This window comes from Pseudobdellovibrionaceae bacterium (assembly GCA_023898385.1).
Taxonomy (GTDB): domain Bacteria; phylum Bdellovibrionota; class Bdellovibrionia; order Bdellovibrionales; family UBA1609.
On record CP060220.1, the window covers coordinates 2,363,852 to 2,421,522 of the forward strand.

The window sequence follows — 57,671 nt, forward strand, 5'->3', positions numbered from 1 at the left end:
TGGCTTCGGGTTAAACAAGTCACGCGTGCCTCTCTCGTTTTTTGGGCCTGGGCCTGTTGCGACTTGAGGGACTTCACTGAAAATGGCTTGAGTTTGGGGCTACTTTTCACCGCCCGATCGACTAGATTAAAAATAGTGGGTTTCATAATCACACTTCTGGAATTGAGATTGTCTATTAACGTTAACCTTTTTCACAAGTGGCGACTTAAGCCACAACGTCAGGTGGCAGGACGATGCCAAAGACTGTGGACCATGGATCACGCCCCTTGGCATATAAAAACCATCGCCGGGATACATGACTTTTTCTAATGCGGGGTCCACTCCAAAAATGGCCTGATCTACCATTTCTTGGTCTTTTTCTGTGGGCCTTTCATAGTCCATATCTTGCTTTATCGCTGGCCAAAATTTCCAGCGCTTAGATCCACCAAGCTGAATAGCTATAACATCATGACAGTCAAAGTGAGGGTTGAATCCAGTTTGACCTGAGGGGGTCAAAAATACGTTGGCCTCAATCTTAAGCGGATACAGCTCCTCTTCAAGGGCTGTTGTAAGCTCGGCCACCCGCGGAAAAAACTTGGATATATTTCGGGCATAGAAAGTAAATCCTTCTCCCCATAAAAATTTGATCTTTTTTAGGTTCACTAGTCCTTCATCGATCAAAAAACTCTGTTTTACATATTGGGAGTCTTTCACCATAATGACATCACCTTGACCTGCAACTTCGGAAAGCAACTCCTCAGACCATTCATTCAGGTTGCTCGCGACTTCTAAATCACAGCTAAACTTGGCAAGTAATAGGTTTTTTTCCCAATGAATCTCAAAAAATTCCTTGGTCGTACACCCCATCATTTGTTCAAATTTCATTGAACCACTTCCTCGAATAAACTCGTACTCCCACCAATCCCACACTCACTATGGCCTGCATCAATAACAACCAAAATAACATATTTATAGCGCCTGGATTACCTTTAAGGAAAAAAACAACTGTCGCTATTGCAAAGTTGCCCATGGCTATGAGATAGAAATTCACTTTTTTCGTCCATTCGACGTCACCTGCCGGGCGAAGCACTACTTTTCGAAAGAAATAGTCGATAGAGTTAAAAAGAACTATTCCCAAAATCAAAAGTAGATATGGATTTAAACCGAAGAATCGATCGTAAAACTGAAGTGTGACCACAGCTAGCGCCAAAACAGAGAGCGCATTAACAACACTCAGCCAAATAAACGGACGCAAACTGACTTCTTGGTTTTCACTATGCAGCTGTTCGGCAAATATTATGGCGCCCGCATTTGATACCGCATGAGTGATTGCGTTAAACAACTTTTCAAAAGCGAAAAACACACCATAAAGCACACCAATGTCGCCAAGCTTTAAAGCCACTGCGACCAACACCAGTTCTGAAATGCAAATCGACACGCTACCAATCAAATTATTTTTAACGTACCTGAGAATTTCTGATATTTCCGAAAAGATGTTATCTGGAATAATCTTAAAAAGGTCTGTTTTTGTCACTTCTCTAAAAAACATCGCATAAGAAAAAACATTGGCTACCACCGTCGGCGCAATAATTCCAAATGTACCGAGACCAAGATCGTGCGCTAGTACCCAGCTGGCTACCATATTGAAAAGGGTCGTAACAACACCGACCTTGAGAATATTTTTTGTCTGCTTCTTTGCGATTAATAGTATGTAAAGTGGCGTCGATAAATACATAATCAGAATGTTAATTGCCGTGCCCAGGCCGTAAATATGCATCGGGGTACCCGGCTCCGTAAAAAAATGTGTGCCAACACCAAATGCAACAGCAAAGAATGCACCCAAGAGAAATGTTATGGCCGTAATGGCCCTGTATATTCTTGCTGTTCGCATTATGTCATTCTTGGGCAGCAAACGATTTAGGTACATACTCAATGTGCCAGTAAAACCAATTAAGATTGCACCGAAGAAAAATCGAAATCTCTCTAGAAAACTAATAGCTTTCAGTATTTCGAAATCGACTTGACTTGAAATAGTTAGATCTACAACTTCTAAAATATTACCTAGACAAGCTGAAAAAATGAGGGGAAGCGCAATCGAATAGATGTTTCCGTAGAAATTTGACGATGTTCTAGGCTGAGATGAGGGCTTCATTTTTCAGTTCCTGTTTGAAACTAATGATTTCTCGATTTAGCTTCTCATATGTGGCCAGAGACGGTTCGTAGATGAGCTTTGCCAAGGTAGCGTAGATCTCTAATACAAAAGGGGAAAGATGATCTAAAATTTTCGTTTCATGCTTAAATGAGGTTAAGAAAATCTTCTTTTGAGCGTGGGCCAGTACCATGGCCACTTCTTTTAGATCAATCGCCTCTTTCATGAGGTGGAATCGATCTTTTCGTAAAGCCGGCAAAAAAAGAGACTCGGCGCTAAGAAGCGGCAGATATTTTTCAATCACTTTACGACTTATATTATAAGGATAATAAATCTTTGACTTGATGTCGGCAATTCTCTTCGATTCCACGTAGTATTTTCCAATTCTTATATTTTCCAATAAATCCTGCATTGCGAATGACGTGCCACCTCGTGGTCTTGCTGAGCTCCGCTGTGTTTGAATTAGGAGCCAGATTGTCCGGATTTTGGGAAATCCGTGTCCGAAACTGAAGAAGTGGCTCATCCTTTAGTTGGCCAGATATTGAACAGCCATTGACAAATATTTTAATGGTCACAGCCCATACCCGATGCTGGGCAACGCTTTGTATTTGTAAGAAATGCTTAAAATCCGAACCAATGCCCTACCTCAAATTCCAGAGCATAGGACCTAGTTTTAAGAAATATCAGAGAAGTTTTATGTGAGATCGCATTAACTCCACTCTCCCGGCCTGGTGCTGTGGCTTGGGCCTTGCTTTATCCCTTTCTGAAAAAACTTAAGGGAGAATCTTATGAAATTATTTTATGTATTAACCGCGATCCTATTTGCGGCCACTTGGAGTTGTGGCCCCACAACACCTGACAATGATGTCTCAAGCGAACTCCAATTCTCAGACCAAAAAGTCATAGAGGCATCCAGTGATCAATCTGTGGTCGTCTATGAAGCTACCGTTGATGAGAAAAGTGTAAATTATCAGCGGCAGCAATATGCAGAAAATGATCTGAAACAAATTCCAGTGAACCCCAAGTACAACGCAATGATCTTTAAAATATATAATGTTAAGCAATATGAAGACGCATATTTTTACGCTCCAAAAATCTACGCCTATGGCGGAAGTGATAAATCTCGGCTGCTAAAAAAGACAAATAGCGATGGCACCGTCACCTTAAGCTTTCCTGTGATTCTAGTGGATGGCACCCGGCAGACTGTGCCTGCCAGCGACGGAGTTAACATGATCACTATTCCGGAAAGCCTTAAAGTCCAATACCCGGAAGAGCTCACTAAAGAGCTTAGCCAACGGTCTGGACGCCCCCAATATCCGGCCGTACTTCCCGGATGTCCAAAACAAATTTATTTAAAAGTAGCTAAGTCCACCTATGATGTGACTCCAAGGGGTTTTTCGAACGGCGATTATTGCCAGTTTAATGCTCCCTTTACCGTATCTGTGACTATGTCTGTCACGGATGCTCAATTTCTGGTGGAAGAAGCTCTTTATGAAAATGCTGTGAATATAAATGTACTCTATGAGACTCGGGCTCGAATTGCCGTTTCTCAGATGACGGTGGAATTTGATAAAAAGAAAGTATTCGACGAATTGGCAGCTAAACTTACTTTTGACCATCCTTATTTAGATGCTGAAATCAAAACCCACACGAAAAAGGTTTTACAAAACATGAGTCTTGGCATGTCTATGGTAGGTGAGATCAATACAAATATGGATAGCTTGGTCGAACGAGCCAAAGAATTGTTCTTTGAGCCTTTTGAAGATGTTCCCACCGAAAGGGCCTCAGATTGCGGCCCCAGTGTTAGCTGTTTTCGACTGACACAAAACTCCCTCAGTGATGCAAGAACTCTATCGTTTTCGTGGCACCATTCAAAAAATGAACTCACAGGTCAACATTTTATCACCTGGGCCAATCTTCGCCCCCTAAATGACACCGTAAAAATAGGCGGCGAAGGCAGGAATGATCTTGCAAAAGGTGGCGCTGGTTTTGAGACAGGCCTCACTATATTACCGGGAGACCTTGTTGAGATCACACCTAGTTATCTTTTGGTGGAACAGCGACAGGCGAGTAATCCGGCGACAATTCGCAAAGATAACGATGTATGTATCAGCCGCAGCATGGGAGGCGCTGGCCTTGGCATGTTTGGCGATATACCTGGTGAATGCATGCGATCAGAAAACCAATGGATCGACACCACCACTTTTGGTCTATCGTCACCGACTATGACTAAAGTTGATAACCCCTCAGGACAATTCAGAGAAATATTTGAAGGATTGGCTTTTCGATTTACATATCATGTGAATGGCAAAAATGAAGAGGCTACCTGTTCGTTAAGAAATTTTGAACGAAAAGGCAGTGGTCAAAGCATCATCGTTCGAATCAACAACACACCAGGGTGCCAAATCTTTAAAGCGGGCGCAACCAGCCCCATGTTATCGTTAGTGAACAACATCGAGCTAGCACCGGTGCAATACAAAACCGGCCGACTTGTGATGAATTGGAAAGGCGAAGTCCTAGAGGCCCCAACTGACCAAATTTATACGCCCAACACCCAGTTTAGCGGTGAAATCATGATCCGAGGCTACGGACTTGGCAACCTGCGATCCATGTCGAGCGAATTCTAGTGAAGAGACCATGTTGGACTGGCCGCCGGTCATTGATTTGACCGGCGGCCTCCCGCATTGCGCCTGGTCACATGGTCATGCGAGCAAAACCAACTGACTAATCTTACCACGCCGTGTGCCATGGGTGGCTTTACTCAAACAACAGGATACTAGAAACAGCATATTTGTATTGCCAATTGAAACCACCTTCAGCAGAAAAAAGTAGCTAGGTGACCTTTATGAGATTTTGCATTCGTTCCAGGATTATTTTTTTTCGCCCCTCGACATTTTCGCGATCAGATATGTGGGCGTCCAATGAGTTTATAAAATTTTGATCGTTTAAAAGTTTACCGAATTCATCTTTGAGATAAGTCGTCACCATTGAGTGACCTCTTGTCAAATCTGTTGAGATACTTGGTCTGCCATCAATGAGTGTAACAATATCCTCAATGTCGTGGCTGAAGATATACTCGCCCCTACCTCTACCCTTAAATGCCTCTAATTTCGTGGCCATTAGGTAGGGAAGATCAAAAACTTTTACATCTCGGCCTGAAACCTTCATCTTAATTGAATTTTTAAAACCATCTTTGTACCAAATACTGGTAAACCCAAGTATTTTCGTGTCTGTTGGCATCACATCTAAAACTAAGTTCTGTTTTTTGAAGCGACAAAGAACTTTACCTTCTATGTCTTCATTAAATCCGAGATTTCTCAATTTTTTCGATATATTTTCATATTCACCCCGGTGGAGTACCTCAACTACACAGTCTACGTCTAAAGTTTCGCGGATAACGACATGACGAGGTTCTGTTATAAACAAAGAGATCGTTGACCCACCCAAAAAGACAAGCTCATCACGCAAACTGCTTAACTCTTCTATCATAAGCTTAAAAATTTCTAGATTTATATCTTTCTCGCTCATGAGCTCTTCCGAATTATTTGGGCCAATTCTTTTGAACCGATCTTCTGTTCGCGTACTCGCCCCATCCTGATCATTTCTAATAGTGACGCGAGGGTGTACAATTTTTCATCTTGCAAACATGCGCTCGGCAAACTGGGATAGATTGGTTTTAATGCTATCCCCTTAACCGTTCCTTCTGGATGAGGCCAAATGTATATGTCGTCGCTACTATACCTAACAAAACTGAATCCTGGCCGAGCGTACGCGGTGGGTATTCCCACAGCAATCGTGCCCAGCTGAGGAGGAAACATATATTTCAATGCGTGAATTAGGAACTCCGAGCTAGTCTCTTTATTTACACCATTATTGACAGTCAGCAATTTCGAGTTTTTTAACCTGCGAAAACCATGGCTGACTTCCGCAGAACTAATATCTAAACACTGGGCCAATTTTTTTTGGTTGAGCGCAGGGCTTACCATCAATTTCAACAGAATCAATACGTCTTGTGGCTTTAAGCCAATCAAGTTTCTCATGTTTTCATGTTAACACCCAGATTTGCAATTTGCAATTTGCAAATTGCAAAACTGAGCTGGAGCCAAGCGACAGCCGCCCGTGGAAGAACCCCCGGCTGCTCTAAATACCCGAGTTTTATCAATAGGTTATCATGCTAGGCCATTAGGTGGTTTGGCATATTTTCGACTACATCCTGGACTTTTGGTGAGTGACCGTCGCAGTTTGGATTCGCCATCGTTCACAAGACATCCTGGGTACACCAAGATTTATTGCGCAAAAGGGTTGTTTTCCTAAGTCGTTGGGCCAACGGCATCTGGTCTTTTCTCGTGTAGTTTTATCCAACTTCCTGTTGGTAACGAGATTGGTTTTACATCAATTGAACACATTCAAATTTCTATTCCAGCCTCGTTTAGTTGCTTTTCCATTGTCCAGTTTGATGGACGTTCTTTCTCTACAAACCACTTTCCGCCACCGGAAATCCAATCTCTTCTCTTTTTTTGTATCCCTTCGATAGTGACATCCTCATGTCCAAATGTGGTGCCACAACAGGGACATATTTCAAATGAAGGTGTTTTGCCATCTTCTCCCCAAACGTAGTCGCCGTAATTATATCCACAGACTTTACACCTAAATTTATTGTCCACTGAAGTCCTCCATATTACTTAGATTTCAATTAGATCTTGACCAGCTCCAATGCGGTAGTACCGCCCGCTACTGGCATCTCCAGCAATGAGCAAAACTTCAAACTCTTGAGTGTATAAACCACGCACAACGAGTTGATGCGCTTCACCTGAAAGATGATTTTCTTTTTGCTTCATATTTTCTTACACTTGAGACATTGTTAAATGGTCGCAAAAAGCAGCCCTCTTGGCAATAAAGCGACTTGCCGATAACCCGCGCCATATAACTATTGAGCCCCCTCATTGGCCAGTAGGTGCCGTTTGAAATCCAATTTTTCAGACGAAAAGTCCGAAGCTTCGGACAATCCAATTTGGTTTGGGGGCCTAAGTACGGCACAGATTAGATGACCATCGAAATATCCGGGCATAGGTCTTGCTTTTACCCAACCATCGGTTGAACAAAAAGGAGGATCCATGAAAAAACCAATTCAACTAGAAACTTCAGAAAACAACATGTTGTGTTTGGTACCATCCAAGCCCATGCCTAAAGAAGTAAAAAAACGAGCGAAAAAAGCACTTCGCGTAAGTTAATTCAGAATGGGCCCCGCAAAATCGCAGGGCCCATTTGTTTGGAGATCCAAAATGTCTTTCACATCCAATAAAAATAAGTACATTCGCCACAACCCTTCGAACCGTGTGCCTGGCCTGATAGACTCCAGCCTTAATACAAATCAAATTTTTAATGGCGACTACTGGGATGACTGCTTGCTCCCGATGTACTTTCGCCAGCAGACAAACACAGTCTTGGTTCTTGGCGTTGGACTGGGCTCGGGGTTTCGATCTTTATACGCGGCCAATCCGTCACTTGATGTTGTCGGAGTCGATATTGACCAGCAAGCCATTGATGAATGCAATCAACTTATTGAACGCAACTTCGAACATCATCCCATACTAATTGCAGACGACGCTCTAAACTATTTAATATCTAGTAAGAACACTTTTGATATGATTTTAGTGGACCTTTACGACAGTGATGGGCCCGTCACGGACACATTCACCTCTTCATTTTGGACTTATTTGAAGGCCAGATTAAACCCTGGTGGCATAGTCGCAGCAAATGTCTACGGCATCGCAAATCACCTTGAGCGTTATTTAGACGAATCGCCGCTTAAAAGCATGGCAGCAGCGGCTAAACAGTCACTTAAATACATTAAGGTGGCCCCACATCGCCGCAACACAACAATTATCGCCTCTGGTTCGCCCCTCAATAAAGTCTACCCTATAGACAACAACGCTGCAGACAACATCGACAGGCTAACTTTAAAAACACAGTACCTCAGATCGAAACATCTAGTGCCTTTTTTTGACGTTGCCCATCAGCCTGTTCGACATCAATTTACCTTTGAACAAATCAATCACCTGCAACGGGAAGCGTGGGGCCAGTTTCTCGCTGAATTTAATGGAACTCTGAATGATATAACATTTATATCGCCCAGAGCGCTGGTCGAAACATTGTCGTCACCAGATACTGGGCCTTGCTTGTTGCAATCAATTCTTGAGAAATGTGAGCATCTTTCAGTGATGTTACCCACGTACTTAGGTGCTGAAATTCACAATAGAGATATGAAACTCGACTGGTACTTCGAATATCTTTTTGAACACGCAAAAGATCTAAGCACCGACAAGCCCTATCTTTGGTTTAACTTTTTCTTACCCCAATGGATATCCATGTTGAACTCGAAGCCGTCTTGGCGAACTTTGAATTTTAGTGAAAAAATAAACAAATGTGGAGGTCTGAATGAACTCTAGTGTTATCGTGGTTGACAACTTCTATTCTGATCCCGACTGTGTAAGAGAGTTGGCGCTCGGCGACGAACTCGTCGATCCATTCAGTCTCAGCGGCAATTTCGCTGGCCGCGAAAGTGAATATAATTACTTCAGTGAATCAATAGTCGAAAGCTTTGAAAAGATACTCGGCACGAAAATAGTCGTCGACGAAGATTCGAATGCCTTTGGACGTTTTCGATTTGCAAGAGCCAGTGACAAACGTAAAACTCAAATTCACTTCGACAATAAAGATTGGTCTGCAGTTGTGTATCTTTCTAGAAATAGTCCATCGGGCACTGGCACCATCTTCGTAGAGCACCGGCGCCTTAATCTCGTTGGGCCCCCAGTTTCAAAGGAAGAATTGCAGCGGTATGGCTGCGACAATTTGAATGATTTTGATCGAAAATATGTACTACCGGATACTTTGAACCCCGGTGCCTGGGCGACTCACTTGAGGGTGCCATTTAAATACAACCGATTAGTTTTGTTTCGGGGAAGAAAATTGTTTCATGGATCTGAAGGCCTTTTTGGCGAAAATAGGGCCGACGGCAGGCTGACTCACAACTTTTTTTTTGATGAGGCAAGATAAATGAAATCACTAGTGATCGTTGACGACTTCTTTAAGGATCCGATGTTAGTTCGCAATCTGGCCCTAGAAACTAGCTACCAAGACGTCACGAAACTGAACTACCCCGGTTTACAGAGCGACATGGCCTTTTATAACCAAGATATTATTAAGCGATTTGAGAAACTCTTAAATGACGAAATTGACCCTAAGGTCGAGAGCCTCACTTTCGGAAAATTTAGATTTATGACTCGCGAATCCGGATCTCGAATTAAAATACATGTGGACGGCCTGGCCGAATGGACTGGCCTTATATACTTAAATACCCCAGATCAATGCGAAGGCGGTACCGCATTTTACCGTCACATAGATACTGGCCTAGAAGGACCGCCGCGGCCCGATCAAATGAAAAAATTTGGCTTCGAATCCGTTTTAGATTTTGAGCAACGAATTATTGCCGAACAAAGTTTAGACCTTTCACGGTGGGAAGAAACCACTTTCGTTGGCATGCGGTTTAATCGCCTTGTACTATTTAGGGGAAATGAGCTATTTCATTGCCACACCCATGGATTTGGCAACACAAACGAAAATGCTCGCCTTACACAGAATTTTTTCTTTAACACTAAACGCATGGATCGATTAAGAAATACCATCTACTCAAAGGGCGCTTTGTGAAAAACAGAGAATATCTCATTTATATATCCCGATTCTTTAGTGGCTTTGCCGGGTGGTTGGTGTTTTTGGCCGTCGCACTCATGATTAAAGAGCAATACGGGTCAAATCACGTGCCATTGGCTTTTGTCTGGCAAGCCATACCGCCTCTGCTGTTGTCGAATTGGCTTGCCAGAAAGACCCCTGAACACAAAATGAAGACGGTTTTCATTTGGTCCCAGGTGTTGGGCATTGTTGCTCTATTTTTACTAGCTGTACCCATTGGCCTTATTGGAATTTACACTTTTATCTTTCTAAACAGTCTTATTCAAACCGTGAGCAACCCCATACTTATCTCAATGGCCATGAAGACTGTTGATAAAGACAGGTGGCACAAGGTTCACATCAGACTATCCTCTGTGCAGGCCACGACACTGGCGTTGGCTCCTATTTTTGGCGGTTGGTTTTCTATGGCTTTTGGGTTTGGCCAACTTTTGGTTCTCACAGCGTTCTGCGGGCTCGTTGGGATCGCATTTATCTATTTGGCTATCCCTCAATTTGATGAACCGGCTCCAAAGGGTAAACAAGAACACTTAAAGTGGTTCCAACAATGGCAACCCTTAAAAATTGACTCTTGGCATCTGCGCCGTGGATTTGCTCTTTGGACCCTATTTTTAGCCATCGGCGCTTTTTTAAACACGGTGGAGTTTCCTGTTTTTGAAACCATGGGCTTGAGCCGATCTGAGATCGGGCAGATGTTGGGCTCCTGGGGTGTTGGCAATCTATTGGCCTTCTTTGCGGCCACCAGGGTCAAAAATATTTTTCCAGCATCCGTGGCGTCGGTGGTGTTTGCGGCAGCGTTAGCCTTGTTCTTAGCTCAGATTTCCCTTCAAGCGGCTCTCTTTGCCTTTGCAGTCGGAGGATTCATCAACTCGTACCTAGCTGGGAGCCTGCGAAACTACATCAGCGAAAATACACCCACCCACAGCCGAAGCCTTGATGTGTGGGCGGCCGTGAACCAAAGACTGGGTCTTGTAAACCTCTCAGTGTACGCCCTTGGAGGACTAGCACTACCCTACGCCGGCGAAACAGTGATGGGCTTGCCAATGGTGGCTTTTGCACTGATCGTTGCGGGATCATTGTTTTTACAGCGACCCCCAGACGCCCGTTCTTAAAGATTAGAGGGCGAGGGGTTATATAATACCCGCCACTTGACTCAGGATTTGTGACTCACAGAATCTTGGACCAACCGCCCCTATGCATACGGGTTGAAGATTGAACTGAGTTAGGACATTACAAGTGTAATCTTGTGTTTCCCTTTTGAGCGCTCATCCACAGAATTAATAGTCTCGACTATTTTGTCGAACAATGTCGGTCCCACTCTTTTTTCAGCATTTTCTAAGGTTTGGTTTAGAGAATCCAATCCATCAAGGTCAAGGTAATCGCCACTTTTGATGCGGTTTCTACACCAACTGGCTAATTCTTGATAGCCTAATTTTTTAGCTGACTCCTTGTGATTTTTCCATTCGATTTCACTAGTACCGTCAAGCCCATATCCACCAAACAAACAGTCATCGAATGAATCCAAATCTTTGCCAAAATACCCACCAGTCCCGTTTACCATCTCACCGAAAACCGAAAAAAAGTCCTCTAGGCTCTGAATTTTACCACCTTCTAATTGATATTTCTTTTTCATTGGTGAGTGTCCTTTATTATCCAACGGATTTCCCCGTCTGACTGTTTTTTGCAAAGAAATCGAAGTGGAGTTACGTTACCATTTCCAGGGACCAAATCAAGCGACGTCCAGCCCTTTAAGTCCCTTGTTAGCCCATGTGGCTCCAATTTACTGACAAATTCTAAAGCCTGACTATCCCCCATTAATGCTTTAAGAGAGATTGATTGAAAGCTCAGTAGGCCTCTCCGATTGGGCCTCTTTAAATAAACTAATAATCTTTTCGTAATCGCTAGTGTTTGCTAGTTCAAATTCCTTATGGTTCTCAAACATAAACATCACTGGACCTTCTATGTCCGTAGTTAAAACATCCCACAAAGCATTCAGATTCTTACCATAATAATTTGGCGTAATATCTAAGGTGGCAAAAACTTCGTGGAAATCGTTTTCATTTTTAACTTTAGAGCAGTCTATCGTGATAGATTTCATCATTTCACCTCAATAAAGTTTTCGTAGTGGTCGTTAGCTAGCAACATTTTACCGTCATTTGAATTAACCATTCTGGAAGCACCTCTTTTTCCTCCTTCATACCCTAAATCGACCTTAAAGTATTGCCTCCCATCCTAAAACAAAACCTAAACCACCGACGGCGACTGTGCATAGGTGCTGGACAAAAGTGCGAAAATCAGACCACTCATATTTGTAATTTCAGCGTAAAAACAAAGGCTTACACTACTCTGGTGTCAATTTAAAATTACATTTTAAATTGCCACCAGTGGCAACTGCTGGCATGAGATAGATAATGATTCAAAGAAGTTTGAAAACTGTCGTTGAGCGAGCCCTGCAACAATACCCCGTGGTTACCCTCACGGGGCCACGTCAATCCGGCAAAACAACTTTGGCGCGGTCCATGTTTCCAAATTTCGAGTACTATTCCCTTGAAGATCCGGATGTTCGTCAGCGGGCGCAAACAGATCCTAGGGCATTCCTCGATCAAGTCAAAACGTCAGTGATTCTCGACGAAATTCAAAGAACTCCAGATTTGACTTCTTATATCCAGGGCATTGTTGACTCGCCTGACAATCACCGAAAATTTGTCCTCACAGGCTCCCGCCAACTGCTGCTTATGGAGGCCGTGAGTCAATCTCTTGCTGGACGCACTAGGGTGTTTGAGTTGCTGCCGTTCTCCCTCAGTGAGATTTTCAATCAGATCAAAAGCGAAAACCTTACCATTCATGATGTTCTCTTCAGAGGAGGCTACCCAAGGATTTGGGACAAGTCGCTATCACCCACGGAGTGGCACAAAGAGTATTTTCGTCTTTATGTGGAGCGAGATATTCGGTCGATCGTCAAAATAATGGATCTCGACAAGTTTGAGTTGTTCATGCGTCTTTCAGCCGGGCGGATTGGACAACTCTTAAATTTGAATTCATTGGGAAATGAAGCTGGTGTAACTCAACCCACTGCAGAGTCTTGGTTGTCTGCAATGAAAACAACTTTTATTGCATTCACCCTTCAGCCTCATTTTATAAATTTCAACAAAAGAATAGTTAAAACCCCTAAACTATATTTTTATGACACGGGTTTGCTTTGCTACCTTCTAGGAATCATTGAGGCCAAGCAGTTAGAGGTTCACCCATTGCGAGGGTTAATTTTCGAAAACTTCGTTGTTGCTGAGCTGATAAAGAGGGAACACCACTTAGGCAGAGAGCCAAGGTATTATTTTTGGCGGGATCAAAAGGGTCATGAGGTCGATCTCCTGCGAGACGACAGTACTACTCTTTACCCCATAGAAATAAAAATGGCCCAAACTTTTCAGCCAAGCTTTATCGATCATCTCAATCATTTTAACTCTCTCCAGAAAAACAAAGTAACACCTTTAGGCAGCGTGTATTGTTGTGTGGATAAGAGTTTTGACTACCAAGGCTACAAGATCCAGAATTGGACAGATTTGGCCCTTTAGCAGAGATCGCCACTACCAGGCGTAGAGTTCTAACCGCAATGTATTTCGTTGGCTATTTCAGGATTGTGGTCGGTTAGAACAAGTTCTATTGTTACCGTTGTACCCATGCCTTCAGTGGAATTAATTGAAACACTTCCACCCCATGAATCCAAATTATTTTTCAGGGTCGACAATCCGATACCATTTCCTGCCTTCTTGCCATAAGAAATTTCATTTGTAAGCAATTTCGATAGTACTTTTTCTGGTATTCCTTTGCCGTTATCGGAAACCACAATAATTGCCCTATTCGTTTGACTTTCAAGAGTTACTTCGATTTTTCCACACGACGGGCTAATCGCATCTAAAGAATTATTAATCAGATTAGACAGCATAGTTTTCAGATGCCCTTTGTCGGCTTTGGCTATCAATCCGTACGATTTATTGGATTTTCTAAAGCAAATTTCTACCCCTTTGAGATGGCCACACTCTATCTGCTTTTCTTGTACTACTTCATCGATTGTTTTGCCCAGATCTACAATCGTTGTGTTAACGTTCGACTTCGCCAGAATGTTTGATTTTTTAAGGTTTCTCCGCGTTTCAAGAAGACTTTCAGCAATCTCATTGATTCGAGAAATTGATAATCTAACTAATTTAATATGATCTTCAGGCAATCCCTGGGCTTTACTCGAAACTATTTGCAGTACTGATAGGGGTGACCGAATGTCGTGGGCGACCTGAACGGCCAGCCTGCCCAGCGCATTCTCACGCTCCATACGCTCAAACTCATTTCTTTTTATCACTAGCTCGCGCAATTCATCAATTTTTACATCACCATTGTTTAGCAGGCCATGACTGATCGGCTCTACCAACTCGATAATCATTAGCCGGCTAATTCGACGAGTTACATACAAACCCGATGCGAGGAATATTGTCGCTAATACAGCGACCTTTGCAAAAGTCTCGGCCGCCAAAAAAGGTATGTTTAAGGCCAGATCAAAGCTCTCTAACCCACCTATAGGACGTGTTACAACTTGTGGCCAATGAAATTGATCGCTATTGTTACAAAGACCATCCGTCAACCCTGAGCTAACGAGAATATTGCCACCGCTACATATAGCGGCTCCCGAGGCACCCAGTGTACTGTGAGCAATGGACATGACTGAATCAATCAATTGTCGATCTTTCGATATCACCGCCCGCTGTAGAATAGCCGCCAATCTGCTTGTCTGCTCGATCTGATCAACTCTCTTAGCATAAATAGCATCTACAAGCAGTGCTATCGACGTAATAACTATAAGTGTACTTAAGAATGTCAGCGGTCGATGTATGCGCTTCTTAGCCCACACACTTAGCTTCATAAATTTTACTTCCTTTGAAAAAAATCCAGGTGCCCTTCATTTCGCGTGCGATGATTTGCGCTGACACCAATTTTATCTTTCCGATAAATGGCCACCAGCTTGCTAAACCCAAGATGCACAAATGGCACCTCCTCTAAAGTCGCTTCAGAAAAACCTTTGTAGAAATTATCGATTTCGCTCAGGTCAGTCAGCGATCTACCCTCTTCTAACAGCTCGCCAAGCCGACGATTGTAGGTCATAGGCATCACAATAGCCCCATTCGTGCCAAGATTGTGATAAATACCATCTGGGTCTCCGTTTGTTACGCTAAACCCTGCCACCATCAAATCCGGCTCAAAAACCTTATAATAATATTTAAACCGCTCGCCGGGCTCAATGACCTTTGACCGATCGGAAATCGGTATATTTAGTTGCTTCAGCAAAGCGACAATCCAAGTCTCCGTCTCTGAAGCATATACTATTAGGGGATTCTTACTCACCTGCTCATAAAAGTATTCAACTGACTCTTTCCCTTTTTCAATAAGTCTATTAGCAATGTCGTCGTCGAGACGCCCCTTCTGGAGAGGTAAAAATGGTTGAGGATCCAATCTAAACAGGTCCGTTGTCATGGGGACCGGCACTTCTATTGACGACATTTCCACAAATGATCTGATCTTATTGAAGATTAAATACTGGAATGCTTGACGCAACCTTCGATCAGAAAAAAATCGACCGCTAAGCTCATTCAGTGCTAAAATTTCATGAATTGCATCTTGTCCCGGAAGAACACCCAACCCCCGTCTCTTCAAGTTCTCCACATTAATATGAGCGCCCCTTCCTGTGGCAAATACGTCGATATTGTCGTTTAACAATTCGCTCAAGCCATCCCTTGTGCCCAAAGACACCGCCTCGGCAGGCCCAAGATTTTTTGTGTTTTCAGCAAACCCGTTCTTTACTAACAACAAACGATTTTCATCTATTTGCCGCAGCATATATTTACCAGTCCCATGGAAGACACCCTCTTTATCTGTTTTATGGGCTGCATATCGATTGCCCGATAGGTAGTCCAAAGCCGTCCTAAACGGTCGTTTAAACCGAACTACCAAAGTTTTTTCATCAGGCGTCTCTATTCCGCTTATATCACCCGTGTTTGCGAATTGCTCGTAGCCTTCCACTTCGGAAAGTACATCCGCTAAGCTGCTGTTGGAAGATTTTGGCACTAAAGTTAGTCCCTCAAGCCATGACTTTTTGTAGTCGTGCGATGACAAATAAGATCCATCCGAGAAACGTTTTTTTGTGTCTATTTCAAATGAATATACTTTCAGATTTTGAGACACCCTCCAAGATGTGGCACCGAGGGGCATCGGAAACCCATTTTCATCAACTCCAACCAGTGCATCAAACTGATTGCTCAATACCATATCACCAACGGCTGTGTGTTGTAGCCCAGGATGAATGGTTTTCCAATGCGAGCTGTATCCCACTCTTATGGGATCAATCGCTGGTTTTTTCATAACCATATGTCCACCAATAATCATTGCACATAGACCACCCACCATTAGAAAATGTCTCCTCGTATAAATCCATTTTGAAACGCTCTTCATTTCTTTACATGCCAAAATCACCAGGCACTAGGTGCTGATGAAGCACCCATTCCAGAGACCTGGATAATTTCTTCTTGAATAAGTATTTCTAAATTGCGAAAAAATTCAGATTCCAACTCGATCTCATCAACAATGCCGGCCCTTTGGCGAAGATTTTCATACATATCTTCAAAAGACATGTTTGTATGGCCTGGTTCCCACAAAAGACGCCGGGCGTGTCGCGCCTCTTTAGAACCACTAAACCTAGTATTCTCATAGTGATCAATTTCTGTAAGCTTAGCCTTGGCAGCTATTGACACCACACTCACTGGCAGCATCGACAGCACTATTAAAATACTACGACTAAATAAATTCATAATTCCTCCATAACGATTTTTCTACAACATCCAACACCCAGGATCTTTTCCAAGTGGATCTCCATTATATGCGAACGCGGCGTTTCGATCACCGCCACACCTCTTCAAAAAAATACAATTATCACAACCCTCAATCTTGTTATTTCTAAGATTTTTTAATGTGGGATGGTTTAAAAATGTATCGCGAATTCCATCTTTTAAGGCATGTCCAAGCCGCAGTCTTGATCGACTCGACATCAATACATAGCCCTGGTAGTCAACAACAATAGATTCCCAAAACCTGCCACTCGCCCCTAGCCGCGGATCAATAAGTGCAAACAAGGGTTTGCGGGTTTCCGTCGGCACCCGATATTTATAGGAGGAGTTTAAAATATCTTTGTAAGCCTGTCGCAATTCTTTCGAATCCAGTGCCTGATCAATTTGATTAATTTTTGACTCTTTTGCCTGACCTACCTCGACAAGCCGTGCGAATTCTACTGATTTCAGGTTTAAGGTTCGGCCCAGCGCAAAGAATTCGCCAATCCATTTGCTCGTGCGCTTAGATAAAACCGTTAGGGTGTGTACCTCAATCTTATTTTGACGCAAAATACTAATGCCCCTCATTGCCTTTTCAAATGAACCCCGCCCCCTAATCGAGTCATGTCGAGTAGCGTCTGGTCCATCTAAACTAACCTGAAAACGAATAGTTGAAAATTTCTTCAATAATTCAAGGTTCGCCCTCTCTACAAGAGTGCCATTAGTTAAAATTATTAAACGCCAGTCTTTTCGCAACGAGCTGGCATAACTCAGTACGAGCTCAAAATTTGTGCTCGCAAAAGGTTCGCCGCCACCGATTATTAATTCTGGTGCATAGCCTATTTCATCAATTAACCCTACATAGTCATCAATAATTTGACACCATTCTACGGCCCCTAATGCCCCCACGTTCTTGTGGTGAGAGTGGTAACAATGACTGCAGCTCAAATTACAAGCATTAGTCAGGTCAATCTGCAAAGGCAAAGTATGTCCAATACTGATCCAATCTATTATCTTTTTCGAAATATAGTCGCTCATTTTACTTTTTTGCTTGTGCTGACTTATGGAAATCAAAGTACTTGTTCCTATTGAATCTGGGTTTCAGGTGGCGATATATGCAACTTGAATGCCGATTGATCTAGTGTCCGATTTTCGGAAATTGAGATCTCACCAAATAAGGAAAAATCCCTAAAACCAGAATAGATTGCTGCAAAATAGTTGGCCTTTTGCTGGCCATGAGGCATCAGGCTGCGCTAATTTGTCATAAAGGACGGCCATTTTTTGGCACGTGGCGTCCGCCGAACCGGATGTGTGTCTTATCCAGCGACGGAAATTTGCAATTCTTTCAGCACCCAGGCGGCTGGCCAAAGATTCTGTGAGCCACAAATCCTGAGTCAGGTGAAGCGATGTACGACCCCAAGGCCAATGTATACCACATGTCGATTCAAATACCTGTGACCCTGTATGGCTATTTTCAGGATGAGGATGTGAGTGTGGTAACGCCGTATAGTTTTTGAATTATAGCCAATCCTGAACCAAAACTAGTGATTCTATTTTGTTGAGAGTCTTGACGACGCCATCATTAAAAAAAGTCTTCTAGACTAGGTCATATTGAATTACACTTGAGGCTTCCTGATCGGCAAAAAAATCAGATTTTTTATACAATTCTATTAGTTTGTCGCTCTGTATCTCTTAGTAAATTCATTCGGGTACTCTTTAAAAGACTTGATTTCCGATAGCGAAGATATCTCAACAATACTTGCCTCTCTGGCTGTATCATAGGGCTTTGCGAATTTAGTTACCGAGGGCGGGATAGAAATTCCCTTTCCTACCAAATGTCCAGCGATCTGGGTTACGTTCGGTATATTTTGGCTGGTGTATTCTAGAAACAACTCTACTGGCACGAAAGTTGTAGGATTGTCTGAAGAAACAAAGGACGTTTATAAATACTAGAAAAATTGTGGCCATTATTTCTTTTATAGCTTCTCTGTCAGCCCAAGCTAAATCACAAATTCAGGCAAGACATTATTCCCAATCGGCCACGGGGCATTATTCTCGGTCTGGGGGCCGGAACGTCTCTGGCTTCGAGCTGTAAGAGCGTTCTCACTCTAAAAGGAGTTTCGAAAATGTCCATTAGAAATGATCGTCTGAGAGTTGCCTTTCCAATATGGAGTCAAGTGAACGCAATAGACCCTCACTCCATTCAGGCCGCGGGGCCGGCTATCATTTCTCAAAACGTTTTCTCCAAGCTGGTTACATTCAGTAATAACGGCCAAATTCAAGGTGAACTAGCTACGGACTTTTACTGGGACGGTGAGGGTTACTCTTTCACCATCGAACCCATTACCACTGCCGATGGGTACTCAATTGGCGCGGAGGATGCTTACTACAGCTTGAAAAGGATTGTCGCCTTGGACAAGAACACCCATGGTAGCCTTAAGCAGTTTATCTGTCCCGATACAAAAATAACTCGTTTGACGGACCCATGTGAGGGCCTCAGTTGGAGTGGTAATACGTTACGAATCGTGCCTGCTCAGCCGGTTTTTCGCCAACATATTCTCCCATTAATCGGCGCAGTGGATTACTCTATTTTGAGGAAGAGTGACTTGGATTTAGACAATCCAAGTCTGCTGAAAATCGATTGGCGAAATACATCAGGTCCATACTATTTGACTAATGCTAATTCATCGACCGCATTACTTTCACTGAATTCTCGACATCCACTAGCATCCCAATCAAACTTCAAAGAACTTGAAATCGTTTCTTTGCGCAACGACCATGCAATTAGTGAATTCAAAGCAGGCCGAGTGGACTTTATTACGACAATCGGAGGCGTAGGACGGAAAGAAATCCAAGAGTTTCAAAATTCGGGAAAAGTTTTTACTCATGTCACTCTCCCCATGCACCTCCATTACTTTCACTTTTTAGCGCCGGGCATGGAAGAACTTAATTCGGCCGAACGCCATGCTCTCGGTTTGTTCTTGCGTCGACGACTGCTAGCGGCAAACCATGAAAATGAGATTACACCCACCCATGAATTTTTCCCCGCTGATGGACCGGGCCGAATTACTGAAGAACAGAATGACAGCTTGAACGAGATTAAGGATACGGCAAAAGAGGTTGATCTCAACAAGCTCAGAGTAAGGTTGATTGTACCTAAACACAGTGTGGACAAGTTTAGAGAAATGTTTAAAGACGCCGCATTTTTACATATCGAAGAGCCTGATGGACCGCCTTGGGTCATGGCGCAGAGCCGTCAGCCCCACCTATATTACGGTCTAACTGACTCGGGCTATTCAGCTGACCTACCTCTTTTGAGTTATAACATTTCAGTTGAAACATTTGCTGACAAAAAAACTGGTCAAGACTGGCTCAGTAATTATTGGAAAATTGATGATGAGGCCGAGAGAATGAGAGCGATAAATCAATTGCACTTTAAGGCGCTGAGGGATGCTCGAATTGTGCCCGTGTTTATGGATTCATATATAGCAGTTTCTCGGCTGCCGGTGAAATTCACACTATCACGTTTTTATGCCAACAATTATTTCACTCAGATTCGTTCGATAGATTGACCCTGCGTAAATCCTCAAGAAATTTTATAGCAAGAGGACTGATCCTGTTGGGGGCCATAATGCAATGTCCACTTTCGTGCAAAATCTAACTAAGATGCGAACTTCTGGCTATTTACAAACCGTCTCTTTATTGGGAAGAAACATTGCATTCCGCCACTAACCGGGGTGAAGCCTCCCAGTTGTTTGTTGTACGGATAAAAAAGAGCCTTACCCCATCCTCAAACAAAACCTAAACCACCGACGGCGACTGTGCGTAGGCGCTGGACAAAAGTGCGAAAATCAGACCACTCATATTTGTAATTTCAGCGTAAAAACAAAGACTTACACTACTCTGGGGTCAATTTAAAGTCATATTTTAAATTGAAGCCAGTGGCAACTGCTGGCATGAGATAGGTAATGATTCAAAGAAGTTTGAAAACTGTAGTTGAACGGGCCTTGCAACAATACCCCGTGGTTACCCTCAGGGGGCCACGCCAATCCGGCAAAACAACATGGCCCTTTCTTAATGGCTCGGCAGGAGTCTATTGATCCCGGACCAAGCAACTGAATTAAGCCAAAGGCAATGTGATTGTAATTCGCGTACCAACGCCGATGTCACTTTCAAGCTCAAAAGTCCCTCGCATGGCGTTTACCGTTTGAATTGAGTGATACAAGCCAAGGCCAGAGCCTGACGAGCTGATATTCTCTTTACCGTATGAAAATCCTTTCTGCCCAGCCTTCCGCATAATATCTGGCGGCATGCCCCTGCCACAGTCTTGAATAACAAGAATGGCTTTTGACGACTGTTCCGAAAGCGTCCATCTAATGATTTTTTGATCGACGTCGAGCATTGCATCCATAGCATTGTTTAAGAGATTTGATATTACGCGTGAAAACTCCATTTTATTACCACACACCTTAAGAGCTGGCCCTTCGGCCACAAAATTCACCTTAAACTGCCAAGAACTCTCTTTCTCGCTTTGTATTTCAGCCATCAACTCCCTTAAACAAAAGGCCTGCCCATTTTGCCTTACATCGTTAGCACCCCGTGTTGCCCGGCTCAAATCCTGAAAAATAGATTCAACTCGCTTCAATGCCTGATCTAAAAGATCTTTGAACTTCTCATCTATGTTTGCCACTTGCGAAACCGTTTTGATGGCAGTCAAAGGAGAAGCCACATCGTGGCGTGTTTGACTGGTCAGATCTAAAAGAAACTGTTTTTCTAGTTCTCCTGCCTTTTTCTCAAGCTCAATTTTTTTATTTTTCCTATGATAGTGCATTGTGAGCACCAAGATCACGCCCGCAAGAACAACCCTCATTAGGTTGTGGCTGGCCGCCAACCAAATGTTTTTTTGAGGGACAAATTCAAGTTGCCACTTTGTGCCGTTTATACTTTGAAGAGTGCCGCTTTGCTTTCTGCCACTTGTGCACTGGTCTTTATACGTAGTTTCGTAATAGACCCTTTGATAGGGGACCACTTCTTTCAACGATACACAGGTTATCCAATCTTCTTTTTCCATATCACTCAGCGTTCGGGATAGTTGATAGGAGTTGGTCATCTCCACTTCATCCCGGAGTAGAACTTTAACGCTCTTCCAAACGGACTCCTCGTACTGATCATTGAAGTAGAAAAAGGCAATCTCAACAGACACAATACCAATGAACGCCGCTAAAATCGGCGCCCAAAAAGTTCGCAAAAATCTCAGTACAAGAATCGATCGATAGGTCCGTCGTGCCATGACTTCCACCCTTTAAAAATTGTACGGGACATATAGAAACCATCAAAAGTTTCACTATGAAAAAAAAGCGGTTGGGGCGTCGGCCATTTTTCCCTTCTATTCTTTGACAAAATGGCTTCTACTTTTTGTCGGTGGTCAGAAAAATAAAAGATCCGGTTGTAGGGAAACCTATCGACGCGGGGACTATTTCTGGCAATCAAAAGATGCCTCATCCCCTCAAGCAATGCATGCGTCCAAACATTCTCACCCTCTAATCCTGCCGAATAGCCTGGGAAAGCTCCACTTTCAGAAAAAGCGACTACTACGGCCACTCTGGCCACCACAATTCGGTCGCCGATTAATACAGGCAATGATTTGAAGAAAAAACGGCAGTCATCAAATTGGCTAACAAAATACTGACCCAAAGACTCAAGGTGAGGCGAGTCTTCCTCATTCATGTGGTAATTATCGTCTATCCACTTGCTGACCACCCACCTTTCAAGTCCCTCCATAATCGACCTCAATTTCGTCGACTCTTTATCAAACCCAGCCGCAAATCCGCACGCCGTTGGATAAACATCAAGTAGCCATTCTTTCTTCAACGATTCGTCGGCCTTTAAGCGCTGAACCGTGGAACGCTCCAAAAACTCTGCAGCAGCCACTTTACGTGCCTGTTCCAAATTCGTACCGAACCCACCGGAAATCGGCATGCCATTTTCAGTTATGATGTTCACTTGCCAAGCCGTTTCTCCCGTCCCATATTCTATAGAAGATTGGTGAACCTCTTTGAAATCGGGATTGATCCGCCTCATTAATTCAATCATTATTTTTGAATCTTATCTCGTCAAAACGAATGCGTGTGATTAGTGGACTGAGGCTGGATATATCAATGTCATCACTCACTAAATAATAGCCGCCTCTATGATAGACAGGGAAAAGTGCCGCGTCTTCGTGAAGATATGTATTGAATCTGTCGATGGCATCTTTGATGTCCATCGAAGATTTTTCATAATCTCTTACCAACTGGCAAACTCGACCAGAAGGATCTGGCCAATTGGCACCCATTTCTGAGCAGAAAAGCATTCCAACTACCCAACCTTCAAAACCGCTCCCTACTTCGGCGCCTATAAGACGAATATCGTATCTCGAAAGATCTTTCATCTGTTCGACAGACGCTACCGCCGAATTATCAATCTTGTAAGGCCACTTGAGTGTATCGAGTGTCTTTTTTAGAATATCCTCGCCAAACTGAACTCGGTCACTCAGAGGCAAAGGCGCCGACCGAATAATAAGGGGCTCCTGTGGTGCTGGTAAATCTTCGTCCTCGCCAATCAGGCCAAGCGGTGACAATTCCGTTTCCTGGTTAAAAAAGAAAAATTCAGTTTTGTGCGAGGTGAATGTGTCGAATTCAGCCGATCGCAGGTGGGCTTTGTAAACATTTGAAAACGCTTTTCGCAATTTGTGACTTTCAAACCATTTGCCCGCTTGCTCAGAAAGGCAGACGACCCCTAGGACCATGGGAATTTGTTTGATAACATTAAATCCATCGACTTCTACTTTTTGACTATTTGTGGTTTCTACTATGGTGGATTTTTGCTGAGAAGATAACTTTTCTGCACCCCCGGATTTGATAATTACGTGCTTTGGAGAATTCTGATCTACGAGACTGTAGTCCTCCCTTCTGTTGAGGGCATACTCAACCCCAGGTATGTAGTCACCAAGAACATACCCGCCCGAAGATACAAACTTAGTTTTGTCTTTCCATGAAAGATCACTGTTGAAGTTCTCGCGGCAAATATAACCAAATGGTGCCATGCTGAGATACTCTAAAAAGCCGCTTCGAAATGGCTCACGAAACTTGAAGATAAGCTGTTCGCCTTCAGCCAACAAGCCCAACTTGTCCCCATTGCCACTATTAATAAAATCCTCATAACCAACTAACTTCTCAAACAAGGGTTGGTCACTGTGCTGGCTCAACCACTTCAAGGATCTAAGCAAACTCTCCCGAAAGCTAGCAGCCGTTATTGGCTCACCATTTTCGCAGGTTAGACCGGGTCGTATGTTGAAGGTCCATGTCAATTCGTTTTGTGACCAAGACTCTGCCACATATGGCGTTGGCCTTTCATCGCTGAAGTAGACGACAAGTGTGCCTATCATGGGTGCCAGCAAGATATTGCTTTGATAATATTCGGCATCATATATCGAGGTTGAGATTGGTCCTCGTATTCCATCATAGTAAAATGTCAGATCTTTTTTTTGCATTAAGCTAGCCCTACCATTCAATTTTATTTGGTGCAGGACTCGAGGCCAATATTCCCACATCAATACTGTGACCATCAAAAGTGTCAAAATTAAAAGACTGGCCCTCTTCGTTTGGTGAGACACGGATTACTTCCCCCCAATCCAAGTGTATATTCATATGTTCTTCAAACATAGCCTCAACAGCTTCGAAGTTGATCCCGTTGGCTTCGGCGTTGAAACGATCAACGAAGATTTCACCATCAGCGGATGTCAACGAAAAGGTAGAGGCAAAGATTGTACCGAGAATTACTGGGTCCGTATTTGATGTCCTCGTAAAATTTGTTTGGTTGATTGATCTAGATGTCAATGCGTTGAGACGCGATATTAATATCATAACGAGCCGATTTTCGCCAAAGAATTGCCATGAAGGTTTTTTCAGACGATCAGACGTTTGACAGTAGGTGAACTAATTTCATGAAAATGTCCGGCATCCGGATCGCGCAGAAATACCTTTCCGATCAAGACCCGTCACAGCGCGTATCTCAATCCACGAAGCCAGATCTCACTTGGCGAAAAAGTTTTCCTTGTTTTTTGCTGTGTATTTGCGGCGGACCATTTCGAAGATGTTGTCGGCTTTAACGCCGATGGCTTCGCCGTTAAACATCTTTTGTAGGCCGGCCACTTTGGGTTTTCCTTTTGCGCCAGCTAGACCTAATCCGAATTGTCCAAATGGGTTATCTACACTTGCGGGACCGCGGTTTCGGCTGCCATAGCCTCCGCCACCACCACCGCCGCCGGCCACGAGCGGGCCTGTGCTAAATTTTTTTGCGGCTACTGCGGCGTTGACCTTGGCCATCATTTGATCCACTTCTTCGATTTGAGCTTCATCAATTAATCCGGCTGAAGCCATGGAGGCTCCGCTAGACAGTGCGGCGCCGTCATAGACGCCATTGGGCGTGGTCACTTTGCCGGTTTTTTCATCGAAGGTAACACCTTTTTTTGCAAGGTCAGCTCGCATTCGATCGAGTGAGCCACCTTCGATTTTTTTAATTTCGTCGGCTAGCAATGGGTCGCCCAGGTTTTGCATATAATCTGAAAGGGATCCCACGTTAAAGCTCGAAGCCGCATCGGCGTCTTTTGCACCACCCGCATCGCCAAGAAAGGCCATGGCTGCTGAGATACTAATGGCAGCAAGCACACAGGGGTATGGGGTTTTTGTGCCGCACATGGAGCCCCACATGCTGCCTGCACTGGAGTTCATTGCTGCACCCATTAGAAAGGCCTGTACCGCTGTTTGTGCGGCGGCATTGAGTGCGGCTTTACCGCCGCTACTGCCTGAGGCAAAAACGGTTGTGCCTGAAAAACTCAGTGAAGTTGCCAAAAACAGAGTCAAAATTATTTTTTTCATAAGAGTTGCCCTTTACGTTGAACTTATTCTCTTTTTGTTATTGACCCTTACAATCATAAATTTGATTGCGCGCACACAAGCTCTTATAGCTTTTTGAAACGCTTAACCAAATATTGCCTGTAACCTTACCAATACCGCCACCAGCCATACCGGCAAGCCCTCTGGCGCCTAATCGTGGATCTAATTTTTTACCCTTTTGACCGGGCAGATATTTACTTAAATTAAAGGGGTTGCCTAACATTTTACCCGAACCACCTCGTCCACCGTTTTGGCCAGAACTTGAAACATACCCCGAGCCTCCAGCAAAACTTCCGCCACCACCACTAGAGTAACGAACATTGCCATCCACTTTAGGACTACCAGCACCGCCACCTTGGCCCTCTGTGCCCGCACCACCGCCGGCAGCACCGCCACCACCGGGCAGACCGCCACCAGAAGCTTCACCAGCTACTGCTTTGTTACCCTTAGCTCCGGGCCCGCCACCAGGCACGCCTTGCGTGAACAAATCACTATCAAAACCATTTAAACCATCACCAAGGCCGTCTTTATCTTCAACTCCACTGCGAGCATTCAAAGACCCTTGTGATGGTAATATCCCTGCACAGGCGGGATCTTTGGCCGCATTCGGGCCAGAACAGTTACGACAAAGCGGATTTGATGCCTGAGCAGGATCATTACAATCGGGTTTACCGTAATCAACGGAACCGGTGCTGCCAAGGCCCGCTACGCTGGCACTGGCATCGCTACATTGGTTGGATTGCGCGTAGGCTGTGAGGGCGTGAATGCCGAAGACGGCGGCTTTTTCAATGAAGTTATCAAGCTGTTCACACTTGGCCACGGCTTGCTTGCGAGCCCTCTCTTGCGCTGCCTCATCTCCGTCAAACTGCTGGTCGTTGCATGTCTGTACGCAGTCGTTTCGTAACTTCACACAGTATCCACCAGTGGCCGCATTAACTGCTGCAGTAAAAGCCGAGGCTTGAGACATGCGGTCACACGCATTATTAAGGCCTCCGCTAGCACCATACATCGCGGTACCCACACCTAATAATGAATTTAACTTGCTCGCCGCTGCACTGTCGTCCATGCCAAAGTGCTTACCTAGGCAAAGAGTGGGGTTGGTGCAACAGTCTTTGGCTTCGTTGAAGGCTGTAGCACATTGACCGGCGGTTTCAGATGATCCGTTGCCTTCGCCGTCGTCACCGACCCTATTGGCACCCCTGCCGTTATCAGTAAACTCCAACCCACAGTCTACAGTGCCTTCGCCGCCATTATCGGTCACAAAAATTTGATCTTCTCCCATTTTACTTTTGCAGAATTGCCACTTCCGCATGGAATAGTCCGACAAACAATACTCGCCGACCTTGTCCTTGAATGAATAAGGCGTGTTGCCTGAACACCCACTTCCTTGACCGCTACTAGTAGTACTAGCGTCGCTACCAAAACCTAATGCGTTCTTAATGCTGGTAAATGGATTACTGCCGCCTTGATCGTTACTATCGCTGCCAATACCTAAATGCCAGTAGTCTTCCATGCCGCTATTATAACTACCACCATAAGTCTGCGACTGACTAGTATCACTGGCTGGAGCTCGATCATATTCAGTTTCTGTGTATTGTTGGCTAGTGTTAGAGAAGCCAGAATCGAATCCGTCCCCCGCTAACCCCGGTAATGAAGCAAAAAATACACCCATGCATCCTAACCACGAAAGAATGCCGAACATTGGCCGAAGATGACGCATATAACCCTCCCCATTTCGGAAAATGTGTCACTGCTTCTCTAATTATCGACCAATTGCCAGTATCACTTTAGTACGTAATTGAAAAACTCACTTCGGAAACGGCAACGGTAACAAATCTGATGAGATTTCAGCTGCTTACCCTGCACCAGCGGATAACATTTAGACATATCGGCAACATTATGACAACTATTTGCTTATTGTTACTTTGCCGATGCAAGGTCTTTACCTCGCAGGAAATGGGCATAACTTTCGATTTCACTGGCTCGATCAATCTCATCCTTTAAGGCCACTTCTGAATTGGCTTTTTGCCCATCCAAGGGCACGGCATAGTTCTCGTTGTACCCTGGTTTGTATGGGGCATATCTCATGACTTTTTCTTTATCGTGCTTGCCTTTTGAGCCTGAATACTGAGAATTTTGATCGGCATTATGCAAATACATGAGAAAGCATCCATCATAGCCGGACTGAGGTTTAAAACAACCTACCATAGGCGCACCCGAATCTCCCGCTTTAGCAGGACAGTTGTGTTTTGTGACTCCGTCCCATGTCATACCCTTTTCGGCGGCGAACGGCTGGCAGTTTTTGGCATTTATTTTTATTGATTGATTATCCCGATCAAAAACTGGGAGAGTAAATTCAACCAAACCTTCACGATACAACCTTTTAATTTTCTCTTCTGCCAGAACCCCTTTTCCAACTAATTCATCACCAGTTATCTGTTTACGCCCTTTTACGATGGCAACCGCCCAATCCGACTGCCCGAGTCCAAGTTGTGTCGGACACGTAGTACCTTCAGAAAACGGCTCTAGCACTCCAGCATAATTGCCCTCGAAGTCATAAATCGTCCGCTCATGCCTCGGGTATAAATTGCAGTTTTCATCATAAAGCACGTGGGCATTTGTCACAAAAACCTCAGAATCTCTGGTTTCATACTGTTGCAATTTCGCCGTAGCTAACGTCGCGATCCCATAATTTTTCAACTTCCCGTTATTCAACTTTTTGCCGACCACAAAAACCCGTTGCCGCACCCATTTTAGATCTCTGGGTACATCTTTTAGAACTTCGCTTTCTTTCCCGTAATAATGGCTCTTAATAAACTGCCAATCTTTCATTTCTTCGTGTGGGGGGCGGTTGCCGCAGGCACCGCTTGAGCAAAAGCCGATGGCGGCTTCGGTGTCTTCTCCGCCCATTTTTACGAAATCGCTTTCGTCGTAGGACATGTTGGGGTCCACTACGCAGTCGCCGTATTTTAAGCATTTGTCGCTGAGTCGGGCTTCAGCCGGTAGGCCCATGAGGGCTAAAAGTAGCAGTGTGAGGAGGTTTAGTTTTTGTGATCCGATATTGCGTTTCATGGCTTGAATCCTTGTTGGGTTTTCTGCCGTCTTCTAAACAATTTGTAGTTATATATAGCTAGTTTCGTGCCATAGGCAACAGGGCTGTAACCCCCCGTAATTTCAGCAGAACTGCATATGGCCAAGGGCGCCATGTATATTCGTAAAATTGTCGAAAATATTTGCAGGGAGTGGTTCAAATCGCAACACTCCCGCTAGACTCCCGTCTGGGCGCTGGACTAGGGGCCATCGCCTACGGTTTTTCAGCCTTTCCGGCTGTCTAAATTGTGACACTTTAACCAGCCGAAAATGGCCGGCCGACGGCCAAGCAGACTTAAAGCTTGTCCCAATCTGACATGAACCCCGTTCATTTAATCTTATTAAGCCCCCACCAGAGGCGGATCTACAGTCCGAAATCGCGGACCAATATTCTGGACACGCCTATTTCATTTCGATTAGGTTTTCGTCACTACTCGGAAAGAAATTCAAATATTACTTATACTCACGCGTAATTCGAACTTGTACTGGCCTATTTTCCCTGCCTTCTGGGCACCCAACTTGCAACATGTCGACAACACCTAAGTTAGGAGCGATATCATGAAAAAAATATTACTTTGGATTTTGGCAATTTTTGGCACATTTGGGCTGTCTTCCATAGCTGGCCACAAAACAAAAATCACTCTAATTGAACTTTTGGTTAGTAATAAAATTTATGATCAACCCAACGCCAAACAGTACGCTGACACCCTTACGCCTGCTGAAATTCAAGAAATGGTTGAAGTCATTAAATCAGACAATATAAGGCACTTTGCCGGGCCAGTCGAGTGGACTGTGAAATAGTCAAGTCAAGGCACATGCATCTCAATATAGTGCTGGGCTACAAGTGTAATTTTTTTTGTAGCCATTGCGCTAATAATTCTGGGCTAAAGCCCTCGGCTCCAGACATTTCTGACAAAGAAATTGAAATGCTATCTGCAACAATTAATAAGCATCGGCCCAAACACATCTTGTTTTCTGGAGGAGAACCCTCTCTCTATATTGACAAAATAAATGCAATTTTAGGTAAAATTCATGATCTTCATAACACAAGAGTATCTATTGTGACAAATGGAAGTTGGGCGGCCGATGAAGAGAAAACTAAAGTGTTTTTTGAGTCGTTGCTTAAAGTTTCTGATGTTACCGTTTCCTACGACAAATTTCATCGCACAAAAACCTCAGTGAATAGCTTGGTAAATATTAAAAATTACTGCCTGGGCAAAGCAATCGGCCTCAATGTTTCAATGTCTATTTCAGACATGAAGCAAATAGCTGAAGCAAAACAAATAATGAATGACATTGATCTGCCTATTCAATTTCAAAAAGTAATTAAATCAGGCAGAGCGCTAGACAATAATTTGGCTTTCAAATACTTTTCTTTTGATACCGAGATCCTAAGCAAAAAATGTCCATCTGAGGGGCGAATTTCGTTTCTTCCGGGGAATGGATTTTCTACGTGTTGCTCGTCTTTAGTTTTTAACCACAAGGATAACGATTACACACACAACACTCTCGAGGAGCATCTGAACAGTGAATTTTACAAAGATCAGTCATCTAAAACCTTCGGCGAACTAATACGTAAATTTAATATCGAAAATTACGACAACGTCCCTGGTAACTCTCTGGAGTGTGGCATTTGTGAATATATTTATAAAACTAAATAGATATTTTTATGCGATTCTTTTTATAACTTTACCTGCTGGCGCTAGCTGCAAAAATAAATTGCGAACCTATGACCGCAATGGAGACTACCACATGGAAGCACTTTTAGAATTGAAAACGCTCATTGCAGCCGAAAAACAGAGGGGAAAATCACTTGTACCCGCTACTGACATAAGAACAAAGGACGTAATATACTTAAACCAGAACAACGACAAATTTCAAATCGAAAAAGTTGGCATGGAATTAAAAAAAGCAGACTTGCCGAACTATCCTTTACCGGACGGGCAAGAAATTAAAAAAATAGGCACCGAGGAGGCAAAACAATTAACTCGATACACCCTACGCCAATCTTCGCATAGAAATTCTGAATTCATGAATGAAGAGCAACTCTCTACCTATGAAAAAACATTGTTGGCTGCTGTAGAACAAGGCGATTGCTATAAAATCGAAAAAGGTCGTGTTTTGCTAAGATTTGCAATATTGCGCCCCTTTGTTTTAGAAAACGATCCGCGAACTCTAGTTTCGTGGATTTGGTCCAACCCATCGGAGCCCAACAAACAACTTACTGATACTTTTTTGTCAACAGCTCTGGGGAATCAAGATCGCGAATCGATCGTAGCCTCTGTCCACCTTAGTAATGCGTCGTCAATCGCACTATTCGAAAGATTGGGATTCTCAATAAAATGGCTCTTTTTAAAGTAGTTATCAAAGCTTTAATTCTTTCGGTTTCTGTCGGCTGCGGCGCCAAAAATAGGCCCCTCCAAGAGTGGAATGTTTTGACCCCCGGAGTACCGACTAGAGTGAGCCCAGATTTTAAGCACAGCCTTCTTACCTCCTATATTCTGAAACAAACTCACAAGCCAATTTTTGAGTATAATAGTGAAAAAGGATACGAGTCGCAAATTCTAGACAAATGGTCTAGAGACTTAAACTATAAACACTTTCAATTTTGTATATATGAACCAAAGACACTTGCCGAAGATTCTTATTTTGATGTGAATAAATTAGAACTTTTTCTAAATCATTTTTTCAAGATGGAACATCTAAAACCTTTTATAGAAAGAAATAACAAAAACTGCTTGAAGCTCACTTTTTCCCACTCAATGAGGAATATATTTACCCTACTATCACAAAGAGAGCATATGCCATCATTTCCCGGTGGCCAAAACTGGGAAAACGGCCTGGGACCATTCACTATTCAAAGTATGACAGATGAAATTGTCGTTTTGACAAAAAAGGGGCCAACTAGCTCTGGCATAAAAAGAATTAATTTTGTTAATTCTAATAGCAGAACAGTCGATTCATTTATCGATAGAATTGACGATTTTAACCTCGCGCCCTCTGGCTGGGTGAAGCGATTTGATTTATCGAGGTTTAATAGATTCAATACTCAGCAGCTAAAAATTTCTGCCATAGTGTTAAATATTGATGACAAAGAGGCCCGTCGGATAATCTTTGATTGTTTTCCCATTGAAGAATTTCGCAATGCCATGAATCCTGAGACCAAGGCATTTGTAAACATCAAGTCCATTTTTCCCCTTGGAATACCTGGGGCACAATTGGGCTTGATTGCCCGAAAGTGTTCGAAAACTAAAATCAAACAGAAACCTCTGCGCTTCGTTCTGTGGCACGGCGACCATGAGAGCCGCATTGTAAGTATTGTTAAACATCTAAGTGAAAAGACAGGGATCCGCATTGAGGTGGACTTTTTGCCTTTCAACAAACTCAATGAACTAATATACCAAAACCAAAGTGGTTACGATCTGATACCTATTAAAATTGATACAAAAAGAAAACTTCATTCCCCGTTTTTTGAAGCATTTATTGATCCTCGAAAGCTGATTACAAATCAAAAAGTTCCTGGGGTGCTGTCTACATACGAAAAACTATTAGCGTTGGAACGGTCTGGGCAAAGTTCAACATCATTGGCAAAAATATTAGAACATAAGCTATTAGACGAGAGTTTAATTTTACCTCTTTACCAAGTCACAAAAGAAATTTTTTATCCAAAAAACATTACTGGATTGATGATTGGCGATGATTTTTTAGATTTTCCTGAAATTTCGAGAATCGAGAAAACGAATGATTAAGCACTTTTACAAACCACTTTTTATGTCGGGGTTGATCGCTACTTTGCTAGTAAGTATTTATCACTTAGCCCTTTTCAAAGTCGAGACCTTACACGCAAAAAGCTTATTAAGAAACAATATTCAAAAACTGGCCGCAGATTTTGACGAGGCCTTATTCACACAAAACCTTCAACACCTCAAATCGCTTTTGTTTAAGGTAAATTTAGATAGTTTTGATAAACTAGAAATCACATTGCCTTTTGAGCAAATGGGAACAACTAGTTTTACCATAGGGAGAGAAGTTCCCGACCCCTTCGGACACATTGTGTCCGAACACCGTGTTTTTTTCAATGGTTTAGAATTAGCCACTATACACGCTGCTGTGTCTACACAAAATTTTCACGGACTTTTGTTGAGTAAATACTCGCTGACTTATTTGCTATTATTTATAATTTTCATTTTTTTCTCGTTCTCACTTCAGGCAATGCCTCTTTTTTCACTCATACGTTTCAATGACTGGTTCAACAAAAAACTAGATCACTTCTGCCCGGAATCACCCAAGACAAATCTATTGATCGCGGAAATAAGGGGCCTCGAAAAAAATGGATCAATAGTCAATGACACAAAAATTAAGTTTTTAAAGAAGCTTCTCGAAATCATACGGTTGGAAACCAAGATTGCCGAAAGTAAGACTCAGGCTCAGATTGCTCGAAGACTGGCTCATGATATCCGAAGCCCCCTATCCGCAATCAATGTCGTTGGTCAAAGCTTGCCTGAAAACTTTAAGGGCAGAGAACTTTTAATAGAAGCTTCATCCAGAATTAATGAAATTAGTAACGATATTCTAGACAAGAGCAGAAGCAGCATTGAAACGGCAGCGTCCGTGGTGGCTGACCTCTCTATGATTGTAGCTTCAATACAGAAAATCATAAATGAAAAAACAGCAGCTTACCCCAACCTCAATATTGATTTTTCTGTAGAAAATGTTGCCTCTGGACTTTCTCAAACAAAAAAAATAATTCCAAGTGAATTCGAAAGGGCGTTATCGAATCTTCTTCAAAATTCTATTGAAGCAACGGAAGAGTGTGTTAGTCCCCGCGTGTGGATGTCATTAAAAACACGTGATAACCGTGTCGAATTGAAAATTGAGGATAACGGGCCCGGGATTCCCGATGAAATTCGTTTAACTAATGGATCGAGGCCAGTCACGATGGGAAAATCTAATGGGAACGGGCTTGGTCTAATCAGCGCTTTCGATTTTGCAAAAAAGCACGACGGAAAATTGGAAATACTAAATCCAGCTGTGGGCGCTGGACTTTTGTTGGTTTTTTAGTTCTAAATTTTGAATGTTAATATGGCTTTCAGGCTTTTCCATTGAGATCGTTTTCCAACTTATGACTACCTAGGGTTTGAATCGGTACGTAGCTAGGGGCTTCTCCCCTTTTTTTACGTGGATTTTGCTTTTCACACCATACGTCAAATCTTGGGCCAACCGCCGGCCATAGCGACTGAAGTCGTTTTAGAAATTGATAGATAGGCCGCCGAGTTAAAAAAAGAATCTCAGGTTGCTGAGAAGCCTTTGCCTGTCGATTTGCCGGCGTGAGGAGTTCGACCCGAATTCAATTGGTAAGATCCTCTGTCGCTTCAACGATTATTTCTAGGGCAAGTTTAATGGCCGCTGGACCCAGTAGATTCTGGCAGTTACCAGATTTGAATATTGTACCGACAAAGGCACTTTTAGTTGGCACAAGCCCTTACCTGCTGGCAGCGAAGTCACCGGCAAAGGCGAGGTCGTATATAAGAGTAAAGATTTTATTCGAGCTCGTGCCTGTTTGTTTCGCAAGGATGGAAAAGTTTTCGTAAGCAGTGATGCGGTTTTTTATATTCCAACGCAACAGGAGTTTCAAAAAATGGCTGAGCTTGCCTCTGTACCACAAGATCTTCATCGGCATTTTAAGGGTTAGGTTGCGGCCTGTTTGATTTGCGGTGTGCCGTGCCATTATCTATTCAACTTCTATCGGTGTATTTTGAAGACGTATTATTATAATTCAAAACCAATCCACTTGCGTATATCGAATTGACTCTGGAAGGATCTACGATAGAAAATTTAACTTCACCAATCGATCGCTCTAGTCGCACCTCGTAGGGATCGTCGGCTCTTAGAGAGCGGCGATAGTTGATTGAAAACTCACGGATTGCCTTTGCCGAACTAGACCAGGCCGCACGCTCTAGGCCCTCCGTCACATAAGCTGCATAAAATCCAGAACTTACATGTTTAAACAAATCCAACTCTGAATTTTTAACCTTGCTGGCGTACGAAAATATCTCTGTAGGGGGTTTTGACTGAACTGTTTTTGCCTTCTGGCCTTCAAACTCGGTTGCTGCAATAATGGACGAGAGGTTATTCGCATTAATGTGGCTAGAAAATCCCGACCAATATTTTGGTGGCATTATAACCGGTCGTGAATTTCGGATATCGACCGCGACAAATCGCATACATCCATCAAAGAAGGGCTTATCCTCATCGCCAAAAATTTTAAATTTTGTTAAAAATCGAGTCCCCAGTTTTTCGGTTTCGTTTACGCCAGCGATGTAGGACTCAATAGTTATTTGACTTGTTCGTTTTAAATCTATGGACCCGTTCGTGTTCTCAATTGACAAGTTAGTAACGTAAAATCCGAGGTTGTCTGCAAAAATTTCGTTCAGATTTAACCCTAAATTTTCTATTGCGTACTGAAATCGACCCATCATGAGTGCATTTATGGCAAAAGTTAAAGGCGAGCCTGCAGCTCCATCAACTTCGGCGGTAGCGTGAGTTGTCCTATAGACAATGGGCGCCTCAAGGGGATAAAACGCTGCTGTATCCATTCTATTAGACGAGGTATTCGAGCCTTTGACAGGAAAATTACCTGGTTCAGTGCGGTCACTCATAGTCTTAGCTCCTAGGAAAGTCTGGTTCGAAAATACCGAGTTTTATTCTTCAGTGGCTTATATATGAGCAAAATACATACCAACTATTGTTGGCGATGAATTTTCCACAACTTAGTACCCGCATAAAACTTTGAGATTTCAAAATCAAATGGACTGCGTATTACGATGTGATACTTAGCGAAAACTACGGGCACGATCAGTCCGTTTTGCAATATAGACAGATGTAATTCTTGGAGGGCTTTAATACGCCTCTGTTTATCCCCTGTGGACACATAATTACGTAGCCAGCTTCGGCCTTCGTCTGGTGAACCAAAATAACCTCTTGCAAAATTATAGCTCAATAGCGAATAGCTTTCGAAAAACGAGGAGTCAGCATCGATTAGATAACCATCTGGCTGATCTTCTGGCGGCAAAACCCACGGGGCTTTTTCATACGCCTTTACCTCCACAAATGGCAGACTTGAATACATCGATTTGTACTTCGCTAGCTCAGAAACACCCACTGCGACAACATATGGTTTTTTCGGTGCATTATTCTGATCCGCCAAAACCTCCTGCTTTCGCTTCCTGAGCTTTTTCAACATATCATCCGACAGATGGCCTTCGCCAAGGCTGGGAAACAATTGATCTGTTATTTCTTCTGCTCTTATTGATGTATCAGCTTCTAAAAGGGCCTGACGAATTTTTTCGCCTGCATATAGAAGCTGCTCTGGGGTATGCCTGGCTCGTGCGATCTCAGTGGTTCTCAGCGACAACAGCCTAATACCCAAAGTTTCCCGGGTACGGGCTCCAGGTATTTTTTTTTGTATTTCTGATATCTCGCTCGTGCTGCTGCTATTTATAGTTGTAATAAAATCGACTTCACCGGCGACAAACAAGTCTAGCGCTTTGTTGCGATAAGCCGGCACCAGTTCGATACTTTGGGGTGCTGAGACAGAATAATCGAAGTGATTGGGGTTAATTCTGAGAACCAACTTGCCGTCTGATGAATCTCGCTCAACAAAGTAAATGCCGGACGTATTTCTAAAATCAGCAATTTTGCTGTCACTTAATTGGACAAGCGACTTTTTTGGCAAAATCGAATAATCAGTACTTGCCAGGAGTGGCACGATGAACACTACGTTGCTTGGTTCCAAAGGCCGCATAAATACGTTATCGCCCTTTGACCAAATAAACGTACTTAAGTCGTCATTTCGTGTAATACCCAGCAGCTCCTTAAGGCTTCCGTGAGTCGTCGAGTCTTTTTTGACAATCATCATAAGTGTATTTACGACATCTTCTGCCGAAATTCTCAACCCATCGACTGTGTGCAAATGGTTTCGAATACTTAGAGTAATAACCCCACCGTCAACAAACACGCTTGATGCCAGACTTGGCTGAACGTTTCCTTCTGCGTCGAATTCGATAAGGCGACTATATAGATTTCTAGCCAAGTTCGCTTCGGCATTTGTTTGTATATTCTGGGGATCAAATGCGGTTATTGATGTAAAATATGGATACGCAACCCTTAGATTTTCGATCATTATTGGTCGGCCTTTCCGTGCGATTTTGTTATCACCACCACCAAAAGGCCAAAGATTATTGCGTCGATCACTAGGCGGCCCGACCAGGCTATGGCGGCGCCTTCTACGCCAAAGGCGTTTACTAGGGGGTAGAACATGGCGACGAATAAAATTAGTTCTAATATGGGGATCAGTACGGTCCATTTTATGTGTTTTGATGATTGGATAAATGTGAACGAGACCCAGTTGAAACAATTAAAAACTATTCCTACCAATAGGATCTTCATTATTAAAACACTTTGACCCTCGAACTCTTTTCCGAGCCAGAGTCTAAAAATTTCTTCTCCCCACACAAACAGTATAGCTACCAGTGGCAACAGAGCCATTGCTATCCACAGTAGTCCAGATAGAAAATGCCTTTTGACCTTGGGGGACCACTCGCCCCCATACGACGAGAACACAGGAAACAGTATTCTTGTCACCGCCATGGGAATGATCCAAAATCGGGTGACCACTTCAAATGGTGCCGTATAAAATGCCATTTGATCCATTGGCACAAAAGAAGCCACCAAAAAACGATCTAAAAAAACCAATAGGGGATTAATAACAGTAATCAAAGAAAACCAAATTCCGGCTGAGTAGAGTGTTTTTATCGCCTTTGAGTCTACTGTTACGGCAAACCAATTCTTTTTTAGGTAGTGGCGCACCTTAATGAAACCATAAACAACGAGGCTCCACCTTAAAACCAACAAAACCAAAATGGCTATGTCCAAACGTTTTGACACGATCAATGCCACAAAAGGTGCTAAATAATTGGCGCTGCTGACCCAAAACTGCATGGTGTTGGCCACATTGAACCCGCGCATACCCTCTACGATACTTTTGTAATAAGAAAATAGTAAAAGCGCTGGCACTGTTAACGCTATACCTATGACACATTGACTGGCTTCATCAAAAAGACTGGGGCTGATGGTCAAATATTTTTCGAGCATTAAACCTTTAAGACCCAAAACTGTAAATGCACCTACAGCACTTAGTGCAACCACAAATATCAACCCAGCCTTTAAAACCGCCAGTGCCGGGCTAGAGATATGTTGGTCTTCCGTAGCCAATGTCTTTGTGAGCGTTCGGGCTATGCCTAGATCTAAAAAATTAAGATAACTTATAAAAACCCAAAACAATGTAAGAAGGCCAAACCGCTCAATCCCATACTGTCGAACCAAGATAGGTATAATCGCGAGGGCCAACACCGCCGGTGCGCCGTGGGCTGCTAGTGAATAGAAAATGCTCTTATTTACTGATTTCGACATCACTCTCTTTAAGAATCACTACGAGGTTTGGATCTAAGGGGAAGCGCCCACTGTAATACAGCGCTCCCATAAAAATTTCGTAAATATCTCTTAAAGCATACAGTGCCCGTTTCAGCCATGGTGGCTTGCCACTGGACTTCACCACTCTTGCGGCGTTGTACGAAGCTGTCACGCGAAGACCACAGAGACGTCCCACTTGATCGAGTCGCTCTGGTGTCAGTAGGGTCACGTGGGTTATGTCTTTATTAAACTGGGCCACACCAAAAGGCGATAAACCATTAGGCACTCGAATAAAAACTTGGCCTCGAGGGGCCAACAGCTGTTTGCAGGTCTTTAAACACTGGACAATTTCATCAACATATAAATGCTCTAGCACGTCGAACAATACGATAAGGTCAAACTTTTTTGAGGCCCATTCGGATTGCTGTAGTTCTTGAATATTAATCTTATACGCCTCATGCCCTCGCGCACGGGCTTGGTCCACAAGCTCGGGTATTAATTCAATCCCACACACGCTGTGACCGCGAGCTTTGGCCCAATCTAAAAACTCACCCGTGCCAAAGCCGATTTCTAAAACCTTGGCTGATCCGCCTGACAATAGATTTTTAAATTCCAGTTCAAAAATCTCTGGCGACTTGCGACCCTCGTCACTATCCCACAACTTAAAACCCACATAATCGCGGTAAAACTGATCTCGAAAATCACTCATTCGATTTAGGCTCTGTTGTAGTCATCTTCATACCTAATGATGTCATCTTCACCGAAGTAACTGCCGGTTTGAACTTCAACAAAAACCAAGGGCGCCGTGCCGTTGTTTCGAACACGGTGCTTGGCATTTACGGGAATATAAATATGCTCCCCCGGCCCGCGAGGTATGACCTCGTCATTTAACACCACTTCGGCCTCGCCAGAAATCACAATCCAATGTTCTGCCCGCTTGTTGTGAGACTGATAAGACAGCTGAGCCCCCGGATCTACGGTGATTCTTTTTGTCTTAAAGTCCTTGTTATCTGCAAGGGTTTCAAAACCACCCCATGGCCGGGTTTCAAAAGGGTGATCCGTAGCTTCAGGATGGCCCACCTCTTTAATTTTGCCCACCAAATCTTTGACCTTTTCGCTTTGTCCTTTATTTGAAATCAACAACGCATCCGGAGTATCGACCACTATGAGATTATTAACACCCACCAGGCCAATCACTTTGTTTTTTGCAGAAAACACGTAGTTTGAATAGGCGTCTTGGTTAAAGACTTTAGCATTCACATCTGATTTTAGTGATGGCACTTCATCGGCCAAACGGGCAATTTCATCCCACGAACCCACATCGCTCCAGCCAATTTCGCATGGGATGCACACCTGCTTGTCTAGTTTTTCCATGATCCCGTAATCAAGACTGATGTTTTCAAGGTTCGAATAAATTTGCTTAGCGTTGCTTAAGTCTTTTTCGATCCTCTCAATACTCTGCCACATTTCAGGCATATGTTTTTTAAACAAGTCGATCATTACGTTCACCTTAAATAAAAACATTCCGGCATTCCAGTAGTGGCGACCAGAGGACCGAAACTCTTCGGCCCGACTTTGTCCTGGCTTTTCATGAAAACCCCGAACCAATCGCGCTGAAAAAACACCACCCTTTGGATTCTCTGCCGTGGCCACGACGTCATCTTTTACTTCGATGTACCCATAGCCCGTGGCTGCATACCTGGGGGCAATGCCCAAGGTCACAATCTCACCTTGTTTAGCCACTTCATGACCCAAATTTAATACGATCCCAAAAGCGCGTTGGTCGGTGATAAGGTGATCGGCAGGGAACATTCCAACCACTTCGTCGCCTTCGCCGTTCATATTTAAAACATGGCACATGAGGGCTACAGCTGGCGCCGTGTTTTGCCCCATAGGTTCATAAATAGCATTTGTCTGGGGCAAGCCCATGGCTTTAAGCGTTCGGGCAGTGAGGGCCTCCATGGACGAAACGGTTACGATGTGAGGTGATCCGAATGGCTTAAGACGCTCAATTGAGTTTTCTAAAAAAGATTGGTCGTAGAATTCGCAAAACTGTTTGGGGTAAGAGGCTCGAGATACTGGCCACAACCGTGTGCCACTGCCACCTGAGAGAATTACTGGAATCATATTCACTTCCCTATTGCTTAAGTCCATTTCTAAAGGCCGGTTGATAACACGAAAATCCCACAATTAGGAGTACCGGTGCGCTTTCTATCGTTGATGCCCGTCGTCAAATCTTGCTCCCCTTTGGGAGAGCCCGCCGCCGGACCGCGGGTAGTGCCAAGGCCCCATCCCCTCGAGTTCGTATTTACGCCCCAAATTACGAGTTTAAATATTCGTTTAAAAATATCATCGCCCGTTCACTGAGGTCCTTGGCTCGAGTGGGCTCTACAGCTTCGGTGTAACATCTTAGCTCTGGGGCGTTGCCGGAGGGCCTAAAAAAAACGACCTCACTATTTTTAAAAATCAGCTTTGACCCGTCTGTTGTATCTAGTTTTGCTAGCTTTGAACCGACAAATCCCATGAACTCATCGCAGAATGTTTCAGGGTTAGAAAAAATTTGATTGGAAAGCTTCTCACTTATTTCAGTGGGAATGCCCTTTATAGAGGCACTGTGGGTGGCTCTTTGTGGCAATGTGTTGCGAAGTTGCGAGAGTGTCAGGCCTCGATCTTTACAGGACTTTAGCGCTACAACAATAGGCAAAACGGCATCGCGCGTGGGCAAGGATTCAAGGATCTTTCCTGTTTGCTCTAGTTTTGTGCCCAATAAAAAGCCCCCATTGGCTTCGTATCCGGCAATGGCTCCTTGAAAACCCCGAGCGGCTATTTCTTCCATACCTGATATGACAAATGGCGATCCAATTTTTGTCCACTCGATCTCTTTAAATTGATTCATTTCACTTACTGCTGAATTGCAGCTCACAGGTAAAGCAATGGCTTGAATTCCAAGTGCTGAAGCCACCAATGGGCCTAGTTCATCACCACGCAGAACATCGCCCTTTTCGTCTAACACAAATGGTCGATCAGAATCACCGTCTGTGCTTACAAGTGCATCAGCCCCTTCTGCCAAAATCCATTCCTTAAGTCGCTCAAGATCGGTCAACGCCTCCGTGTCAACGGGAATAAACTGATCAGAAAAACCCTTACGAACAACTGTGGCACCTAGATTTTCCAGAATCTCACCTATTACTTTGCGACCCACAGCCGAGTGCTCATAAAGAATAACTTTTTGCCCCGCCAAACTCTCGACACCAAAAAAATCTGTGTATCGATGAACGTACTGGCTAAACCCCTCAGGGTTTTCATTTTCGTACACCTGGCTTAAGGGGCCCTCAAGCCCGGCCCTTAGCATGCCGGCCTCAGTGAAGTCTTCCATCACCACATCGTTAGCCTCGTAAATATTAATAATGCTTTCTTCATCGGCTTTTAGAATTTCTCCTCCGGGAAGGTAAAATTTCAGGCCGTTTCGATCAGCAGGTATATGACTTCCGGTGACCATGATCGCACAGGATTTGTTTTTGATTCCACAAAGAGCCAAGGCGGGAGTGGGCAGGTGCCCCACGTAATCAACTTTCCAGCCACACTTTTGAGCGGCATAGATCACGGCTTTGGTAATTCGAGGGCTACTCTCTCTGTAATCATCGGCTAAAAACAAACGTTGCTCACCATCAGTAGAGTTCATTACTGCCACTGCGTGTTTGAGAAATGACTGAACGAACTTTGTCACTTCAAGGTCCGTAAGCTCTACCGCCAAACCTCGAACACCGCTGGTGCCAAACTTTAATGCCACAATTTTCTCCTCAGCTTTTAAATAATATTTAGATCTGATAACCGCTGCCGGTATTTTTTTGCAAAGGCCTCTATGCTAAACTCTTCTTCGATAAATTTCTTGGCTCTTTCGCCCATCTCTTTATTTTCTGACAAAAAGGCCAACCGCAGACTTGCCACTGCAGACTCTTCATCGGGCTCAGCCCAGGTTTGCCCCTGCCAATAGGGATAGCCACCCTCAACAACAGGTACCTCTTTAAACTGCACCAAATAAGAATTATCTTCTCGCATAAAACCCATATTGCCCGAGTATCCCGTGGCCACCACTGTTTTACCTAAACACATGGCTTCGGCCATTCCTAGACCAAATCCTTCTGATCGATGCAACGACAAAAATCCATCGCACAAATTCATGAGACCATTCATTTGATCGCGAGATAATACCTGGTCGATAATTTTGATGCGCGGGTCTTTGTTTGCCAGAGTCGTTAGATTTCGAAACATTTTATCTTGTTCGTTTCGCCCTCGAATTCGAGATACTTTTACCACAAGCCCCACGTCGTCTTTTTTAGACTGAGGAAACGCTTTTTGAAAAGCCGCAATGGCCCCATCCGGGTTTTTTCGGTACGTCACCGAATTCATATCAAAGGCCGTTAAAAACAAAAATGAGTGCTCCGGCAAATTAAAAGTCGACCTCTCATATTTGCCCTGAATATCCACAGCTACAGGTATGCCCATATTTAAACACGGGACTGAAGACGTTCGACGAATAGACTCTGCCGTGTACTCTGATATGGCCCAGTACTCGTGGATAAATCGATCTGCTATTCGCCAGGGGATTGGGTAACTTGGTAACTCCCAAGCGGCGTATTGAATGTTGAATCGCTTCTGCCAAAAATCTTCTGGCACCCCTGATAGCGTGGTCAAAAGACCATCACCGTTGAGACAAAAAATATTGCCTTTAAATTCGGGACTAGAAAGTATCGGGAGTGATGCGTCTTTTTCGTGTTGAGCTTGAAACGAGGTTTTTTGTATATCAACTACACCGTGGGGCAGGGCCGATGCGGCCATGGCTTGGTGGGCCCTTTTAAGTAGATTGCCAAGGCCCGAGGTCGAAAAAGGAAAACCAATAAGATTGACCCCAATTTTCCCTTGAGCCAAAGCGGGGTCCTGAAGCTTTGCCAAATCATGGCTCTTTAACGTGGCCACGGACCTTTCTCGAACTAATCCCGAAATTCGTGACCGCAATGAGCTTGGTAAAAAATTATAGGCCGGCCTAATGAAACGACTAAGACCGAACCCCAGACGAATTATGTGGTCATTGACCCTGGCCACGGTGGCCTTCCATAGACTCGATAATATCTTTAAGACTTTGTTCAAGCGAGTAGCGGGGTGTCCAGTGCAGTTGTTCTCTTAATTTATCGCTTGAACAACTGACTATGGGCATATCCACCGGCCGTAGGCGATCGGGGTCAACAACGACTTCAACATCTACACCAATCAAATCAATGAGCGTCTTTAAAACGGTTTCGATTTTAAAGCTCTGCCCAGAACAAATATTAAACACTTCACCTGAGGCAATCTGATCCCGCTTGGTCATGATAGTTACATAGGCATCCACCACGTCCCGGACATCTAAAAAATCACGTTCTGGAGATAAATCGCCCACCTTCAAAATGCCTTTGCCCCCTGATTTTTTGATCTCAAGAAGCTGCGTCACAAAAGATGGCACCACAAAGTCTACACTTTGCCCTGGGCCAATATGGTTCAGTGGCCGAAGGCGTATGGTCTTAACTGAGCTGCTCGCCGCATACTGGCCCGCCAATAAATCTGATGCGGCCTTGCTCACACCATAGGGATTTAAGGGCTCAAGTGCTCCGTCTTCGTCGATACTCTTACCGGACTTAAATGTTTTTCCGTAGATGGCGGCGCTTCCCACGTTGATCACTGTGCATTCAGGAGCCTCTGATTTAACGGCCTCTAAGACGTTAAGCGTGCCAAAAATATTCACCTGAAACGTGGCCTCGGGATGTGCAAATGAAGTTGGCACATGAGACTGGGCTGCTAAATGAAAAATAACATTGGGTTTATATTCTGAAACGGCTGAGCGAACCTGGCCTTTGTTTGTAATGTCTAAACTGAGCCACTTAAGGGCGGCCGAAGATTTTGAGTCTGCCACATCATGGGCCATGGCGACCACGCTCACACCTGGCATCTCACCCAAGCGATGAAGCAAATGTGCGCCCACAAAACCAGAAGCACCAGTGACCATGACCTTCATTTAGGCAAACTTTCTATTACAATACGTTAGTGCTCTTTATCCGCTTGATGTCAGCATCAACCATCTCAGTGATTAGCTCTTCTAAGGTTGTTGTTGCCTCCCAGCCCAATTTTTCTTTGGCCTTTGCTGGGTTACCCAAAAGAATATCCACTTCCGACGGGCGATAAAAGCGAGGATCAATTTCTACGAAATCTTCATAATTAAGACCTAGATGGTCAAATGCAATTCGGCACATATCGCGAACTGTCGTGGTTCGGCCTGTTGCCACCACATAATCATCTGGCTCATCTTGCTGCAACATCAGCCACATTGCTTTAACATAGTCACGAGCATGGCCCCAGTCGCGCTTAGCATCCATATTGCCGAGGTAGAGCTTTTCTTGAAGGCCCAGTTTAATTCTGGCCGCAGCATCAGTGACCTTGCGGGTTACAAACTCAACGCCCCTAAGTGGGGATTCATGGTTGAACAAAATCCCGCTGCAGTTAAACATTCCGTAACTTTCACGGTAGTTAATGGTCATCCAGTGAGCATAGAGCTTAGCCACACCATATGGAGAGCGCGGGTAAAACGGCGTGTTTTCACCCTGCTTTTCTTCTTGGATCATACCAAACATTTCAGATGTGGAAGCCTGATAGTAGCGGGCATTTGATTTGTTTAACCGAATGGCCTCAAGCATATTGAGTGCCCCAAGGCCTGTTGCGTTTGCCGTCAACACGGGTTGCTCAAAAGATGTTCCTACGAATGATTGAGCGGCTAAGTTGTAAACCTCATCAGGTTGAAAATCACGAATCGCTCGTGTCAATGAAGATAGGTCAGTTAAGTCTCCATCAAAATAGTTAATCTTGTCAGTGATGCCTAACCAATCTAATCGCTCACGATTAGGGGTGCTCTGTCTTCGAACCAATCCTGCCACTTCGTAACCATTATCCAGCAACAGTTGTGATAAGTACGCCCCGTCTTGACCGGTTACGCCGGTGACAAATGCCCGTTTTCCCATTTTCGTTCTCCGTCATCAGGTATTTAAAAATCGCCAAACTATATAGAAATGCCGGCCGCTATTCAAATGCCCGTATCGCCGCCTTGCATTACTCCAGGCACCCTAAACTTACGGCTAATGGGCCCTTGCAGCTAGATTGTCAAAAATGCTCTCATATTTTCGCGCAGCATCTTTCCATGTGTATTGCCCCAGGCGAGAGGCTAAATCCTGCTGGCTAGAAAAGGCGGCTTTGGGGTCTTTTAACACCGAAAGAATTTTTTCCGCCATATCTGTAACATCCAATGGGTCAAACAGCGCGACACCCGACTCGAGGGGCTCTACCCCGACAAATCGCATTCTTTCAAGCACTTGTGGGATTGCTGACATAGCCACTGGAGTACCCATGTGCCAAGCTTCGAGCGCCGGCCATGGCAAACCGCCCTCAAAAAGTGTGGGGACGACCGTTAATTCCGCATGCTTGTGCAAAGCAAATAGGTCTTCTTCCGAAACATTACCTGTCAATATCAAATGATTTTGAATACTTGACTGCTCAATATGTGCCGCCACGTTGGGATCACCCTTCCAATTTGATGCTGTCAATACGAGCTCCAAGTCTTGGCCGCCTTCCACGACCCGCTCAAAAGCTTTTAACAGATTCAAAGTGTTTTTATAGGGTCGAATCTGGCTTGGAAAAAAGATGAACTTTCTAGTTATTCCATGCCGCTTAAATAATGTCTCCGGTTCTACATTAGTTGCTCCGGCAACATTAACCGGCAAATATACAAAATCCGCCGCTGAGGGGCGAAGGGATGGGATGTTTCCCAGCCCATGAGTTTTCATTACATATTCACTGTTGCTTACAAAATAGCACCCCTGCTTGGCCAACCTGTTTGCAACAGCATAGGTAATCATATTTTGTTCCGAAATGACCTCAAACGGGAATCCACTTTCTAAGAACTTTCTGATGTACTGAAATGCCGAAAGATCATGGAGGGCCATCACTTTAGGGAACCGTAGGTGGACTGAATTGCCTATGCCGATATAGGGAATCAAAAAAACTTCTGCCCGAGAAAACTCTTTTGCCAAATGGGCAAGAGTCGGATCGCCAAATTTGTTCATATACAAAAAATGGGCAAGCTTTCTCCCGAGTGATACCAATAATAGCATTGGCATGATCGACGCCACCATAATCCAAAATCCAAACACAATATTTAGCAATACTGCCGCTGCTAGTACAAAAACGAGCAATTTTTTTTTGCCCCGAAGATGAGCTAGAACAAAAAAGCCGACCCGATTTAGCGTAAACAGCGTCTTCACCGCCAACCATTGAATTCGACTCCTTGACCCTACAGCTCGCTCAAACAGATACTTGAAAAAATGGCGATAATACCTTTGTATTTTATTTCGGGGCCGCGTGGCTTGCTCAACCTCTGTAGCGTTGTCCGCTTCTTGTGATTCTGCCAAATTAGAAGCTACGATTTCTGGTGTCCGTATGTGGATCCGCCCCCGATTTTCCGGAGCAGCCATCGCTTCTGCGAGCATCTTGGTGAGACCCTGGCGATTAAAATCGTAACACCAAAACTCAATTTCTATATCAGTGATTTCCAAAAGGGCCTTTGAAAGGTAGAGGATATACTTTGATATCCCTTCTCGCTCGAACGAGACTTCATGCTCAAATGCCGCCCAAATGCCTATAACACGAATGCCCATACCCGCCTTTACAATTTGCCCGGTTGTCACCGCCCAATGTGAACCTGTCAACACTCTTTGTTGCGGCACCCCATTGAGACAACGCGCCTGGCTAAGGCACTTCAGTACGCCTGCCTACGGGTAAACCCAACCTATATTGATTTTGACTTGAAAATATCGCTAGGGTAATCAAAATGTTGAATTTTTCCAGGTAATAATAAGAGAATTTATGAGAAATATTCCTATTGCAATCCCTAGCTTTGTCGGAAATGAAAAGAAGTACCTCAATGAGTGTATCGAAACCGGTTGGATTTCTTCTGTTGGGAAGTTTGTTGGCGAATTTGAAGAGAAATTCAGCCATGCAGTTGAAACCAAGCATGCTTTGACCTGTGCTAATGGCACAGTAGCGCTGCACCTCGCACTAAAGGCTTTTGACGTCGGACCCGGAGACGAAATTATTGGCCCGACGTTGACTTACATTGCTAGCGCCAACGCCATAAAATATTGCCAAGCCACACCGGTATTCGTAGATAGCGACCCCGTAACTTGGAACATGGACCCTAAAGAAATTGAATCTAAAATCACACCTCGGACAAAAGGAATAATGGTGGTCCATCTTTATGGTCAGCCATGCGACATGGATCCCATTAATGAAATAGCTAAGAGACATGGATTATTCGTACTAGAAGATGCCGCTGAGGCCCTTGGCGCTTCATATAAAGGGAAGCCTGTAGGTAGTCTCGGCGATTGTGCCACATTTAGCTTTTTTGGAAACAAAACGCTGACCACTGGCGAAGGCGGCATGATCTCAACGGGTAGCGCGGCCTTGGCCGAAAAAATGCGCCTTTACAGAGGTCAAGGCATGGATCCAAATAGACGATATTGGTTTCCTGTCATCGGATACAACTATCGAATGACGAATATGCAGGCTGCAGTTGGAGTTGCACAATTAGAAAAAATCGACTGGCACCTACAAAAGCGTAAAGAAGTGGCTTTGGCGTATTCAGAACTCTTGGGTGATTTGCAAGATTTTGTTGTGCCCCAAGGTCAAGATGGCAATAGCGTGCATAGCTTTTGGATGTTTTCGGTAACCCTGACCGACAAAGTGACCCAGAGTCGAGATAAAGTCATGGAGCTGATGGCTGCCGATGGGATTGAAACTCGGCCCGTGTTTTACCCTATGCATGTCATGCCCCCTTACCAAGACACCCCAGGAAAGTTTCCTGTGGCTGAAAAACTTGCAGCACGTGGCATAAGCCTACCTACCCATGCCCACCTTTCGCGCGAAGACATGCAGTTTGTTACTGATCGCTTGAAATACCATATCGGCCGTTAGTAAGGCCGACAAAAAAAGAACTCGGAGGAAAATTGTGAATCAAGCAGAAATTATTGAACAAATAATTGGTCCCGCCATTGAAGAATATAATGACGCTAATGGTGAAGATCTACAGCTCAGCCCAGAATTGCCACTTTTCGGAAAAGATTCAAAAATTGATTCTCTAGGGCTTGTTTCACTAATAGTTGAAATTGAAAATCTTCTTTCTGAAAAATACGATGTTTCTGTTTCGTTGGCTGATGAGAAAGCCATGTCGCAAACAAAAAGTCCGTTCAAAAACGTAGACTCGCTTTCAAACTACATTCTTCAACTGATTAACGCCTCTGCATCATGACTCAAAACAAAGTCACATTAATAACCGGAACCAGAAAAGGCATTGGCCGCACGTTGGCTGAGCATTTTGTAAAACAAGGTCACATGGTTGTTGGATGCAGCCGATCGCCAATTGATTTCGAATTGCCAAACTATAAACATATTCTTGCGGATGTCGCCGACGAAAAAGCTGTTTCTGGAATTTTTACTTTCATTCGCAAGGAGTTTGGGCGACTCGATAATTTAATAAACAATGCTGGAATAGCATCGATGAACCATAGCCTGTTAACGCCACTTTCAACAGTTGAAAAGGTGCTGAGCACAAACTTCGTTGGTACCTTCTTATTTTGTCGAGAAGCCGCAAAACTTATGAGACGCAATAAAGTAGGTCGCATCGTTAATTTTACAACCGTTGCTGTCCCCCTACAACTCGATGGCGAATCCGTTTATGCATCGTCAAAGGCTGCTGTTGGAACTCTAACAGAAATCTTAGCCAAAGAACTTGGTAGCTTTGGGATTACAGTGAATGCCATTGGGCCGACACCAATTGACACCGACCTCATTCGTGCTGTGCCCAAAGAAAAAATCAATGATCTTCTTTTGAAACAATCTATCCAAAGAATGGGCACCGTTGATGATGTTATCAACGTTATCGACTTCTTTCTAAGCGACCGTAGCAGCTTTATAACTGGACAAAAAATTTACCTAGGTGGAGTATCTTGATTACCTTCCTGCTAAATCAATTTGAATCAAACCTTAAGAATGATGCACTCGTGTGGCAAGATAGAGCCTACAGTTACGGGGACCTGCTTGATTTAATTAGGTCTCATCAAAGTAGCCTCGCCAACCACAATATTCGCCCTGGCAGCATAGTTTCATTGGAGGCTGATTTTTCGCCAAGCAGTGTAGCCATGCTGCTGGCCCTTATTGATAATCGAAACGTCATTGTCCCGTTAACCGATTCCGTAAAAGACAAACGAGACGAGTTTCGCGAAATTGCAAACGTGGAATATGTGGTTGAGATTAAAGCAAATGATGATGTTTCCTTTCAAGGGACCGGTCACAAAGTCGACCACCAACTACTCCAGGAGCTTCAGGGTCGGAACCATCCAGGACTCATCTTATTTTCTTCAGGCTCTACCGGCAAGAGTAAGGCTGCCGTACATGACCTTGTACCACTTCTTGAAAAATTTAAGGTGCCTCGCAAATCTAAGCGCATCCTCACTTTTCTTTTGTTCGATCACATCGGAGGTTTTAATACTATAATGTATTCGCTATCTAATGGCGGCTGTGCAATTACAGTCAGTGATCGCACGCCAGAACACGTATGCGCCGCCATTGAAAAATACAAAGCCGAAATACTTCCGACTTCGCCGACTTTTTTGAATCTTCTGCTTTTGAGCGAAAGTTATAAGGACAAAGATTTTTCAAGCTTAGAGTTGGTGACATATGGTACGGAAATGATGCCAGAGTCTACACTCACTCGGTTTCGCGCTGCCTTTCCTCAAGTGACTATGCAACAAACATATGGCCTATCCGAAGTGGGAATTCTGCGATCTAAATCAGAGTCTTCTGATTCTCTATGGGTAAAAATTGGTGGTGAGGGCTATGAAACCCGGATCCGAGATGGGATGCTTGAAATCAAAGCTAAAGCAGCTATGATGGGATACTTAAATGCCCCAAGTCCTTTCACTGAAGACGGTTGGTTTAAAACAGGCGATGTTGTAGAAGTAAAAGGTGATTTCTTTCGATTTCTAGGCAGAAAATCTGAAATTATAAATATCGGTGGTGAAAAGGTGTACCCGGCGGAGGTTGAGGGCGCGCTTCAAGAAATGGATGGCGTGTTGGACGTGGCTGTTGCTGGTGAACCCCATGCAATTATGGGTCACATAGTGACGGCCCGAGTTCGCCTCAACAGTGAGGAGACACAAAAAGAATTTCGAGTGCGCATGAAGAAGTTTTTGAAAGATAAACTGCCTGCCTATAAAATACCTCAGAAAATAATTCTCGAGGACCACAGCTTTCATGGCGGTCGATTTAAGAAGATGAGAGGACAAAGCGCAAGTGGCCACAACTGATATTGTAATTGTTGGAGCCGGTGGTTTCGCTCGCGAAGTCTATGCATGGCTCAAAGACGGTCTTCCCTCTGACTTGCGAATCAAAGGATTTCTCTCGCCAAATCCAAAAGATTTAGAGGGTTTTGATATTGAAGAGCCCATACTCGGGTCAGAAAAAGAATATGTACCCACGGATAATGATCGCTTTGTACTAGCAATTGGCCATATGGATGTTCGAGTAAATGTAGCAAATTTTCTCAAGAGTCGCGGTGCCAAGTTTTACACTTTTGTCCACAATTCGGCCGTAGTGTCTCCTACAGCCAGCCTCGGGGAAGGCGTTGTAGTTTGCCCCTTCGCGCTTGTTAGCCCTAATGCTCAAGTCGATGATTTCGCATTGATCAACTTTTATGCATCTGTGGCTCACGACGCCCACGTTGGTGAATTTTCCGTGCTCTCGCCCTACGCCACTCTGAATGGCTTTGCACAGCTTGGATCTGAAAGCTTTATGGGAACACACTCGACGATCGTCCCCGGAATCTCGGTCGGCAGACGAGTGAAAATTGCAGCCGGCACTGTGGCACTGAAATCGGTAGCCGACAGCAATCTTTTGATGGGCGCTAAAGCCAAATCCTTTAAGATTTATTAAATTTCAGTTTCTTTACGAAAACCCTGTACTGCCCCAAATTCTTTATGTGTATCCCTAGGGCATCAACATTTTCTGGAATATTTAGATCAAAGGACTCTACGCTATTAAAAGCACCCCCATAGCGCGGGTAGTATGCTGTATGATCGATAATTTTGTTGTTCTTCCACTGTTCAACAATCACTTCTAAAACGCCCCGACGAAGAGAAAATACGGTGCATTTTAATTGAAATAGTCCACTAACAGCCAAACTTTCCCCCGGTCGCCCCATTATTATCCGCAGATAATCTTCCCCTGGATCGAGGGCCACTTGGGGGTGCTTTTCGCCCAAGATTTTCTCAAAAGGTTTTGGGCCCCTTAACTCAAAGTTAGCCGATGCGGCGAAATCAGCGAGGTATAATTCGACCCCTTTTTTCTCTGCAATTCCGGATCTCAATTTGTAAAAATCTTCTGCTACGGCCGCGCAAGGAACGAGTGCTTTGGCGGCCATTGCCGGGGAAATGCTTTTGCCGCTATCCGTTCGAGAAACATTTACATTTTTCAATAGGGCGCTCGCCTCCTCTAAAACATTTGAACGTGAAAACGGCGTCAATAACTTTTTTTGAGCCCGTGCGAGGCCCAACACTTTGTCTGAGTCCTCCAACAAAATTTTAACTCGCTCTTCAAGCTCCTCAATATCAACACACGCACCCAATTCATTTAAATCTTCACGCGACAACCCTAGCGATAGGTTTTCACGAAAAAGCGGATTCTCTTCGCTAAAAAGGATAGGCATCCCCGCACAAATCGCCTCAAGTGGTGTATAGTGCATATGATAGTTACTGCGATGCCAGTAAATAAACAGTCTCGACTTCAACCACTGACGCATGAATTCATCTCTGGGCAACATCCCAACAATCATTGTTTTTAATCTAATTGAGTCAGGCACTTCACCAAGCTGGTTCTTTCCAAAGATTTTAAGATTCCTAGCAACTTGAGATTCACTTAATGTTTGAGCTTCTCTGGTCGCATCGTCAAAAACACCGATATTGCCGATCACAGTAGATACACTGTCCGCCGTACTTGTGATAGACCATTGGTTCTTAAAATTTTCGGAGTCTACGGTGCCGTGCAAAGTGATGGTTCTCGAAAATCGCTCTACTCCCGGTAATTCCAATAGGGTTTGAAATATAGGCACAAACAAAAGATTGGGCGGCAGGTCATCAAAGGGCTCTAGAATTTCTGATAGAGGCCTAAGATTTCCAAACGTGCCAAAATACCTATAAATAACCGTGCCCTTGAACCAACTTGCTATGGTAATTGCCGTTGATAAGTCTGTGGCTAAGTAGATGACATCGAAATTAGCATTAAAAAATAACTGTTCCTCTTCTGAAAAAACGCCTCTTCTTTGACTGAGCCGCGACCGCCTCGCAAATATTCGCTCTGAAATACCTAGTGTACAGCCATCTTCCCAATTTGGATAAAACGGCGAACTTGGATTATCATAATCTAGAGATTCCTTGTAATTGAGGGCTTCAATGTTGACCTCTTCAGGCACCACCTCGAATCCGGCTTCTAAAAGCAACGGCACTTCTGTCATCCTCAAGGTCACATGGGTACAGGCCCAATACATCCGAGGTCGCCGAAGTGGCATATACAAATCCCCTTAGTCACCAAAATAGTTATATTTCTCATGGAGAAAAAACGAATTGACGTAGCTTCCCCCGTCATAACGGTAGCCCAAAGGCTCTAAGATATTCGTTACCGCCCTGCTATCGACATGTCCTGTTTCTATACAAAAAACCAAAGGCAACACATCGTTAATAGTCAATGTTTCGAGAATTGAAACCTCATGTCCTTCAACATCTAGAACAAACAAATCAATCTTTTTTAGGCCATATTTTTTAATCAAATCTTGATAAGTGGTCGTGGGAACTTCTACTTCAATCAATTCACAATTTTGTTGTTTAAGCGACGCCATGTGAACATCCGTGTGCGCTAGAGAGCCATTGCCAAAATTATTACCATGAACAGGATGCACAGCATGAGTAAACCTCGAGCGCCCAGTCGAGCTCGAGAGCGCACCAAATACATTTTTAGAATTTGGTCTATTCTCAGCAAGCCGCTTAAACAAATCTGGGTATGCTTCTATATTTAAACCATTCCACTTCAACGTATTTTCAAAAAAATAGCATGTAGAATCGATAATCCCATCGAAGGCTCCACATTCAATATACGTACCCGCTCGGTTATATCTAAAAAAGTAGCGATTGTATAAAACCTGATCAAGGGGCGGATCAAATTGACCAAACCATCTCCGAGGCTCTTTCAATGATTCATCTTTGCGAAAGAATCTGTTCGTAAGCACTTCCCATTTAAACATTATTTTGCCACCGATTCTATCTTCCACGATTGCTCTAAAAATTGATCATACTTTTCTTCTCCCGAAACCTCTAGGGCCAACTTCGGAGAATCAATGATTACCTGACCGCCATCCCGGGCTACTCCCACCAGCCGTGAATACACCTGATACTTCCCTGATTTCAGGGGGAACTGATCAAGAGAAACCCGAACGCTATACTGCCCGGGCATGACGTCGTCAAAATCTACGCCCTGAAAATCATTCCGCAAGTGAATTGATACGTTCTCTGTTTTGTCCAATACAAGAAAATTAACGAACACTTCACTAAACTCATCGGAGTTTGAAAACTCCATTTCAAAACTGACGCCAGCTCTGGGCGGTATTACCGAAACACTATTTTCTTCAGAAAGAACCGCAAGACTATTAAATTTCAAACCTGATTTCTCAAGAACGAGTTTGGGCTTCTTTTTTTCATCGCCAACATTTGTTGAATCACCCAGCGCCACCCTGTCAAAATAGTAGTCGATTCCCTCTCGAGTTTTACCGTCAAATACAATGCATCCGTCTTTTAACACAATCACTCGGTTAGTTAGCTTTTGAATCATCCCAACGTCGTGACTGACAAGAATTAGAATCTTTGCTTCCATAATCAAATCATCCATTCTTGCCCGTGCTTTGCGCATAAAATCTACATCACCCGCCGCAAGCATTTCATCGAAAACTAATATTTCTGGGTCAATTGTCGTCGCGATAGTAAACGCTAGCCTTACAGACATGCCCGAAGAGTAATACTTTACGGGTACGTCAATAAAGTGGCCCAAGTCCGTAAAATCTATAATCTCTTTTTCTTTAGATGTGATCTGTTCCTTTGAGAACCCCAGCATATAGCCATTTAGGTAAATGTTTTCTCTGCCCGTCGCTTCTGGGTCAAAGCCCGCAGCTATTTCAATAAGGGGCTGCAGTCGACCAGAAACTGAAATCGTTCCTTCTGATGGTTTTAGTATTCCAGATATCACTTTCAAAAGAGTACTTTTACCCGCACCATTTAGGCCGATGATGCCTAGCCGCTCGCCTTCATGAATCTCAAGATCTATTCCCTTTAGCGCATGCAACTTGCCGACTTTTTCGGAAACATACTTCCTTTTCAAAATCGCATTGATCAGTCTCTCTTTAAGGTTGTTGGTCTTGTCATAATACAAGTCATAAACCAGACCGACATTCTTGAGTGCTATTTGAAAATGTGGACCGACTGATGACACAATGACCTTCTTAAAGTTTAAATACGATTTTGTTGTCGTATTTATAAAGGAAGTACATTCCCAAAATCAAACTCACCACTGACGCACCCGTCAACACGGCCATATCAAAGGCGCTTGGCAGCCTCTGATACATAATCGGATCTCGAAAACAGTTCACAAAATAGTAAAAAGGATTCAGCTTCACTATAAATTGAAGTTGAGTGGGCAACAGCTCAATAGGATACAGAATTGGCGTCAAAAAGAATGCTGCCTGCATTACTGTGGGGATGATATGCATTAGGTCTCGAAAATAAACGCTCATAATCCCAACCAAAGTGGACACTCCCAAAAAAAATCCAAATGAAATAACTATGGGCAGGGGCAAGAAAAACAATGCGGGCGAAAAATGAAGGCGACCAAACAAAATTCCTAACAACACTAGCGCCACAAAGCTTAAAAGAAAATTAACTAACTCGATTGATACCACGTTCAGCGGATAAATTAACTTTGGCAGGTATATTTTCTTAATGAAATGCTCATTGCCAATAAATGCCATGGTCGAATTGACCGTGACCCCAGAAATTACATTGAAATACACCGCACCCGTGAACATAAAGACAAAATAATTCTGCATTTGTATTTTGTTCGCAGCGGAGAACACAACTCCGATCACTAGGTAGTGCAACAGTGGCGCCAAAACCGTCCACATAAAGCCCAATATTGAACGACGGTATCTCTGTTTGAGGGTAGACCTCACGATACTGTAAACTACATGGCGGTAGCTATAAGTGTCCCGAAAAAGCTTATCTGCCCAAGACTTCATATTTAACAACCAAATACTCTACTGGCCACGAGTCTACCTACCTCAGCTCTGCACTTGTCTGCTTATTCAATGGCATCTGTTTTGATACAAACTGACTTCGCGAGAAAAAATCAAAAACCTCACTTGAATACTGCTGCCAGGTCGGCCACTTTGCGACCTCTGCCTCTTCGCAGAGTCTTTTATAGAGATCTTGGTCTTCAAAAAGGCGTTTTATTTCTTTGGCAATATCTGTAATTGATTCGGGATCCGCAAAGGTACAACCACCCAGAATTTCACCGATCTCTTTCATGCTGTCACGGTCCCCTGCTAAACATGGCTTCCCGTGGTAAATAGATTCTACTATGGGCAATCCAAATCCTTCTGCCAAGGAACAAAAGATAGAAAACTTTGATGCCCGATAAATTTCATTGAGCTCCTCATCTGAAGCTGAATATTTGATATCTATATCATATCCTCGCTGCTTGAGCTGAGCCATCTCTTGCAAAAAGTCGTCATTTTCTCCGCCAGGATTCCCAACGAACAATAGGCGAAAATGACATCCTTCATCCATTGCCATAACGCTAGCCCGCATGATTGCCCTTTGATTTTTTCTTGGGTCAATCGAACCAACGCAACAAACCAAAGGTTTTTGAGACTCAACTAATTCAGAATGGACAATATCTTTCGAAAAATCAGCCCCCAGGTAATGAGCCTCTATGACTGGTTTCCTGTGGTGGGCATAATTAATGTTAGAAATAAAACTCTCGAGTTGAGACTTTACATGGGTGCTTATGCAAGAAACCTTATTTGCATATCGTAACAAGCTCAAATACGTGACGAACTCGCGACTGATTAACTCGCAAAATTCTGGACGATACACAGGAATTAAATCGTAAACAATCATCGAGGAATCCACATTAAAATGGGCGAACAGACAATTTAAGGTTTCCACACGTGACTTGTCTGTTATTACTTCTGGCACTAAAAATTTCTTGCCCCAAACAAATGGCACTTCCATTGTGTTGACCTTCACTGCACCAGAGGATTGTTTCTTGCGGGAAGTGTATTCACGACTTTGAAGCCAAAATGATATTCGAAAGGCTATTCTAGATAATGGCTCTGACTTTTTAATCATCAATTTAGCCATACGAAGGTATTTGTTTCGAGATAACCAATTTCTAAATTTGACTTCTACTTTTGGATTTTGCCAGCTAATAAGTTGATCGACCTCTTGCTCGGACATGCAATAGAGTCGACGATCCACAAAACCAAACTTAACAAAACAAACTTTTGGCTCCGGCGCCCTTAAATATTCACTCAGCTTTCGTACCACCCGCTGTATACCACTATTGTATGGGTAACTAAAAGTATGAGTGACGTCCATTAAGATCTTGTCATCACTGATATCAGCAAGCACCAAAGGAAAACCATTTGAGACTAAGGTCCTCGCCTCGTTCAAATTCATAAAGTGCAATATTAAACTTGAAAAATCGTTCTGAAGCGCCAACAGCTCCAATGATTTAACTTCGTCCATTCGGGGATAACGACCGCAAAATAACAGGAATAAAACTACGATTTTCGCTTCTCCCGAAATTTTAGACTCTGTTAATAAATACAAAAATCTGTTTGAGGCGCTTGACTCTTTTGCCTGGTCGCCTTGTCCCAAGAATTTTTCTAAAAATTGCAATCGGTTCGAAAAATAGGTTTCGCTTGAAAAATAATCAAACTTTTCAAGACCAATCTTTTTATATCCCATCAATAAAGTTTCCAACCCCATTTGTTAAAATACCTAGCGGCGTTTACCAAATGTATCTGTAACATTTTTTTATTTTTATAGGCGGCCCGCTGCCAAAGATGAGTCACTTGCACGTCGGGGACATACAAAGTCTTATATCCTGCCTGGCGCATGCGAATTCCTAAATCTTTGTCTTCGAAGTACAAGAAAAACCGCTCATCAAAGCCGCCAATTTCTTTAAGTGCGCTCGTTCGGCAAA

52 protein-coding genes and 1 pseudogene (1 of these 53 cut by a window edge) are annotated in these 57,671 nt (G+C 43.7%); 17 read left to right on the forward strand and 36 right to left on the reverse strand.

Going from position 1 to position 57,671, the window contains the following annotated elements; translation table 11 throughout:
• Positions 1-126 precede the first annotated feature (126 nt).
• From H6626_10750 to H6626_10760, 3 genes are read right to left on the reverse strand one after another with little or no spacing between them, the layout of a single operon-like run.
• Positions 127-864 (reverse strand): hypothetical protein, encoded by a 738-nt coding sequence (locus H6626_10750; GenBank protein USN46683.1) that lies wholly within the window; start codon positions 862-864, stop codon positions 127-129.
• Positions 854-2,131: a hypothetical protein gene (locus H6626_10755; GenBank protein USN46684.1), complete on the reverse strand. Its 1,278-nt coding sequence runs from the start codon at positions 2,129-2,131 to the stop codon at positions 854-856. The genes H6626_10750 and H6626_10755 overlap by 11 nt, the downstream gene beginning before the upstream one ends.
• The gene (locus H6626_10760) at positions 2,109-2,540 is read right to left on the reverse strand and encodes a hypothetical protein (protein ID USN46685.1); all 432 of its coding nucleotides are present in this window, start codon (positions 2,538-2,540) and stop codon (positions 2,109-2,111) included. The genes H6626_10755 and H6626_10760 overlap by 23 nt, the downstream gene beginning before the upstream one ends.
• Before the next feature lie 376 nt (positions 2,541-2,916).
• Between H6626_10760 and H6626_10765 the strand changes: the two genes are divergently transcribed.
• Positions 2,917-4,755 carry a hypothetical protein gene (locus H6626_10765; protein USN46686.1) on the forward strand — a complete coding sequence of 613 codons (1,839 nt, stop codon included), beginning with the start codon at positions 2,917-2,919 and terminating at the stop codon, positions 4,753-4,755.
• 205 nt (positions 4,756-4,960) lie between these two features.
• Here the strand turns inward: H6626_10765 and H6626_10770 are convergent, their stop codons facing one another.
• The 3 genes from H6626_10770 to H6626_10780 all read right to left on the reverse strand — a co-directional run bounded on the left by H6626_10770 (position 4,961) and on the right by H6626_10780 (position 6,966).
• On the reverse strand, positions 4,961-5,656 hold the full coding sequence (locus tag H6626_10770) for a hypothetical protein (GenBank protein ID USN46687.1): 696 nt from the start codon (positions 5,654-5,656) through the stop codon (positions 4,961-4,963).
• Between the two features lie 878 nt (positions 5,657-6,534).
• On the reverse strand, positions 6,535-6,792 hold the full coding sequence (locus H6626_10775; protein USN46688.1) for a hypothetical protein: 258 nt from the start codon (positions 6,790-6,792) through the stop codon (positions 6,535-6,537).
• Between the two features lie 18 nt (positions 6,793-6,810).
• A complete protein-coding gene (locus H6626_10780) occupies positions 6,811-6,966 on the reverse strand; it encodes a hypothetical protein (protein ID USN46689.1) in 156 nt (51 codons plus the stop codon).
• 444 nt (positions 6,967-7,410) lie between these two features.
• Here H6626_10780 and H6626_10785 point away from each other — a divergent pair, with 444 nt between their 5' ends.
• Genes H6626_10785 through H6626_10800 form a run of 4 tightly spaced genes read left to right on the forward strand, consistent with a single transcriptional unit; the run spans position 7,411 to position 10,986 of the window.
• Entirely contained in the window at positions 7,411-8,577 is a 1,167-nt protein-coding gene (locus H6626_10785) for a hypothetical protein (protein ID USN46690.1), read from the forward strand.
• Complete coding sequence (locus H6626_10790) at positions 8,567-9,184, forward strand: hypothetical protein (GenBank protein ID USN46691.1); 618 nt, start codon at positions 8,567-8,569, stop codon at positions 9,182-9,184. Before H6626_10785 ends, H6626_10790 begins: the two co-directional genes overlap by 11 nt.
• Entirely contained in the window at positions 9,185-9,835 is a 651-nt protein-coding gene (locus tag H6626_10795; protein ID USN46692.1) for a hypothetical protein, read from the forward strand.
• Positions 9,832-10,986 carry an MFS transporter gene (locus H6626_10800; GenBank protein USN46693.1) on the forward strand — a complete coding sequence of 385 codons (1,155 nt, stop codon included), beginning with the start codon at positions 9,832-9,834 and terminating at the stop codon, positions 10,984-10,986. Before H6626_10795 ends, H6626_10800 begins: the two co-directional genes overlap by 4 nt.
• Positions 10,987-11,096: 110 nt before the next feature.
• Here the strand turns inward: H6626_10800 and H6626_10805 are convergent, their stop codons facing one another.
• The 3 genes and pseudogenes from H6626_10805 to H6626_10815 form a co-directional block, all read right to left on the reverse strand.
• Entirely contained in the window at positions 11,097-11,507 is a 411-nt protein-coding gene (locus H6626_10805; protein USN46694.1) for a barstar family protein, read from the reverse strand.
• 189 nt (positions 11,508-11,696) lie between these two features.
• Positions 11,697-11,972 carry a barstar family protein gene (locus tag H6626_10810; protein USN49007.1) on the reverse strand — a complete coding sequence of 92 codons (276 nt, stop codon included), beginning with the start codon at positions 11,970-11,972 and terminating at the stop codon, positions 11,697-11,699.
• Positions 11,972-12,100: pseudogene (locus tag H6626_10815) on the reverse strand (ribonuclease). Before H6626_10815 ends, H6626_10810 begins: the two are co-directional and overlap by 1 nt.
• Positions 12,101-12,285: 185 nt before the next feature.
• On the opposite strand from H6626_10815, the gene H6626_10820 reads away from it, so the two are divergent.
• Positions 12,286-13,446 (forward strand): ATP-binding protein, encoded by a 1,161-nt coding sequence (locus H6626_10820; protein ID USN46695.1) that lies wholly within the window; start codon positions 12,286-12,288, stop codon positions 13,444-13,446.
• Positions 13,447-13,475: 29 nt separating this feature from the next.
• On the opposite strand, the gene H6626_10825 is transcribed toward H6626_10820, so the two are convergent.
• From H6626_10825 to H6626_10840, 4 genes are all read right to left on the reverse strand, one after another.
• Positions 13,476-14,783, reverse strand: coding sequence for a HAMP domain-containing histidine kinase (locus H6626_10825; GenBank protein ID USN46696.1), 1,308 nt, complete (start codon positions 14,781-14,783; stop codon positions 13,476-13,478).
• Between the two features lie 5 nt (positions 14,784-14,788).
• Positions 14,789-16,276 carry a hypothetical protein gene (locus H6626_10830; protein ID USN46697.1) on the reverse strand — a complete coding sequence of 496 codons (1,488 nt, stop codon included), beginning with the start codon at positions 16,274-16,276 and terminating at the stop codon, positions 14,789-14,791.
• Between the two features lie 107 nt (positions 16,277-16,383).
• Positions 16,384-16,722 carry a hypothetical protein gene (locus H6626_10835; protein USN46698.1) on the reverse strand — a complete coding sequence of 113 codons (339 nt, stop codon included), beginning with the start codon at positions 16,720-16,722 and terminating at the stop codon, positions 16,384-16,386.
• Positions 16,723-16,743: 21 nt separating this feature from the next.
• Positions 16,744-17,775 carry a radical SAM protein gene (locus H6626_10840; protein ID USN46699.1) on the reverse strand — a complete coding sequence of 344 codons (1,032 nt, stop codon included), beginning with the start codon at positions 17,773-17,775 and terminating at the stop codon, positions 16,744-16,746.
• 1,088 nt (positions 17,776-18,863) lie between these two features.
• Between H6626_10840 and H6626_10845 the strand changes: the two genes are divergently transcribed.
• Positions 18,864-20,309, forward strand: a complete 1,446-nt coding sequence (locus H6626_10845; GenBank protein USN46700.1) for a hypothetical protein — start codon at positions 18,864-18,866, stop codon at positions 20,307-20,309.
• 548 nt (positions 20,310-20,857) lie between these two features.
• Here H6626_10845 and H6626_10850 read toward each other — a convergent pair.
• From H6626_10850 to H6626_10880, 7 genes are all read right to left on the reverse strand, one after another.
• Positions 20,858-22,027 carry a HAMP domain-containing histidine kinase gene (locus tag H6626_10850; protein ID USN46701.1) on the reverse strand — a complete coding sequence of 390 codons (1,170 nt, stop codon included), beginning with the start codon at positions 22,025-22,027 and terminating at the stop codon, positions 20,858-20,860.
• Positions 21,991-22,830 (reverse strand): hypothetical protein, encoded by an 840-nt coding sequence (locus H6626_10855; GenBank protein USN46702.1) that lies wholly within the window; start codon positions 22,828-22,830, stop codon positions 21,991-21,993. The genes H6626_10850 and H6626_10855 overlap by 37 nt, the downstream gene beginning before the upstream one ends.
• Positions 22,823-24,268 (reverse strand): hypothetical protein, encoded by a 1,446-nt coding sequence (locus H6626_10860; GenBank protein ID USN46703.1) that lies wholly within the window; start codon positions 24,266-24,268, stop codon positions 22,823-22,825. The genes H6626_10855 and H6626_10860 overlap by 8 nt, the downstream gene beginning before the upstream one ends.
• A gap of 10 nt (positions 24,269-24,278) precedes the next feature.
• Positions 24,279-24,641, reverse strand: a complete 363-nt coding sequence (locus H6626_10865) for a hypothetical protein (GenBank protein USN46704.1) — start codon at positions 24,639-24,641, stop codon at positions 24,279-24,281.
• Positions 24,642-24,809: 168 nt separating this feature from the next.
• Entirely contained in the window at positions 24,810-25,655 is an 846-nt protein-coding gene (locus H6626_10870; GenBank protein ID USN46705.1) for a hypothetical protein, read from the reverse strand.
• A 37-nt stretch (positions 25,656-25,692) separates the two neighbouring features.
• Positions 25,693-27,393 (reverse strand): hypothetical protein, encoded by a 1,701-nt coding sequence (locus H6626_10875; protein USN46706.1) that lies wholly within the window; start codon positions 27,391-27,393, stop codon positions 25,693-25,695.
• A gap of 200 nt (positions 27,394-27,593) precedes the next feature.
• On the reverse strand, positions 27,594-28,745 hold the full coding sequence (locus H6626_10880) for a hypothetical protein (protein USN46707.1): 1,152 nt from the start codon (positions 28,743-28,745) through the stop codon (positions 27,594-27,596).
• Positions 28,746-29,321: 576 nt separating this feature from the next.
• Here H6626_10880 and H6626_10885 point away from each other — a divergent pair.
• From H6626_10885 to H6626_10905, 5 genes are all read left to right on the forward strand, one after another.
• Positions 29,322-29,564, forward strand: a complete 243-nt coding sequence (locus tag H6626_10885) for a hypothetical protein (GenBank protein ID USN46708.1) — start codon at positions 29,322-29,324, stop codon at positions 29,562-29,564.
• 14 nt (positions 29,565-29,578) lie between these two features.
• Entirely contained in the window at positions 29,579-30,424 is an 846-nt protein-coding gene (locus H6626_10890; GenBank protein USN46709.1) for a radical SAM protein, read from the forward strand.
• On the forward strand, positions 30,399-31,124 hold the full coding sequence (locus tag H6626_10895; protein USN46710.1) for a hypothetical protein: 726 nt from the start codon (positions 30,399-30,401) through the stop codon (positions 31,122-31,124). Before H6626_10890 ends, H6626_10895 begins: the two co-directional genes overlap by 26 nt.
• A complete protein-coding gene (locus tag H6626_10900) occupies positions 31,106-32,512 on the forward strand; it encodes a hypothetical protein (protein ID USN46711.1) in 1,407 nt (468 codons plus the stop codon). The genes H6626_10895 and H6626_10900 overlap by 19 nt, the downstream gene beginning before the upstream one ends.
• Before the next feature lie 187 nt (positions 32,513-32,699).
• Positions 32,700-33,824 (forward strand): HAMP domain-containing histidine kinase, encoded by a 1,125-nt coding sequence (locus H6626_10905; GenBank protein ID USN46712.1) that lies wholly within the window; start codon positions 32,700-32,702, stop codon positions 33,822-33,824.
• 674 nt (positions 33,825-34,498) lie between these two features.
• Here the strand turns inward: H6626_10905 and H6626_10910 are convergent.
• The 10 genes from H6626_10910 to H6626_10955 form a co-directional block, all read right to left on the reverse strand.
• Positions 34,499-35,422, reverse strand: a complete 924-nt coding sequence (locus H6626_10910; protein ID USN46713.1) for a hypothetical protein — start codon at positions 35,420-35,422, stop codon at positions 34,499-34,501.
• Positions 35,423-35,505: 83 nt separating this feature from the next.
• A complete protein-coding gene (locus H6626_10915; protein USN46714.1) occupies positions 35,506-36,855 on the reverse strand; it encodes a hypothetical protein in 1,350 nt (449 codons plus the stop codon).
• Positions 36,856-36,944: 89 nt separating this feature from the next.
• Entirely contained in the window at positions 36,945-38,234 is a 1,290-nt protein-coding gene (locus H6626_10920) for an oligosaccharide flippase family protein (protein ID USN46715.1), read from the reverse strand.
• On the reverse strand, positions 38,215-38,943 hold the full coding sequence (locus H6626_10925) for a class I SAM-dependent methyltransferase (GenBank protein ID USN46716.1): 729 nt from the start codon (positions 38,941-38,943) through the stop codon (positions 38,215-38,217). Before H6626_10925 ends, H6626_10920 begins: the two co-directional genes overlap by 20 nt.
• Positions 38,944-38,948: 5 nt before the next feature.
• A complete protein-coding gene (locus H6626_10930) occupies positions 38,949-40,361 on the reverse strand; it encodes a mannose-1-phosphate guanylyltransferase/mannose-6-phosphate isomerase (protein ID USN46717.1) in 1,413 nt (470 codons plus the stop codon).
• A gap of 193 nt (positions 40,362-40,554) precedes the next feature.
• Complete coding sequence (locus tag H6626_10935) at positions 40,555-42,024, reverse strand: phosphomannomutase (GenBank protein ID USN46718.1); 1,470 nt, start codon at positions 42,022-42,024, stop codon at positions 40,555-40,557.
• A 17-nt stretch (positions 42,025-42,041) separates the two neighbouring features.
• Positions 42,042-43,187, reverse strand: coding sequence for a glycosyltransferase (locus H6626_10940; protein ID USN46719.1), 1,146 nt, complete (start codon positions 43,185-43,187; stop codon positions 42,042-42,044).
• A 133-nt stretch (positions 43,188-43,320) separates the two neighbouring features.
• Positions 43,321-44,283: a GDP-mannose 4,6-dehydratase gene (locus H6626_10945; GenBank protein USN46720.1), complete on the reverse strand. Its 963-nt coding sequence runs from the start codon at positions 44,281-44,283 to the stop codon at positions 43,321-43,323.
• 16 nt (positions 44,284-44,299) lie between these two features.
• On the reverse strand, positions 44,300-45,280 hold the full coding sequence (gene gmd / locus H6626_10950) for a GDP-mannose 4,6-dehydratase (GenBank protein ID USN46721.1): 981 nt from the start codon (positions 45,278-45,280) through the stop codon (positions 44,300-44,302).
• Between the two features lie 114 nt (positions 45,281-45,394).
• On the reverse strand, positions 45,395-47,023 hold the full coding sequence (locus tag H6626_10955) for a glycosyltransferase (protein USN46722.1): 1,629 nt from the start codon (positions 47,021-47,023) through the stop codon (positions 45,395-45,397).
• A gap of 154 nt (positions 47,024-47,177) precedes the next feature.
• Here H6626_10955 and H6626_10960 point away from each other — a divergent pair, with 154 nt between their 5' ends.
• Genes H6626_10960 through H6626_10980 form a run of 5 tightly spaced genes read left to right on the forward strand, consistent with a single transcriptional unit; the run spans position 47,178 to position 51,299 of the window.
• Positions 47,178-48,284, forward strand: a complete 1,107-nt coding sequence (locus tag H6626_10960; protein ID USN46723.1) for a DegT/DnrJ/EryC1/StrS family aminotransferase — start codon at positions 47,178-47,180, stop codon at positions 48,282-48,284.
• A gap of 34 nt (positions 48,285-48,318) precedes the next feature.
• On the forward strand, positions 48,319-48,618 hold the full coding sequence (locus H6626_10965) for a hypothetical protein (GenBank protein USN46724.1): 300 nt from the start codon (positions 48,319-48,321) through the stop codon (positions 48,616-48,618).
• Entirely contained in the window at positions 48,615-49,319 is a 705-nt protein-coding gene (locus tag H6626_10970) for an SDR family oxidoreductase (GenBank protein ID USN46725.1), read from the forward strand. Before H6626_10965 ends, H6626_10970 begins: the two co-directional genes overlap by 4 nt.
• Positions 49,313-50,674, forward strand: a complete 1,362-nt coding sequence (locus H6626_10975; GenBank protein ID USN49008.1) for a long-chain fatty acid--CoA ligase — start codon at positions 49,313-49,315, stop codon at positions 50,672-50,674. Before H6626_10970 ends, H6626_10975 begins: the two co-directional genes overlap by 7 nt.
• Positions 50,661-51,299, forward strand: a complete 639-nt coding sequence (locus tag H6626_10980; protein ID USN46726.1) for a NeuD/PglB/VioB family sugar acetyltransferase — start codon at positions 50,661-50,663, stop codon at positions 51,297-51,299. Before H6626_10975 ends, H6626_10980 begins: the two co-directional genes overlap by 14 nt.
• On the opposite strand, the gene H6626_10985 is transcribed toward H6626_10980, so the two are convergent.
• The 6 genes in view from H6626_10985 to H6626_11010 are tightly spaced (at most 37 nt apart) and all read right to left on the reverse strand, a layout consistent with a single transcriptional unit that may run on beyond the window.
• Positions 51,286-52,929 carry a hypothetical protein gene (locus tag H6626_10985; protein USN46727.1) on the reverse strand — a complete coding sequence of 548 codons (1,644 nt, stop codon included), beginning with the start codon at positions 52,927-52,929 and terminating at the stop codon, positions 51,286-51,288. The genes H6626_10980 and H6626_10985 overlap by 14 nt on opposite strands.
• A gap of 12 nt (positions 52,930-52,941) precedes the next feature.
• Positions 52,942-53,658 (reverse strand): FkbM family methyltransferase, encoded by a 717-nt coding sequence (locus H6626_10990; protein ID USN46728.1) that lies wholly within the window; start codon positions 53,656-53,658, stop codon positions 52,942-52,944.
• A complete protein-coding gene (locus tag H6626_10995) occupies positions 53,658-54,896 on the reverse strand; it encodes an ABC transporter ATP-binding protein (GenBank protein USN46729.1) in 1,239 nt (412 codons plus the stop codon). The genes H6626_10990 and H6626_10995 overlap by 1 nt, the downstream gene beginning before the upstream one ends.
• A gap of 10 nt (positions 54,897-54,906) precedes the next feature.
• Positions 54,907-55,698, reverse strand: a complete 792-nt coding sequence (locus H6626_11000) for an ABC transporter permease (GenBank protein ID USN46730.1) — start codon at positions 55,696-55,698, stop codon at positions 54,907-54,909.
• A 37-nt stretch (positions 55,699-55,735) separates the two neighbouring features.
• Complete coding sequence (locus H6626_11005) at positions 55,736-57,433, reverse strand: glycosyltransferase (GenBank protein ID USN46731.1); 1,698 nt, start codon at positions 57,431-57,433, stop codon at positions 55,736-55,738.
• Positions 57,433-57,671: the end of a glycosyltransferase family 2 protein gene (locus H6626_11010; protein ID USN46732.1), read on the reverse strand. 493 nt of this gene lie beyond the right edge of the window; only the last 239 of its 732 coding nucleotides appear in the window; its start codon lies off the right edge, out of view; its stop codon occupies positions 57,433-57,435. The genes H6626_11005 and H6626_11010 overlap by 1 nt, the downstream gene beginning before the upstream one ends.

Coding starts and splice junctions, on each gene's coding strand:
- H6626_10920 (USN46715.1), bottom strand. CDS start 38,234: ATGTCGAAATCAGTAAATAAGAGCATTTTCTATTCACTAGCAGCCCAC.
- H6626_10780 (USN46689.1), bottom strand. CDS start 6,966: ATGAAGCAAAAAGAAAATCATCTTTCAGGTGAAGCGCATCAACTCGTT.
- H6626_10875 (USN46706.1), bottom strand. CDS start 27,393: ATGCGTCATCTTCGGCCAATGTTCGGCATTCTTTCGTGGTTAGGATGC.
- H6626_10990 (USN46728.1), bottom strand. CDS start 53,658: ATGTTTAAATGGGAAGTGCTTACGAACAGATTCTTTCGCAAAGATGAA.
- H6626_10890 (USN46709.1), top strand. CDS start 29,579: ATGCATCTCAATATAGTGCTGGGCTACAAGTGTAATTTTTTTTGTAGC.
- H6626_10885 (USN46708.1), top strand. CDS start 29,322: ATGAAAAAAATATTACTTTGGATTTTGGCAATTTTTGGCACATTTGGG.
- H6626_10840 (USN46699.1), bottom strand. CDS start 17,775: ATGAGCGACTATATTTCGAAAAAGATAATAGATTGGATCAGTATTGGA.
- H6626_10960 (USN46723.1), top strand. CDS start 47,178: ATGAGAAATATTCCTATTGCAATCCCTAGCTTTGTCGGAAATGAAAAG.
- H6626_10770 (USN46687.1), bottom strand. CDS start 5,656: ATGAGCGAGAAAGATATAAATCTAGAAATTTTTAAGCTTATGATAGAA.
- H6626_10750 (USN46683.1), bottom strand. CDS start 864: ATGAAATTTGAACAAATGATGGGGTGTACGACCAAGGAATTTTTTGAG.
- H6626_10795 (USN46692.1), top strand. CDS start 9,185: ATGAAATCACTAGTGATCGTTGACGACTTCTTTAAGGATCCGATGTTA.
- H6626_10765 (USN46686.1), top strand. CDS start 2,917: ATGAAATTATTTTATGTATTAACCGCGATCCTATTTGCGGCCACTTGG.
- H6626_10850 (USN46701.1), bottom strand. CDS start 22,027: ATGGCACGACGGACCTATCGATCGATTCTTGTACTGAGATTTTTGCGA.
- H6626_10945 (USN46720.1), bottom strand. CDS start 44,283: ATGAAGGTCATGGTCACTGGTGCTTCTGGTTTTGTGGGCGCACATTTG.
- H6626_10830 (USN46697.1), bottom strand. CDS start 16,276: ATGAAAAAACCAGCGATTGATCCCATAAGAGTGGGATACAGCTCGCAT.
- H6626_10860 (USN46703.1), bottom strand. CDS start 24,268: ATGCAAAAAAAAGATCTGACATTTTACTATGATGGAATACGAGGACCA.
- H6626_10925 (USN46716.1), bottom strand. CDS start 38,943: ATGAGTGATTTTCGAGATCAGTTTTACCGCGATTATGTGGGTTTTAAG.
- H6626_11000 (USN46730.1), bottom strand. CDS start 55,698: ATGAAGTCTTGGGCAGATAAGCTTTTTCGGGACACTTATAGCTACCGC.
- H6626_10760 (USN46685.1), bottom strand. CDS start 2,540: ATGCAGGATTTATTGGAAAATATAAGAATTGGAAAATACTACGTGGAA.
- H6626_10870 (USN46705.1), bottom strand. CDS start 25,655: ATGAAAAAAATAATTTTGACTCTGTTTTTGGCAACTTCACTGAGTTTT.
- H6626_10970 (USN46725.1), top strand. CDS start 48,615: ATGACTCAAAACAAAGTCACATTAATAACCGGAACCAGAAAAGGCATT.
- H6626_10880 (USN46707.1), bottom strand. CDS start 28,745: ATGAAACGCAATATCGGATCACAAAAACTAAACCTCCTCACACTGCTA.
- H6626_10930 (USN46717.1), bottom strand. CDS start 40,361: ATGATTCCAGTAATTCTCTCAGGTGGCAGTGGCACACGGTTGTGGCCA.
- H6626_10855 (USN46702.1), bottom strand. CDS start 22,830: ATGATTGAATTAATGAGGCGGATCAATCCCGATTTCAAAGAGGTTCAC.
- H6626_10785 (USN46690.1), top strand. CDS start 7,411: ATGTCTTTCACATCCAATAAAAATAAGTACATTCGCCACAACCCTTCG.
- H6626_10755 (USN46684.1), bottom strand. CDS start 2,131: ATGAAGCCCTCATCTCAGCCTAGAACATCGTCAAATTTCTACGGAAAC.
- H6626_10820 (USN46695.1), top strand. CDS start 12,286: ATGATTCAAAGAAGTTTGAAAACTGTCGTTGAGCGAGCCCTGCAACAA.
- H6626_10910 (USN46713.1), bottom strand. CDS start 35,422: ATGAGTGACCGCACTGAACCAGGTAATTTTCCTGTCAAAGGCTCGAAT.
- H6626_10985 (USN46727.1), bottom strand. CDS start 52,929: ATGCCACTTCGGCGACCTCGGATGTATTGGGCCTGTACCCATGTGACC.
- H6626_10835 (USN46698.1), bottom strand. CDS start 16,722: ATGAATTTATTTAGTCGTAGTATTTTAATAGTGCTGTCGATGCTGCCA.
- gmd (USN46721.1), bottom strand. CDS start 45,280: ATGGGAAAACGGGCATTTGTCACCGGCGTAACCGGTCAAGACGGGGCG.
- H6626_10790 (USN46691.1), top strand. CDS start 8,567: ATGAACTCTAGTGTTATCGTGGTTGACAACTTCTATTCTGATCCCGAC.
- H6626_10825 (USN46696.1), bottom strand. CDS start 14,783: ATGAAGCTAAGTGTGTGGGCTAAGAAGCGCATACATCGACCGCTGACA.
- H6626_11005 (USN46731.1), bottom strand. CDS start 57,433: ATGGGATATAAAAAGATTGGTCTTGAAAAGTTTGATTATTTTTCAAGC.
- H6626_10805 (USN46694.1), bottom strand. CDS start 11,507: ATGAAAAAGAAATATCAATTAGAAGGTGGTAAAATTCAGAGCCTAGAG.
- H6626_10900 (USN46711.1), top strand. CDS start 31,106: ATGGCTCTTTTTAAAGTAGTTATCAAAGCTTTAATTCTTTCGGTTTCT.
- H6626_10865 (USN46704.1), bottom strand. CDS start 24,641: ATGATATTAATATCGCGTCTCAACGCATTGACATCTAGATCAATCAAC.
- H6626_10845 (USN46700.1), top strand. CDS start 18,864: ATGTCCATTAGAAATGATCGTCTGAGAGTTGCCTTTCCAATATGGAGT.
- H6626_10810 (USN49007.1), bottom strand. CDS start 11,972: ATGAAATCTATCACGATAGACTGCTCTAAAGTTAAAAATGAAAACGAT.